Origin of the sequence: Enhygromyxa salina (genome assembly GCF_002994635.1) — a bacterium.
Taxonomy (GTDB): domain Bacteria; phylum Myxococcota_A; class Polyangia; order Nannocystales; family Nannocystaceae; genus Plesiocystis; species Plesiocystis salina_B.
In genome coordinates this window covers 1-57,671 of record NZ_PVNL01000030.1, presented here as the reverse complement: position 1 = coordinate 57,671, position 57,671 = coordinate 1, and the positions used below count along the sequence as shown (strand labels likewise).

31 protein-coding genes and 1 pseudogene (1 of these 32 running past the window's edge) are annotated in these 57,671 nt (G+C 69.0%); 19 read left to right on the top strand and 13 right to left on the bottom strand.

The window, feature by feature from the left end:
- Positions 1-5,747, top strand: partial view of a type I polyketide synthase gene (locus ENSA7_RS05320; protein WP_106088105.1) — the 3' portion only. The gene continues 5,665 nt to the left of window position 1, outside the view; 5,747 of the gene's 11,412 nt are visible here — the last part of the coding sequence; the start codon falls outside the window, past its left edge; it ends in the stop codon at positions 5,745-5,747.
- Here the strand turns inward: ENSA7_RS05320 and ENSA7_RS05315 are convergent.
- Positions 5,737-6,177: a hypothetical protein gene (locus tag ENSA7_RS05315; protein WP_146157359.1), complete on the bottom strand. Its 441-nt coding sequence runs from the start codon at positions 6,175-6,177 to the stop codon at positions 5,737-5,739. The genes ENSA7_RS05320 and ENSA7_RS05315 overlap by 11 nt on opposite strands.
- A gap of 738 nt (positions 6,178-6,915) precedes the next feature.
- Between ENSA7_RS05315 and ENSA7_RS05310 the strand changes: the two genes are divergently transcribed.
- The 3 genes from ENSA7_RS05310 to ENSA7_RS05300 are packed head-to-tail and all read left to right on the top strand — an operon-like array spanning position 6,916 to position 25,394.
- The gene (locus ENSA7_RS05310; RefSeq protein WP_146157358.1) at positions 6,916-7,404 is read left to right on the top strand and encodes an acyl carrier protein; all 489 of its coding nucleotides are present in this window, start codon (positions 6,916-6,918) and stop codon (positions 7,402-7,404) included.
- Positions 7,401-20,699 (top strand): type I polyketide synthase, encoded by a 13,299-nt coding sequence (locus ENSA7_RS05305; protein ID WP_106088102.1) that lies wholly within the window; start codon positions 7,401-7,403, stop codon positions 20,697-20,699. Before ENSA7_RS05310 ends, ENSA7_RS05305 begins: the two co-directional genes overlap by 4 nt.
- A complete protein-coding gene (locus tag ENSA7_RS05300; protein ID WP_106088101.1) occupies positions 20,700-25,394 on the top strand; it encodes a type I polyketide synthase in 4,695 nt (1,564 codons plus the stop codon). It abuts the gene before it with no gap.
- Here ENSA7_RS05300 and ENSA7_RS05295 read toward each other — a convergent pair.
- The 7 genes from ENSA7_RS05295 to ENSA7_RS05270 form a co-directional block, all read right to left on the bottom strand.
- Positions 25,369-26,232, bottom strand: a complete 864-nt coding sequence (locus ENSA7_RS05295; protein ID WP_181233201.1) for an SDR family oxidoreductase — start codon at positions 26,230-26,232, stop codon at positions 25,369-25,371. The two genes, ENSA7_RS05300 and ENSA7_RS05295, sit on opposite strands and share 26 nt — an antisense overlap.
- A gap of 26 nt (positions 26,233-26,258) precedes the next feature.
- Positions 26,259-26,750, bottom strand: coding sequence for a hypothetical protein (locus tag ENSA7_RS43225; RefSeq protein WP_181233199.1), 492 nt, complete (start codon positions 26,748-26,750; stop codon positions 26,259-26,261).
- Positions 26,751-27,028: 278 nt separating this feature from the next.
- The gene (locus ENSA7_RS05290) at positions 27,029-27,913 is read right to left on the bottom strand and encodes a DUF6544 family protein (protein WP_106088099.1); all 885 of its coding nucleotides are present in this window, start codon (positions 27,911-27,913) and stop codon (positions 27,029-27,031) included.
- Positions 27,914-27,956: 43 nt separating this feature from the next.
- Positions 27,957-30,212 carry a molybdopterin-containing oxidoreductase family protein gene (locus ENSA7_RS05285; RefSeq protein WP_181233197.1) on the bottom strand — a complete coding sequence of 752 codons (2,256 nt, stop codon included), beginning with the start codon at positions 30,210-30,212 and terminating at the stop codon, positions 27,957-27,959.
- Positions 30,209-30,586 carry a response regulator gene (locus tag ENSA7_RS05280; protein WP_181233195.1) on the bottom strand — a complete coding sequence of 126 codons (378 nt, stop codon included), beginning with the start codon at positions 30,584-30,586 and terminating at the stop codon, positions 30,209-30,211. Before ENSA7_RS05280 ends, ENSA7_RS05285 begins: the two co-directional genes overlap by 4 nt.
- A 105-nt stretch (positions 30,587-30,691) precedes the next feature.
- The gene (locus ENSA7_RS05275) at positions 30,692-31,072 is read right to left on the bottom strand and encodes a hypothetical protein (RefSeq protein WP_146157357.1); all 381 of its coding nucleotides are present in this window, start codon (positions 31,070-31,072) and stop codon (positions 30,692-30,694) included.
- An 11-nt stretch (positions 31,073-31,083) separates the two neighbouring features.
- Positions 31,084-31,644, bottom strand: coding sequence for an OmpA family protein (locus ENSA7_RS05270; protein ID WP_181233193.1), 561 nt, complete (start codon positions 31,642-31,644; stop codon positions 31,084-31,086).
- Positions 31,645-32,031: 387 nt separating this feature from the next.
- On the opposite strand from ENSA7_RS05270, the gene ENSA7_RS05265 reads away from it, so the two are divergent.
- Positions 32,032-33,084 carry an AAA family ATPase gene (locus ENSA7_RS05265; protein ID WP_372237553.1) on the top strand — a complete coding sequence of 351 codons (1,053 nt, stop codon included), beginning with the start codon at positions 32,032-32,034 and terminating at the stop codon, positions 33,082-33,084.
- A gap of 6 nt (positions 33,085-33,090) precedes the next feature.
- On the opposite strand, the gene ENSA7_RS05260 is transcribed toward ENSA7_RS05265, so the two are convergent.
- Both ENSA7_RS05260 and ENSA7_RS05255 read right to left on the bottom strand, forming a co-directional pair.
- Positions 33,091-34,254 (bottom strand): MFS transporter, encoded by a 1,164-nt coding sequence (locus ENSA7_RS05260; protein WP_106088094.1) that lies wholly within the window; start codon positions 34,252-34,254, stop codon positions 33,091-33,093.
- On the bottom strand, positions 34,251-35,120 hold the full coding sequence (locus ENSA7_RS05255; protein ID WP_106088093.1) for a class I SAM-dependent methyltransferase: 870 nt from the start codon (positions 35,118-35,120) through the stop codon (positions 34,251-34,253). Before ENSA7_RS05255 ends, ENSA7_RS05260 begins: the two co-directional genes overlap by 4 nt.
- A 133-nt stretch (positions 35,121-35,253) precedes the next feature.
- On the opposite strand from ENSA7_RS05255, the gene ENSA7_RS05250 reads away from it, so the two are divergent.
- Genes ENSA7_RS05250 through ENSA7_RS05230 form a run of 5 tightly spaced genes read left to right on the top strand, consistent with a single transcriptional unit; the run spans position 35,254 to position 43,724 of the window.
- Positions 35,254-36,099 carry a hypothetical protein gene (locus tag ENSA7_RS05250; protein ID WP_106088092.1) on the top strand — a complete coding sequence of 282 codons (846 nt, stop codon included), beginning with the start codon at positions 35,254-35,256 and terminating at the stop codon, positions 36,097-36,099.
- Between the two features lie 7 nt (positions 36,100-36,106).
- The gene (locus ENSA7_RS05245; RefSeq protein WP_106088091.1) at positions 36,107-38,884 is read left to right on the top strand and encodes a GNAT family N-acetyltransferase; all 2,778 of its coding nucleotides are present in this window, start codon (positions 36,107-36,109) and stop codon (positions 38,882-38,884) included.
- 3 nt (positions 38,885-38,887) lie between these two features.
- Entirely contained in the window at positions 38,888-40,684 is a 1,797-nt protein-coding gene (locus ENSA7_RS05240; RefSeq protein ID WP_106088090.1) for an IucA/IucC family protein, read from the top strand.
- Positions 40,681-41,985 (top strand): lysine N(6)-hydroxylase/L-ornithine N(5)-oxygenase family protein, encoded by a 1,305-nt coding sequence (locus tag ENSA7_RS05235; RefSeq protein ID WP_106088089.1) that lies wholly within the window; start codon positions 40,681-40,683, stop codon positions 41,983-41,985. The genes ENSA7_RS05240 and ENSA7_RS05235 overlap by 4 nt, the downstream gene beginning before the upstream one ends.
- Entirely contained in the window at positions 41,979-43,724 is a 1,746-nt protein-coding gene (locus tag ENSA7_RS05230; RefSeq protein ID WP_146157355.1) for a PepSY domain-containing protein, read from the top strand. Before ENSA7_RS05235 ends, ENSA7_RS05230 begins: the two co-directional genes overlap by 7 nt.
- A gap of 186 nt (positions 43,725-43,910) precedes the next feature.
- Here ENSA7_RS05230 and ENSA7_RS05225 read toward each other — a convergent pair whose 3' ends face one another.
- The gene (locus ENSA7_RS05225; RefSeq protein ID WP_181233191.1) at positions 43,911-44,714 is read right to left on the bottom strand and encodes a DUF3800 domain-containing protein; all 804 of its coding nucleotides are present in this window, start codon (positions 44,712-44,714) and stop codon (positions 43,911-43,913) included.
- Positions 44,715-44,830: 116 nt separating this feature from the next.
- Between ENSA7_RS05225 and ENSA7_RS05220 the strand changes: the two genes are divergently transcribed.
- From ENSA7_RS05220 to ENSA7_RS05205, 4 genes are all read left to right on the top strand, one after another.
- A complete protein-coding gene (locus tag ENSA7_RS05220) occupies positions 44,831-45,916 on the top strand; it encodes a DUF58 domain-containing protein (RefSeq protein ID WP_181233189.1) in 1,086 nt (361 codons plus the stop codon).
- The gene (locus ENSA7_RS05215) at positions 45,913-48,102 is read left to right on the top strand and encodes a vWA domain-containing protein (RefSeq protein ID WP_106088086.1); all 2,190 of its coding nucleotides are present in this window, start codon (positions 45,913-45,915) and stop codon (positions 48,100-48,102) included. The genes ENSA7_RS05220 and ENSA7_RS05215 overlap by 4 nt, the downstream gene beginning before the upstream one ends.
- 41 nt (positions 48,103-48,143) lie before the next feature.
- Complete coding sequence (locus ENSA7_RS05210) at positions 48,144-48,668, top strand: hypothetical protein (protein ID WP_106088085.1); 525 nt, start codon at positions 48,144-48,146, stop codon at positions 48,666-48,668.
- Positions 48,669-48,771: 103 nt separating this feature from the next.
- Entirely contained in the window at positions 48,772-49,182 is a 411-nt protein-coding gene (locus tag ENSA7_RS05205; RefSeq protein ID WP_146157354.1) for a carboxypeptidase-like regulatory domain-containing protein, read from the top strand.
- 7 nt (positions 49,183-49,189) lie between these two features.
- Here the strand turns inward: ENSA7_RS05205 and ENSA7_RS05200 are convergent, their stop codons facing one another.
- Complete coding sequence (locus ENSA7_RS05200) at positions 49,190-49,945, bottom strand: hypothetical protein (protein WP_106088083.1); 756 nt, start codon at positions 49,943-49,945, stop codon at positions 49,190-49,192.
- A gap of 137 nt (positions 49,946-50,082) precedes the next feature.
- Here ENSA7_RS05200 and ENSA7_RS05195 point away from each other — a divergent pair, with 137 nt between their 5' ends.
- Positions 50,083-50,955, top strand: a complete 873-nt coding sequence (locus tag ENSA7_RS05195; protein WP_106088082.1) for a 3-hydroxyacyl-CoA dehydrogenase family protein — start codon at positions 50,083-50,085, stop codon at positions 50,953-50,955.
- Positions 50,956-50,968: 13 nt separating this feature from the next.
- On the opposite strand, the gene ENSA7_RS05190 is transcribed toward ENSA7_RS05195, so the two are convergent.
- Positions 50,969-52,570: an alkaline phosphatase PhoX gene (locus tag ENSA7_RS05190; protein ID WP_244923717.1), complete on the bottom strand. Its 1,602-nt coding sequence runs from the start codon at positions 52,568-52,570 to the stop codon at positions 50,969-50,971.
- Positions 52,571-52,998: 428 nt separating this feature from the next.
- Between ENSA7_RS05190 and ENSA7_RS05185 the strand changes: the two genes are divergently transcribed.
- The 4 genes and pseudogenes from ENSA7_RS05185 to ENSA7_RS42065 form a co-directional block, all read left to right on the top strand.
- Positions 52,999-55,332 (top strand): DUF2586 family protein, encoded by a 2,334-nt coding sequence (locus ENSA7_RS05185; protein ID WP_244923716.1) that lies wholly within the window; start codon positions 52,999-53,001, stop codon positions 55,330-55,332.
- 32 nt (positions 55,333-55,364) lie between these two features.
- Entirely contained in the window at positions 55,365-55,862 is a 498-nt protein-coding gene (locus ENSA7_RS05180; protein WP_106088080.1) for a phage tail protein, read from the top strand.
- Between the two features lie 60 nt (positions 55,863-55,922).
- Positions 55,923-56,768: a hypothetical protein gene (locus ENSA7_RS05175; protein WP_146157353.1), complete on the top strand. Its 846-nt coding sequence runs from the start codon at positions 55,923-55,925 to the stop codon at positions 56,766-56,768.
- Positions 56,768-57,671, top strand: a pseudogene (locus ENSA7_RS42065) (hypothetical protein); the annotation flags it as partial. The gene ENSA7_RS05175 and the pseudogene ENSA7_RS42065, both read left to right, overlap by 1 nt.

Sequence of the window (57,671 nt, the reverse complement as noted above, 5' to 3'; positions counted from 1 at the left end):
CCGGCGTGTTCGTCGGGATCATGTACAACGACTACGGCGGCCGCTTCATCAATGATCCAGCCGCCCTGACCGGCCACGTCGCGCTGGGCAGCGCCGCCAGCGTCGCGTCGGGTCGGCTGGCGTATGTGTTCGGCCTCGAGGGGCCCGCGCTCGCCGTCGACACCGCCTGCAGCTCGTCGCTGGTGTCCACGCATCTGGCCGCCCGAGCCCTGCGCGAGCGCGAGTGCGACCTCGCGCTCGCAAGCGGCGTCGCGGTGATGGCCACCCCCGGCTCGTTCATCGAGTTCAGTCGCCAGGGCGCGCTGGCGCGAGACGGCCGCTGCAAGGCGTTCGGAGCCGCCGCCGACGGGGTCGGCTGGGCCGAGGGTGCGGGCGTGCTGATCCTCGAGCGGCTCGCCGACGCCCGCGCCAACGGCCACACCGTCCACGCGATCATCCGCGGCTCGGCGATCAATCAAGATGGCCGAAGCCAGGGCTTGACCGCGCCGAACGGCCCGGCCCAGCAACGCGTGATCGAAGCCGCGCTCGCGGCCGCCCAGCTCTCCCCGTTGGACGTCGACGCGATCGAGGCCCACGGCACGGGCACGGTCCTCGGCGACCCGATCGAGGCCCAGGCCCTGCAGGCGGTGTACGGGCGCGGCCGCCCGAGCGACGCGCCGCTGTGGCTCGGCTCGATCAAGTCCAACCTCGGCCACACCCAGGCCGCCGCAGGGATCGCCGGGATCATCAAGATCGTCCTGGCGATGCGCCACCAACAGCTGCCGCGGACCTTGTTCGCGGCGCCGGCCAGCCCCCACGTCGACTGGTCGAGCTCGCTGGCCCTGCTCCACGAGCCTCGGCCGTGGACCCGCGAGGGCCGACCTCGCCGGGCCGCGGTCTCGTCGTTTGGGATCTCGGGCACCAACGCGCACGTGATCCTCGAGGACGTCGACGCGCCGGTCGCTGACGAAGCACCGAGCTCGGCGCCGAGCGTCGTGGTGATCTCGGGCAAGACCGATCGCGCGCTTCGGGCTCAGGCCCGCAGCTTGCGGCGCTGGCTCGAGCGACACGAGGCGGCCTCGCTGACCGACATGGCGAGCGGGCTGGCGATCGCTCGAACTCAGTTTGCGCACCGCGCTGCGTTCGTGGCGACCACCCGCGAGCGCGCGCTGTCCGAGCTCGAGCGGCTCGGCGACGATCGCCCGGACCACACGACCGCGCTCGGCGTCGTCGCCCACCGACCCACGCTCGCGTTCATGTTCACCGGTCAGGGCGCGCAGTGGCTGGGCATGGGCCGCGAGCTGTTCGAGCGACAGCCGGTCTATCGGGCCGCGTTCTCGCAGGTCGCGGCCCACCTCGATCCGCAGCTCGAGCGTCCGCTTGGCTCGATCGTGTTCGCGGAGCCGGGCTCGGCGACCGCCGCGTACCTCGACCAGACTCGGTTCACGCAGCCGGCCCTGTTCGCGGTCGAGGTCGCGCTCTACCGCCTGCTCGAGTCGTGGGGGATCACCCCCCAGCTGGTGATCGGTCACTCGATCGGCGAGCTCGCGGCCGCCCACGTCGCGGGCATCCTCTCGCTCGCCCACGCCTGTCAGCTCGTCGCCGCGCGCGGTCGCTCGATGCAGGCGCTGCCGACCGGCGGCGCGATGGTGGCGATCGCCGCGAGCGAGTCCGAGGTTCAGGCCGAGATCGACCGACAGCTCGCGACCGTCGACATCGCCGGGATCAACGGACCCGCCTCCACCGTGGTGTCCGGCCCGGCCCAGGCGACGTCCGCGATCGCCGAGCACTTCGAGGCCCTCGGTCACCGGGTCCGACGGCTCGAGGTCAGCCACGCGTTTCACTCGCGACTGATGGACCCGATGCTCGACGAATTTCGGCGCGTGGCCGAGTCGATCGAGTACGCCGCGCCCCAGCTCGCCGTGATCTCGAGCCTGACCGGAGCGCTCGCCGATCCAGACCAGCTTCGCGACCCGGCGTACTGGGTCCGACAGGTCCGGGATCCCGTCCGCTTCCACGACGGGGTCCTCGCGCTCGCGCACGAGGGCGCCAATGTCCTGCTCGAGATCGGACCGCACGCCGTGCTCTCGGCGATGGCGCGGGACTGTCTCGCAGCTGACTCGCCCGTGTCCGTCACAGCCTCGCTGCGGCGCGATCGAAGCGACGCCAAGTGTCTGGCCGAGACCCTCGCGCAGCTGCACTGCCGCGGCGTCGAGGTCGACTGGCTGCCCTACGTTGGGCGCGGCCAGGCCCGGCTCGCGGCGCCCCTGCCGACCTATGCGTTCCAGCGCAGCCGCTACTGGATGAGCCCGCCGCCCCCGCCCAAGCCGGAGCCGGCCGCGGGCTCGCTCGAGCGCTCGCTGTGGTCCGAGATCGAGCGCGGTGACGTGGGGCGACTCGCCAAGCTCGCGGGCGTCGAGCCGGCGGTGATCGACGACTCGTGGCTGGCGGCGATGCATCGGCTTCGCGCCCACGCGGAGCGCCGCGCCACCCTCGACAGCTGGCGCTATGTCGAGCGCTGGATCCCCGCGCGCGATCACGTGGGTCCGAACGCCCCCGCCGCGTGCGTGTTCATCATCCCCACGGGGCTGGAGCTCGAGCTGCCTGTCGGCGCCCGCACGCTCACCCTCGAACGCACGAGCTCGCGCGAGCAGCTGGCCACACAGCTGCGCGAGCTCGCGGCGCAGCGACCGATCGACAATTGGGTCTCGATCCTGGCGCTGGACTCGACGCCCAGCGACCACCACTGCGCGCTCACGCTGACGCTGATGCACGCCCTGTGTGACCTGGGGGACGCGCCAGAGACCGCCAGCGCCAAGCTCTGCGTCATCACCCGCGGGGCGGTCTCGACTCGCCCAACCGACGAGCCGGTCGACCCCACGCAGTCGATGATCTGGGGCCTGTCCCGCAGCTTCGCGCTGGAGTACCCGGGCCGCTGGGGAGGTCTCGTCGATCTACCGCTCGAGCCCAGCCACGAAGACGCGCGCTGGATCGACGCCGGCCTCGCGCTCGCGGGTGAAGACCAAGTCGCGGTCCGCGACGGCGCGCTGATCGTGCGCCGCCTCGCGCGGGTCACCGCGAACTCGGGTGCGCCCGAGCTCGAGCTCCCCCGCGTCGCGCTGGTGACAGGCGGCACCGGGGCACTCGGCGCTCAGACTGCCCGCTGGCTGGCCCACGCCGGGACGCCACACCTGATCCTGACCAGCCGCAGCGGAGATCGAGCTGCAGGCGCGACCCAGCTGCGCAGCGAGCTCGAAGCCCTGGGCGCCCGTGTCACGATCGCCCGCTGCGACGTCGCCAACGCCGACGCGCTCGCCCAGCTGCTCGCCCAGCTCGCCAGCGACGGGGCCAGCCCCGACGCGATCTTCCACGTCGCGGGGATCTCTGGCGAGCCAGGCCCGCTCGCGGAGCTCGACCACGCCGCGTTCGCCGAGGTCGCGGCCGGCAAGGTCGTGGGCGCGCGCAACCTCCACGAGCAGACCCTCGCGCTGCCGATCCGAACCTTCGTCTTGTTCGGCTCGATCGCGGGGGTCTGGGGAGCCGCCCAGCAAGCCGCCTACTCGGCCGCCAACGCCTACCTCGAGGGGCTCGCCCGGCATCGGACCGCGAGCGGACTCGCGGCGACCTGCGTGGGCTGGGGTTCATGGGCTGGCGGCGGCATGGCGGAAGGCAGCGCCGGGGAGGCGCTCGATCGCCTGGGCGTCCGCGCCATGGATCCCGAGGTCGCCCTCGCCGGGCTGGCGCTGAGCCTCGCCGAAGGCCACAGCGCCGTCGTCATCGCCGACATCGACTGGAGCGTGCTCGCGCCGCTGTTCGCCATGCATGGGCCAAGGCCGCTGTTCGACGCGATCGACGAGGCCCGGCGAGCGACCATGAAGCTGCCGAGCGCCCAGGATCTGCGGCGCGCGCTCGAGCAGCTGTCCCCGGCACAGCTTCACGCCGCCGGGCTGCTGGATCAGCTCATGGAGATCGCGGGACCCGGGCTCGAACTGGCGTCAGCGTCGACCGCGAGCTCGCCACCGCCGCGACTCACCCACGCACAGATCATCCCCGCGATCATCGACGCCGCCCGCCAAGTCCTGCGCGTGCCCGCCGAGGTGCTCGATCCTGGCACGGGGCTCACCGCCCTCGGCCTCGACTCGTTGATGGCCCTCGAGCTGCGGACCCTGCTCGACAGCAAGGGCATCTCGATCCCGATCGCCGAGCTGCTGCGCGGGCGCAGCGTGGCCGAGCTCGCCGCGATCGTGACCGACGCCAGCCCCACCTCGCCGGACGTCACCCCGGCCCCGCCGGTCGGCGCCTGGATCAGCGTCGACACGCCGCGGCCCGACGCCCAGCTGCGCCTGGTCTGCTTCCCCTACGCGGCCGGCGGACCGGCGGTATTCGCCGAGTGGCCAGCGCTGCTCGGCGAGGACGTCGAGGTCTGCGTCGCGCACCTGCCCGGACGCGGCTCGCGGCTCGACGAGCCGCCGCTGCGCTCGATCGACGCGTTCGCCCAGCCGCTCGTCGAGGCGATGGTCCCCCTGTGCGACAAGCCGCTGGCCCTGTTTGGCCACTGCATGGGGTCCGTGCTCATGTTCGAGGTCGCCGCTCGGCTCGAGCGCGAGCACGGGGCCAGCTTCGTCCGCGTGTTTGCTTCGGGCTCGGCCCCCCCTGGGTCCTATCAGTCGCCGCTGCTGCACTTGCTCGACGAGGCCCAGCTGATGGAGGCGCTGGGCGTGATCGGCTTCACCAACGCCAGCGCGCTGCTCGAAGACCGCGAGCTGCGAACCTTGCTGCTGCCCATGCTGCGCGGCGACTTCGAGGCGGTCGCCGACTACAGCACCAAGTACGAGGCGCTCACGCCGATCTCCAGCCCGATCACCGTGATCGCAGCGCTGCGCGACGCGTTCGTGGCCCCGCGCTTCATCCCTCGCTGGGCCCGGTACACGACCGACACCACGACCTTGAACCTGATCGACGAGAACCACTATTTCGTCGAGAGCGATCGAGCGGCCGTGGTCGAGTTGGTTCAGGCCGAGCTGTTCGGCGGCCAGCGATCGAGTGCGCGCATTCGCATGATCCCCACGGACGAGTGGGCATCGAGCATTCGGGATCGCCCCACCCCCAGCCCGGCCGCGAGTCCCGTCGTCTGGCGTCGTCCGCCCAGCGAAAACACCACCGCCACCCTCGTGCTGCTGCCCGACATCTGGGGTACGTCGTTTCCGCTCGACAACCCCGACGCCGTCGACCCCCGGTGGAGCCTCTGCGAGGTGCGGTATCCCGACGGCGGCGACTCGGCCGAGGTCTTCCTCGACCAGCTCCTCACATGGTTCGGCGACGCCGTCGGGCACCCGGCCGTGCTGCTGGGTCATGGGTTCGGCGGTATCTGTGCAGCCGAGCTCGCGGCCCGCTTCGGGGATCGGGTCGACGCGCTCTACATCGCCAACGCGATCCCGCCAGGCGACTACGGGCTCCCGTTCGCCGACCTCCTGAGCGACGACGCGCTGCTGCGGTTGCTCGCGCTCGCCGGGCACCCGAGCTCGACCCCCGCCGCCCTGCCGCGGATCCGCGCCGGAGTCCAGCTAGGCTCGAGCTACCCGGTCGAGCGCCGCGTGCTCGTGGCTTGCCCGATCACCGTGCTACGCGGCCGGCGGAGCATCTTGTTCTCGTTCCACACCGCCGCGCACTGGTCACACGCGACGACTGGCGTCGTGCGCTTCGTCGATCACGACGGTGACCAGTTCACGGCGCTCGACGCCGAGCTGCTGCCCCGGCTCAGGATTTGAGTTCCCAGCTCGGCACAAACCCCGCGGGGTCGATGCTGGGGGGCTGGCAGCCCGAGTCCTGAAACAGTTGGTTGGCCGTGCGGATCGCGTCCGCGTACGACGCGACAAACGAGACGCGCTGGGTGTCGCCCTTGATCCACAGGATCGCTGTCACGGCGCCGCGCATGACGGGCTTTGTGACGACGATATATCGCCATGCGAATCCCACATCCTCGGTATCGCGACTCGCATAGTCACCGATCATCTTTCGAATGGTCGGCTTTGGAATGCCCCACTCGTCGATGTCTTTGACGACGATATGGATCATGCCGTTCTCGTGGGCGAACGCAGACGCTGCTTTTCGCCACTTGTAGTAGGCGTGTACGTAGGCCTCGCTCGGATCGCCCTTCTTCTTGATGAAGGTGAGCGGGAAGTACCGCAGGTCGAGCACCCCGTGACCGTCGCCGCTACCCCTGATGACCTCGACGTTTAGCTCTGGCGGCAGTTTTAAGATGGTCACAGCGATCCTCGTTTGGTCTTGCGGGTTGGAGCCTGCGTTCGCGAGGGAGCGAACGCGCCAGAACGTGGTTGCACGGGCCGGGTCACGTCGACGCAGTTTATGGCCTTTTGGCCAGCGAGCGCAAGCGCCCCCTCTCTGGTGTGCGGGGGTCGCGAGTGGGGAGCCGCTCACAATTGGGACCGCCCGCTGGTCAGCCGATCCACGAATCCGTCTGCGCTCGCGTATGGCGCGCAGAGCGAGACGAACGCATGACAAACTGCCGCCCGATCACCACCACATCTCGCGATGTGCTGGTGAGGCGTGCAGCCCCGACTCGCTCGCGACGCTGCGCAGTTTCCACGTCCTGACGAACCCACCGATCGACATGTGGTGACAATTTTTGGCGCGAGCTCGATGAAGCAGGCGGGCCCAAAAGGGGGCGTGATCGCCCGGGATCACCCAATTAGCGAATTCGCTCGCTCGTCTCGAAGCGCGCAACATTCCCTCCCCATAGGTGCAGAACACCCGTGACTTCAGTCACCAGATCACGCAGGGTAGTCCGCGATGACTCAGCTCCCGGGTCAACGCACTGTCATCACCACCCAACACGACGCGGTGCCGGCCGCAGCAGGAACGCTCGCGATCGACAGCTCGAACCACATGACCGACGTCGCACGAGAGCATGAACCCGTGACCAAGTCCGCCGAACAGAAAAATCTGCGGGCGCATCTCGAACGGGCCACGGCAGCCCTCGAGCAAGCCAAGCAACGACAACGGGCGCGACTGGACGCCTCACGGGAGGCGCACGAGCGGGGCCGCTTGCGGCCCGCGTCGCTCCACCGCGGCGAGTGGCAGCGCTCGGCCGCGAGTGGGATATCGGTCACACCGACGGGCCCGCTGGCGTTCACCGCCCGCAGTCCAAGCGCGCTCCGCCGTCAAGTCCCGCGTGATCGAGCGCCGCTCGACCTGGTCCACTCGGAGATCGCCTCGGTGCTCGGCGATCGTCCGCGCGAGGAGCTCGGGCTCGACTCGCTGGTCACCGTCGAGCTGCGCAATCGACTGCAGGTGTGGACCGGCCTGCAGCCGGCATCGCTGCGGATCGACCCCCCGTCACCCAGCCGCCCGGACGAAGCCTCGTTCGACATGTTCGACAGCAAAATTGAGGGAATGAACTCATGACAGAGTCAGGTGAAAAGAAGCTTCGCTCCTACCTCGAACGGGCGACGGCGGCACTTCGGCACACCAAACAGCGGCTGCAAGAGCTCGAGTCGCGGCAGCACGAGCCAATTGCAATCGTCGGCATGGCCTGTCGCTACCCGGGCGGCGTCGAGAGCCCCGAGCAGCTCTGGAAATTATTGGAGAGCGGCACGGACGCTATCTCGGGTTTCCCCAAGGATCGCGGCTGGGACACTGCCGCGCTGTATGATCCTGATCCGGATCGCGCTGGCAAGACGTTGTCGCGCCAGGGTGGGTTTCTGCACGACGCCGCGCTGTTCGACCCGAAGTTCTTCGATATCAGCCCGCGCGAGGCGGCGAGCATGAGCCCTCAACAGCGGCTGCTGCTCGACACCTCATGGGAGGCAATTGAGCGGGCGACGCTGCGCCCCGACGCCCTCCGCGGGAGCGACACCGGGGTGTTCGTCGGTGTCATGTACTACGACTATGGCGCTCGCTTGATGGCTGATCCCGAGGCGCTCGAGGGCTACACCTGGATCGGCAGTTCAGGCAGCGTCAGCTCTGGCCGCGTGTCGTACACCCTTGGCCTCCAGGGTCCGGCGATCACCGTCGATACAGCATGCAGCTCGTCCCTCGTGTCGATCCATCTGGCCTGCCAGTCGCTGCGCCGAGGTGAGTGCCAGCTGGCCCTGGCCGGTGGCGCCACGGTCATGGCGACACCGACGATCTTCATCGAGTTCTCCCGCCAGCGCGGGCTCGCGCCCGATGGCCGCTCAAAAGCGTTCTCGGACCACGCCGACGGCGTCGGCTGGGGCGAGGGGGCGGGCATGCTCGTGCTCGAGCGCCTGTCTGATGCCCAAAAACACAACCACCCCGTCCTCGCTGTGATTCGCGGGAGCGCCCTCAATCAAGACGGCCGCAGCCAGGGTCTCACCGCGCCGAATGGCCCCGCTCAACAACGGGTGATCATGAGCGCGCTGGCGGACGCGATGCTCGAGCCCGGCGACGTCGATCTGCTCGAGGCACACGGCACCGGAACTCGCCTGGGTGACCCGATCGAGGCCTACGCGCTCAAGGCAACCTATGGCCGCGCGCACTCGAGCGAGCAACCACTGTTTCTGGGTTCGCTCAAGTCCAACGTCGGTCACACCCAAGCGGCGGCCGGGGTCGGTGGTGTCATCAAGCTGGTGCTCGCCCTGCAGCGTGGCCTCATGCCGCGCTCGCTCTACGCGGACCAACCAACGGCTCAGGTCGACTGGAGCGACGGGCGTATCAAGCTGCTGGCGGAGGCGCAGCCATGGCCAGCAGGTGATCGTCCTCGGCGAGCGGCGGTCTCCTCGTTCGGCATCTCTGGCACCAACACCCATCTCATCGTCGAGGAGCCACCACCACTGGCCGCGCGCCCGCCCGCGAGCGTGCTCGCCGAAGGCCTCGCGGTCCCGCTCGTGTTCACCGCGAGGGATCCGTCGGCGCTCCGCCGCCAGGCCGCGCGACTGCAGTCGCACCTCGTCGACAACCCCGACTGCGAGCTCATCGATCTCGCCTGGTCGCTGTGGGCCACGCGTACCCAGTTCGAGCTGCGCGGCGTGATCGTTGCCGGCACCCGCGCGACGGCGATCCATGAGCTGGCCGAATTCGCCGCCGACCGACCGTCTGCGAGCTCGACCATCTGCGAAGCCGTCACCGGCCCGAGTCTCGCCGTGCTGTTCACTGGCCAAGGGAGCCAGCGCCTCGGTATGGGACGCGAGCTTCACCGCGTGCTTCCGGTGTTCCGCGCGGCCTTCGATGACATCTGTTCGAAGTTCGACGGGCTGCTCGACCAACCACTGCGCGACGTCGTGTTTGCCGCGCCCGGGTCGTCCAACGCCGGCCTGATCGACGAGACAGCGTACACCCAGCCGGCTCTGTTCGCCCTCGAGGTGGCCCTGTTTCGGGTGCTCGAGCGCTGGGGTGTGCGACCCACCGTGGTCATGGGTCACTCGATCGGCGAGCTCGCGGCCGCCCATGTCGCGGGGCTGTGGAGCCTCGCGGACGCCTGCAAGCTGGTCGCTGCGCGTGCGCGCCTGATGCAGGCGCTGCCGCGTGGCGGCGCCATGGTCTCGATCGCGGCGAGCGAGGCCGAGGTCACCGAGGCCCTCGCCAACCACTCCAGCCTCGTCGACATCGCCGGACTCAACGGAGTCATGGCGACGGTCATCTCTGGCGACCACGACGCCGTCATGGCGGTCGCGGCCCAGTTCGAGGCCGACGGTCGCAAAGTCCGGCGCCTCACGGTCAGTCATGCATTTCATTCATCGCACATGGAGCCGATGCTGGCCGAGTTCGGCCGGATCGCCGCCACGCTGAGCTACGAGAGCCCACGGATCCCGCTGATCTCGAACGTGACGGGAGAGTTCGTGAACGAGGCCGAGCTGCGGTCTCCCGAGTACTGGGTTCGCCACGTCCGCCACGCGGTGCGCTTCCTCGACAGCGTCCGTACCCTCGAGCAGGCCAATGTCAACCTCGCCCTCGAGCTCGGGCCCCACGGGGTGCTGTCCGCCATGGCTTCGGCCTGCCTGTCGGACGCGGGCCGCGAGGCGCTGACGCTCGTCGCCAGTCTCCGCCGGGATCGCAGCGAGCCCGACTGCTTGGCCCAGGTCGTGGGCGCACTGCATGGCGTCGGCGTGGAGATCGACTGGCCCCAGTGGTTCGCTGACCAGGGCCACGAGAGTCCGCGGCTCGTCGAGCTGCCGACCTACCCGTTCGCGCGAGAGCACTACTGGATCGAAGCGCCCAACCTCGCTGGCCGGCCGAGCCCCGGCGTCGACCTCTCGGGACATCCGCTGCTCAGCGCCTTCGTCGCGGTCGCCGCGGACGACACGGTCTTGTTCACGGGGCAGCTGTCCCTCGGCGAGCAGCCCTGGTTGGCCGACCATGCTGTCCACGGCCACGTCATCGTGCCCGGGACCGCGCTCCTCGAGCTGGTGATGGCCGCGGCGGCGCAGCTCGAGCTCCCGGTGGTCGAGCTGAGCTTCGAGGCTCCGCTCGCGCTCTCAGAAGATCGCGCGGTCGCAGTTCAGCTTCACGTCGATGTCCCCGACGCCGACGGTCAGCGGGCGCTGACCCTGCACTCCCGCCTCGCCATCGACAACGCCAGCTGGAGTCGCCACGCGAGCGGGTCGATCGGACCCAGCCTCGACACGACCACGCCAGCTGCGCTCCCCTGGCCGCCGCAGGGGGCGGAGCCGATCGACTTGACCGACGCCTACGCACGCCTCGACGCGAGCGGGCTCGGCTATGGGCCCAACTTTCAGGGCTTGCGGACGGCCTGGGCTCGCGGGGCCGAGCGGTTCGTGGAGGTGCAGCTGCCGGACCCGGAGGACGGCGACGACTACCGCCTACACCCCGCGCTGCTCGACGCGGCGCTGCATGTGCTCGCGCTGACCGAGCGCGACGACGGTCGCGTGTTGCTGCCCTTCGCCTGGTCGGGCTTTCGCCTCCACGCTGACGGCGCGTCGCTGCTCCGCGTGCACCTGCGCCCGACCGACTCGGTCGCCAGCGATCTGACGCAGAGCTTCAGCCTCACCGCGTTCGACGTCGCCGGGCAGCCCGTGGCCTCGGCCGAGAGCCTGAGCCTGCGCGCAATCGTGGCCGCCGACCTGCGTGCGGTGGACACCCGGGTGGGCCGCGACGCGATGTATCGCCTGGGGTGGACGCCGCTCGAGCTCGCGGTGACGCCCGAGCGTTCGAAGTGGGTCGCGCTCGGCCGCACCGCGCTCGGCCTGCGCTCGGTCCCGGATCTCGACGCCCTGCGCCGTGAACTCGACGATGGCGCGTCACCGCCCGACCGCATCGTGGTGCCGCTGCTGGATCCCGCGACCGATCCTGTGGCCGAGACCGCTGCCGCGCTCGCGCTGCTGCAAGCCTGGCTCGACGACGAGCGCCTCGCACATACACCGCTCGGGTTTGTCACGCGTCGCGCCGTACACGTCGACGCGGCGCCGGGCGTCGATGACCTGGCCCGCGCGGCGATCTGGGGGCTGGTCCGAACCGCGCAGTCCGAGCATCCCGATCGTGATCTGGTCCTCCTCGACTTCGATCTCGCGCCGCTGTCGACCGCGGCGATCCCCGCGGCGCTCGCGAGTGGTGCGGCTCAGTTGGCGCTGCGCGACGGCGTCGCGTACATCCCCCAGCTCAGGGCGCACGAGCTCCCCGAGCCAGACGACGAGACACCGCTCGGCCAAGGCGCGGTGCTCATCACCGGTGGCACTGGCGGGCTCGGCTCGTTGCTCGCGCGTCACCTCGTCGAGCGTCACGGCGTCCGTGAGCTGGTCCTGTGCTCGCGCCGCGGCCCCGCGACGCCCGGCGTCGACGTGCTTCGCAGCGAGCTCGAGGCCGCTGGTGCGTCGGTCTCGATCGTCGCTTGCGACCTCGCCGATCGCAACGCCGTGGCCGAACTGTTGGCCACAGCCTCGAAGCGGTGCGCGCTCTCGGCCGTGATCCACAGCGCGGGCATCCTGGACGACGGCGTGGTGAAGTCGCTCACGCCCGAGCGCGTCGCCCGGGTGTTTGGACCCAAGGTCCTGGCCGCGACCCACCTCCACGAGCTCACCGCGGGGCTCGAGCTCGCGGCGTTCGTGCTGTTCACATCGATCTCCGGGCTCACGGGCAACCCGGGCCAGGGCAGCTACGCGGCCGCCAACACCTACCTCGACGCGCTCGCAGCCCACCGTCGCGACCACGGCCTGCCCGGGCTCAGCCTCGCATGGGGACCGTGGGAGCAGGTGGGCATGGCCGCGCAGCTGAGCGAGGCCGACCGCGCCCGCCTGCTCCGCGCGGGGCTCGTCCCGCTGCAGCCCGCCGAAGGTCTCGCGTTGTTCGACGCTGCGATCGCCATCGCTGGCCACAGCGCCGACACGCCGAGCCTCACCCCCACCCGGTTCGACACCGCTTCACTGACCCGCCGTCGTGACAGCATCGCACCGATCCTGCGCTCACTCGTGCGCGCGCCGGTCCGTCGCGCGTCGAAGGGCCCAGCTTCCAGCGGCTTGGCGGCCGAGCTCGCCCAGCTGCCCAGCAGCGAGCACACCCGCGCGCTGATCGATCTGGTCCGCGCGGAAGCGGGCGCGATCCTCGGGCTCGGCACGGACCTCGCCATCGCGCGCCCGCTTCAGGAGATGGGCCTCGACTCGCTGATGGCCGTCGAGCTGCGCAACCGCCTGCAAGAGCGGTCCGGCCTGCGCCTGTCAGCCACGCTGTTGTTCGACTACCCGACCGTCGAGGCGCTCGCGGGGCTCCTGCTGCGCGAGCTCGTCACGAGCAGCGCAACCGTCGAGCCCGCCGCGATCTCCAAACCGACGCGTCGTGAGGACGGCGCCGATCCAATCGTGGTCGTGGCCATGGCGTGCCACTACCCCGGGGGCATCACCACGCCCGAACAGCTGTGGGACCTCATCCTCGCCGGCGAGGATGTGATCTCCGAATTCCCGACCAATCGCGGCTGGGACGTCGACGGACTGTTCGACCGGGATCCCGACCACCCCGGCACCTCGGTCTCCCGCGAAGGTGGGTTCGTCCACGACGCGGCCGAGTTCGACGCTGGCTTCTTCGGCATCTCGCCGCGCGAAGCGACCTCGATCGATCCACAGCAGCGGCTGCTGTTGGAGACGTCCTGGGAGGCGATCGAGCGGGCTGGAATTCCGGCCGAGACGCTGCGCGGGACCGCGACCGGGGTCTTCGTCGGCATCATGTACAGCGACTACGGAAGCCGCATGTACGCCGCTCCGGAGTCGCTCGAGGGGTACGTGGCGATCGGCAGCGCGCCCTCGGTCGCGTCGGGCCGCATCGCCTACACGCTCGGACTCGAGGGACCTGCGCTGACTGTCGACACGGCGTGCAGCTCCTCGCTGGTGGCCATGCACCTGGCCGCGCAGGCGCTGCAAAATCACGAGTGCGACCTCGCCCTCGCTGGCGGCGCGACGGTCATGGCGACCCCGACCGTGTTCATCGAGTTCAGCCGACAACATGGGCTGGCCACCGACGGTCGCTGCAAGTCCTACTCGGACGGGGCCGATGGCGTTGGCTGGGGTGAGGGAGCCGGCATGCTCGTGCTCGAGCGCATGTCCGACGCCAAGGCCAACGGCCACCCGATTCTCGCCATCTTGCGGGGCTCGGCGGTCAACCAAGACGGCCGGAGCCAGGGCCTCACCGCGCCGAACGGACCCTCGCAACAGCGAGTCATCAGGTCTGCGCTCGCCAACGCTGGCCTGTCGCCAGCGGACATCGACCTCGCCGAGGGACACGGTACCGGCACTCGGCTCGGCGATCCCATTGAAGTGGGCGCCCTGCAGGCGGTCTACGGCGTGGCGCGGGAGCAGCCGCTGTGGCTCGGTTCGGTCAAGTCGAACATTGGGCACACACAGGCCGCAGCGGGGGTGGCGGCCGTCATCAAGGTCATCCTCGCGATGCAACATCAGACCTTGCCGCGCAGCGTCCACGCCGAGCAACCGTCGTCCCACATCGAGTGGAGCGAGCGCGTGCAATTGCTGACCGACTCACGGCCGTGGCCAGCGGAGGTTCATCCGCGTCGCGCCGCCGTCTCGTCGTTCGGCATCTCGGGCACCAACGCGCACGTGATCCTCGAACAGGTCGAGACCCAGCCGGCCCCATCGTCGATCGCGTTGGATCTCGCCGTACCGCTCTTGCTGTCCGCGCACAGCGAGGCGGCGCTCGTCAGCCAAGCCCACCGCGTCCGCGAGCTCGTCGCCGCGGGTACCGAGTCGATCAGCAATATTGCCTACAGCCTGGCGTGTCTGCGCACGCACCTCGACCATCGTGTCGTGGTCGCGGCCGCGGACCCGCAAGCTCAGCTGGACGGCCTGGACGCGATTGGAGGCCGCGGACACCCGCAGGTGCTCGTGGCCGAGGCTCGCAAGGCCGCTCGACTCGCGCTGTTGTTCACCGGTCAGGGCGCGCAGCGGCGCCGGATGGGCAGCGAGCTCTACGAGTCCCAGCCCGTGTTCCGCGACGCGTTCGACCAGCTGTGCGCCAACTTCGACCGGCTGCTCGATGCACCGCTCGCGGAGGTCGTGTTCGCCGAGGAGAGCGACCCTCGGCTCGACCAGACCGCGTTCACGCAGCCAGCGCTGTTCGCCCTCGAGGTCGCGCTGTTTCGCTTGATCGAGTCGTGGGGGGTCGCGCCCGACGTTCTGGTCGGACACTCGATCGGTGAGCTGGCGGCCGCGCACGTCGCCGGCGTGTTCAGCCTCGAAGACGGTTGCAAGCTCGTCGCCGCTCGTGGACGCCTCATGCAGGCGCTGCCCGAAGGCGGGGCGATGTACTCGCTCCAGGCCAGCGAGGATGAGGTCCTCGCGGTCCTAGACCAACACCCTGGGGTCGACATCGCCGGCCTCAACGGGCCGATATCTACGGTCGTATCCGGCGATGAAGCCCCGGCGCTCGCGCTCGCCGACCACTTTCAAAACCTCGGCCGCAAGGTCCAGCGACTGTCCGTGTCGCATGCGTTTCACTCGCATCGCCTGGACCCGATGCTCGAAGCGTTTGCCGAGGTCGCGGCGTCAATTGCCTATCGGCCAGCGAAGCTCCCGATCATCTCCAATCTCACTGGCGCGCTCGTCGAGCCAGCGGAGCTGGGTTCGGCTGACTACTGGGTCCGCCATGCACGCTCGACGGTTCGGTTTCTCGACAGCGTGCGCACCCTCGAGCAGCAGGGCGTCAACGTCTGCCTGGAGCTCGGCCCTCACGGGGTGCTCTCCGCCATGGCTGCCGGCTGTCTGTCGGACGCGGCCGACGGGGCGATGGCGCTGGTCCCCGCGCTGCGCCGCGATCAGCCCGAGGGCGAGACGCTGGCGCTGGCGCTGGGTGGGTTGCACTGTCACGGCGTCGTGATCAACTGGGCGGCCTACTTCCAGCCGTTCAGCCCTCACCGTGTCGACCTTCCAACCTACGCGTTCCAGCGCCAGCCGTATTGGCTCGACTCGCCTCAGGCTTCACGCTCCTCCGAATCCGCCGACTCCGCAGCGGAGATTTGGTCCGCGGTCGACCGTAGCGAGATTGACGATCTGACGCGGGTGCTCGATCTCACCGAACCCGAGCAGCGAGACGCGCTCGCCAAGCTGCTGCCCTCGCTGACGTCCTGGCGGCGCAAGCAGCACTACGCCGCCGCACGCCCGCGCCCGCTGCTCGACGAACTCGAGCTGCCCGGCAGCGAAGCGAGCAGCGGCGGGCTCGCCCACCTGCGCGACCTGTCGGCGACTGAGCGGTTTCGGAGCCTGGTGAAGCTCGTGCGCGAGCAACTCGCGCTGGTCCTCCGGATCTCCGACTCCGTCAGCATCTCTGCAACGATGGGGTTCGCGGATCTCGGCCTCGATTCGCTCATGGCCGTCGAGTTTCGCGCGGGACTCCAGCGCGAGACCGGCCTCGAGCTACCGGCGACGCTGGCGTTCGATCATCCAAACCCCGAGCGCCTCGCTCGCATGCTCGAGGACGCGCTCGGCTTCGCCGATGATGCCGTCACCGATGCGACCATGGCCCTCGCACGCGATGGCAGCCACGAGAGTGATTGGGCCGAGCCCATCGCGATCGTTGGTATTGGCCTTCGCCTCCCTGGCAGCGTGGGTGACCTGAAGACCCTGTGGGGAAACCTCGTCGACGAAGTCGATGCCGTCGTGCCGATCCCATTCACGCGATGGGACGCCGACGCATACTATGACCCTGATCCTGATCTCGTGGGCAAGACCTACGTGCGCGAGTCAGCGCTCCTCGATCAGATCGACCAATTCGATCCGACCTTCTTCAACATCAGCCCACGCGAGGCCGTGGCCATGGATCCTCAGCATCGGCTGCTGCTCGAAGCCAGCTGGGAGGCGCTCGAGCGGGCTCATATTCTGCCGAGCTCGCTGGTCGACACGCCCACGGGGGTGTTCGTGGGGACGACGGCGAGCGACTACGCCACCCAGCGCGGTTGGAGCCAGAGTGACGCCTACGGTGTCGCTGGCACCCTCGGCTCATTCTCCGCCGGTCGCCTCGCCTACACGCTTGGGCTGCAGGGGCCAGCGATGTCGGTCGACACCGCGTGCTCATCTTCGCTGGTCGCGCTGCACCTCGCCTGCACCTCGCTGCGAAGTGGCGAGAGCGACCTCGCCCTCGCCGCGGGTGTGCAGCTCCAGGTCGACCCCGACGTGTTCGTGGCGTTTGCGCGAACGCGGGCCCTGGCACCGGACGGTCGCTCGAAGACCTTCTCCGAGCTCGCCAACGGCTACGGTCGCGGTGAGGGCATCGTGGTCGTGGTGCTGCAGCGCTGGTCCGACGCGAAGGCGGCGGGCAAGCCCGTGCTCGCGCTGGTCCGCGGCTCAGCGGTCAACCACGACGGTCCGAGCAGCGGGATCACGGCGCCCAGCGGGACCTCGCAGCAGAAGGTGCTGCGCTCAGCGCTCGCCCACGCACGGCTCGAGCCGGGCGACATCGACTTCGTCGAATGTCACGGGACGGGCACTCCCCTCGGCGATCCCATCGAGGTCCAGGCGCTCGCCGCGGTCTACGGCCGGGGTCGTCCAGCCGAGGCTCCGCTTCTCATCGGCGCGATCAAGCCGAACATTGGGCACCTCGAGGCGGCGGCCGGACTCGCGGGCGTCGCCAAGGTCCTGGCCGCGATGCAGCACGGTGAGCTGCCGGCGACCATCCACACACGGCCTCGCAACTCACACATCGCGTGGGACGAACTGCCCGTGGAGGTCGTCGACACCCGGCGCGTGTGGACGAACCGCGAGGGCCAACCTCGGCGCGCGGCGGTGTCGTCGTTCGGCATCTCGGGCACCAACGCGCACGTCATTCTCGAGCAGCCCCCGCAGCTCGAGCGACCGACACCAGCGCGGCCGAGCGCCCCAGCGCTGCCGTTCATGTTGTCGGCGCGTAGCGACGCCGCGCTGACGGAGCAGGCGGCGCAGCTGCGGGCCCACGTGCTCGCGCACTCGGAGCTCGCGCCCATCGACATCGCGCACTCGTTGGTGGCGACGCGCGAGCAATTCGAGCGGCGCGCGTATGTGGTCGCAAGCTCCCGCGAGCAGCTGGACGCGGAGCTGCAGAGCTTTGACCCGACCCTCGCGGTCACCGCCCATCGCAGCCCCAAGCTGGCGCTCATGTTCACGGGAGGCGGCGCGCAGCGAGCCGAGATGGGTCGGGAGCTCGCGCAGCTGTATCCAAGCTTCGCCGAGACCATCGAGCGGATCTTCGTGGAGTTCGACAAGCACCTCGACGTCTCGCTGCGAGAGCTGATGTTCGCGCCGGCGGACACCGAGGCCGCGGCGTATCTGGATCGCATCCAGTACATGCAGTGTGCCCTGTTCGCGCTGGGTGTGGCGCTGTATCGGCTGCTGGAGTCGTGGGGGCTCGAGCCGGACTTGCTGCTCGGCCACTCCAACGGCGAGCTGGTGGCGGCTCACGTGGCGGGCGTGTTCTCGCTGGCGGACGCGTGCACGCTGGTGGCGGCGCGCGGACGGTTGATGCAGGCGCTGCCGCCCGGCGGCGCGATGCTGTCGGTCCAGGGCTCCGAGCGAGAGGTCGCCGAGCTGCTCGAGCAGTTCCCAGGGGTGGATATCGCGGGCATCAACGGTCCGATGTCCACGGTGGTGTCGGGTGACGAGGAGCCGGTGCTCGAGCTCGGAAACCACTTCGCCGCGCTCGGTCGCAAGACGACGCGCCTGGCCGTGAGTCAGGCGTCGCACTCGCAGCGCACGGAGCCGATCCTGGACGAGCTGCGCGAGGTCGTGCGGTCACTGGATCTGCGACCGCCAACGATCAAGCTGGCTTCGACGGTGACCGGCGAGATGGCGACAGCACAGGATCTGACCGATCCAGAGTACTGGGTGAGGCACGTACGCCAGGCGGTGCGGTTCTCCGACGCCGTGCGAGTGCTGGAGCTCGGGGGCGCGAACGTGCTGCTCGAGATCGGCCCGGCGGGCGTGCTGGCGCCGATGGCAGGCGGCTGTCTGCGCGACGGTGAGCGGGTTGGCTTGGTCACTGCGCTGAGGCGCGACGAGCCCGAGCAGGACGGCCTGGCGAAGTGCCTCGGCCTGCTGCATGGCTACGGGGTCGAGCTCGACTGGGGAGCCGTGCTGGGCCGGTATCAACCCCGGACGGTAGAGTTGCCCACGTACGCGTTTCAGCGCGAGCGCTACTGGCATGAGGTTCAGACCAAGCCAAAGCTGGTCGACTCGGTCGGGTTCGCCGACAACGGGTTCTGGGCCGCCGTCGAAGACGAGGATCCAGACAAGCTCGTCACGCTGCTTGGCGCCGATCAGACGGTCGACACCGCGATCCGCTCGGCGCTGCCCATGTTGGCGGCGTGGCGTCGCCGTCAGAGCCAGCGCCACGCCGTCGCCGACTGGCGCTACTCGATCCGCTGGCGACCGTTGGCCGCCTCCAAGCCCCTGGCTGGGGCGTCGCTCGTGGTCGTCACCGCCGCCCTCGCCGAGCGCTCGGAGGTCCAGCAGATTGCGACTGCGGTGGCCGGCGACGCCATCATGGTCGTGGATCCGGCGTGGTCCCGGCAGAAGGTCGGCGAGGTGCTGCGCGCGCGACTCGACCCGTCGGTCGCGACGCGGGTCGTGTCCCTGCTCGCGCTCGATGAACAACCGCATCCCGATCAGCCTGTCGTCCCTCGCGGCCTTGGCCTCAACATGTTGCTGACCCAGGCAATCGCAGATATCGACGCCGACGCTCGCCTGTGGCTCGTGACCCGCGGCGCCGTGTCGACTGGCGAGGCGGACGCTCTCGAGCACCCCTTGCAAGCGATGACCTGGGGGTTTGGGCGGGTCGTCGCGCTGGAGCGCCCGCAGCAGTGGGGTGGCCTGATCGATCTCCCCGCGCAGCTCGACGGTGCCCAGCTCGACCGCCTGGTCGGAGGGTTGGCGCGCACCGACCTCGCCGACGAGCTCGCGCTTCGACAAGCAGGGCTGTTCGGGCGCCGGTTGGTCCCGCTGCCGTTCGACGACAGCTTCTCCGAGCCGTTCCGCGCGAGGGGGACCGTGCTGATCACCGGTGGAACCGGGGCGCTGGGAATGCACTTGGCGCGGTGGCTGGCCAAGCACGGCGCCGAGCATCTGGTCCTGGTGAGCCGCCGCGGCGCGCGAGCGCCTGGTGCCGACGCCATGCAAGCCGAACTGCAACAGCTCGGGGTCGAGGTGACGCTCGCGGCGTGCGACATCAGTGACCGCGACGCGCTCACCGAGCTGTTCACCCGCGTCCAAGCATCAGGGCCCCCGCTACGCGCGGTGTTCCACCTGGCGGGTCTCATCGCTGACATGCTGCTGACGGAGCTGAACGTCGACGCCTTGGCCAAGCCAATCGCGCCCAAGGTGGGCCCCGCGATCCTTCTGGACGAGCTGACCGCCGAACTCGAGCTCGACGCGTTCGTGCTGTACTCGTCCTTGTCGAACACCCTCGGCAACATGGGACAGGCCAACTATGCGGCAGCCAACGCGTTCCTCGACGCGCTCGCGCAGCGCCGCCGCGCACGGGGCCTCCCGGCTTCGGCGATCGCGTGGGGGCTGTGGGCTGGCGGTGGCATGGCGGCCGGGCTCGAGGACCAGGTCATGGACAACGGGTTCCGTGCGATGCAACCCAGCGTCGCGCTCGATGCCCTCGGTCTGAGCCTCAACAGCCAAGACGCGTCCGTCTCGATCTTCGACATCAACTGGGCCGACTTTGCGACGGCGTTCCCCGAGGCGCGGCCGCTGCTCGACGAGATCGAGCTACCCGTGGATGACCCGATCGCCGACGGCGCCGAGCCTCCGCTGCTCGCCGAGCTGCGCGAGCTGTCGTCGGAAGAGCGGCTTCGTCGGCTCACCAGCGCGGTCCTGGCCCAAGTTGCGGCGGTGCTCGGCAAGAGCGACTCGAGCATGGAACCCTCGACACCATTCTCGGACCTCGGCCTCGACTCGCTCATGGGCGTCGAGCTCCGTCAGCGCCTGCAGCACGAGCTGGGGCTCAAGCTCCCCGCGACCTTGGTCTACGACCACCCGACGCCGGACCGACTCGCCGAGCACCTCGAGCAGCAGCTGCCGCGCGCCCAAGTCACGCTGGTGGGGGACGACCTGCTCGCGTTGTTGGCGAAGATCCCCCGGTCCAAGCTCGACAGCTCGGGCATCCTCGAGCAACTTCAGCGGCTCGCCTCCGACGAGCAAGTCCAGCGGCCCGCCTCCGACGCCTCACCAACGACCGACGTGGAGGATTCGTACCTCGACGAGCTCGGTGATGACGAGCTCCTCGACGAGGCAAACTCGATCCTGGGAGACCTCTAGATGAACGAAACCCCGCAGGACAAACTCAAGGCTACCCTCGTCAAGGCGTTGCGTGAGGTCGCGCGACTTCGAAAGCGGACCGCCGAGCTGGAAGGGGCCTCGGCTGAGCCGATCGCGGTTGTCGGCGTCGGCCTGCGCCTTCCAGGTGGGGTGACGGACCTCTCCAGCCTCTGGGCCATGCTCAGCGCCGAGGTCGACAGCGTCGCTCCGATCCCGCTCGAGCGCTGGGACGTCGAACCCTACTTCGACCCCAACCCCGACACGATCACCAAGACCTATGTCCGCGAGGCCGCGCTGCTCGAGCGCGTCGATCAATTCGATCCTGCGTTCTTCAACATCACGCCCCACGAGGCCGAGGCGCTCGATCCCCAGCACCGGCTGTTGCTCGAGGCCGCCTGGGAGTCACTCGAGCGAGCAGGCATCGCGCCGCGGACACTCGTGGATTCGTCCACGGGCGTGTTCGTGGGGATCGGTCCGAGCGACTACGAGCGCTGGCAGGATCTCGTCGAGTCTGACGTCTACGACCTGCTCGGCTCACTCACGTCGTTCGCGGCTGGCCGGCTGTCGTTCACGCTGGGCTTGCAGGGCCCATCGATGCCGATCACGACGGCGTGTTCCTCGTCGCTGGTCGCGCTGCACCTCGCCCGCGCGTCATTGCTGGCCGGAGAGTGCGACCTCGCCCTCGCGGCTGGCGTGCAGGTTCTCGTTCATCCAGATGCGTTCGTGGCGTTGGCCCGGACGCGAGCGCTGGCCCCAGACGGACGCTCCAAGACCTTCTCCGCGCTTGCCGACGGCTATGGCCGCGGCGAGGGCGTCATCGTGCTGGCGCTGCAGCGCTGGTCCGACGCCCAGGCGGCCGGGCGCCCCGTGCTCGCGCTGCTCCGCGGCTCAGCCGTCAACCACGATGGCCCGAGCAACGGGATCACCGCCCCGAATGGGACCTCCCAGCGCAAGCTGCTGCAGGCAACGCTCAACAGCGCCGGGCTCGAGCCGGCGGACGTCGACTTCGTCGAGTGTCACGGGACCGGGACCTCGCTCGGTGACCCGATCGAGGTTCAGGCGCTCGCTGCCGTGTACGGTCGAGATCGCCCTGCTGATCGCCCGCTGTTGATCGGCGCGATCAAGCCCAATGTCGGGCACCTCGAGTCGGCGTCCGGGCTCGCGGGAGTCGCCAAGGTGCTGGCGGCCATGCAGCACGGCCAGCTACCTGCGACCCTCCACACCCAGCCTCGCAACCCGCACATCGACTGGGACGACTTGCCCGTGGAGGTCGTCGACAAGCAGCGGACCTGGACGCCTCCCGCCGGACAGCCGCGGCGAGCCGCCGTGTCGGCGTTTGGATTGTCGGGCACGAACGCTCACGTCATCCTCGAGGAAGCTCCGCGCGTCGAACGAGCGGGCGAGCGGCCGAGCCCACCTGCGCTCCCGTTCGTGTTGTCCGCGCGCAGCGACGCCGCGCTGTTGGACCAGGCCGCGCGCCTGCGAGCCTACCTGCAGGGCAAGCCAGAGCTGGCGCTCGTCGATGTCGCGCACTCGTTGGTGGCGACCCGCGAGCAATTCGAGCGCCGCGCGTACGTGGTCGCCAGCTCGCGTCAGCAGCTCGACGCCGGCCTCGAGCGTGTCGATGCCGGCCTCGCGTTCACAGCGAAGCGGGGTCCGCAGCTGGCCGTGTTGTTCACGGGTCAGGGCTCACAACGCCTCGGGATGGGCCGTGAGCTCGCGCAGGCGTACCCGGAGTTCGGCACCACGCTCGAGCAAATCTTCACCGAGTTCGACCCCTACCTCGACGTATCGCTGCGCGAGCTGATGCTCACCGCGACCGGGGAGCAGTCGGCCGAGTTGCTGGATCAGACGGCGTACACGCAGCCGGCCCTGTTTGCGCTGGAGCTGGCGCTGTTTCGGCTGCTCGCGTCGTGGGGACTCGCGCCGGACATCCTGCTCGGGCACTCGATCGGCGAGGTCGTCGCGGCGCACGTGGCCGGAGTGTTCTCGCTCGCCGATGCCTGCAAGCTGGTCGCGGCGAGGGGCCGGCTCATGCAGGCGCTGCCGTCCGGCGGCGCGATGCTGTCGATCCAGGCCTCGGAGCAGGACGTCGTGGCGGTGCTCGAGCGGTACCCCGGAGTCGACATCGCGGGACTCAACGGTCCGCTGTCGACCGTGGTGTCTGGCGACGAACGACCGATCCTCGCGCTGAGCGAGCACTTCGCGGGCCAGGGCTGCAAGACCCGTCGGTTGACCGTGAGCCATGCATTTCACTCGTCGCGGATGGAGCCGATGCTCGCAGAGTTTCGCGCGGTCGTGCAGTCACTGAGCCTCCAGGCGCCGACGCTCGCGGTCGTGTCGAACGTGACGGGTGGGATCGCCACCAAGGAGCAGCTGACGGACCCGGACTACTGGGTCCGGCACGTACGCCAGGCGGTGCGGTTCCTGGACGGCGTGCGGACCCTGGAGAGCCAGCGTGTGGGCGTGATGGTGGAGCTCGGCCCCCAGGCGGTGCTGGCCGCGATGGCGAGCAGCTGCCTGCACGACAACGAGCAGATCAACGTGGTGACATCCCTGCGGCGAGACGAGTCGGAAGCCGAGGGACTGGCCAGGTGCCTGGGTTCGTTGCACGCATGCGGCGTCAAGCTGGACTGGGCGGCGGTGCTGCGGCGGTATCAGCCGCGGCAGGTCGACCTGCCGACCTACGCGTTCCAGCGCCAACGCTACTGGCTCGAGGTCTCGAAGCGCCGGACCAGGACCACGCGCTCGTTGGGCCTGCTCGGTGAACGCATCGCGTCGCCACTCGCCGTCGCACAGTTCCGCGCGATCCTCGACCCCAGCCAACTGCCACTTCACGTCAAGGGGGCGTCGACGCACCTGCATCCCGCGGTCATGTTGTCGATGGCCCTGCTCGCCGCCGACCAAGTCTCAGGCGGCTCGGGTCCAACGGAAGTTGCTGCGCAGCTCGAGTCGAGCCTGACGCTGGTGAGCGAGCGAGAGACCACGGTCCAATTGTTGGTCCATCCGCTGAAAGCTGGCATCGCGGAGTATGAGCTCCACGCCCAAGATGCCGAGCGATCGGACACGTGGCAGCTCCTTGCCCGCGGTTCATTGAGCTCCCAGGAGCCGTCGAGCCCGCGGCCAACGAGCGTACACACGACCGAGGCCATCGCTACGATTGGGCCGATGCCGTTCGCGTGTACGCCGACATCCCCGGCAGCCTTTGTCGCGCAGTTGCTGACCGAGAGCGGGGCCTTCGACCTCGAGCTCAAGCCTCGACCGTCAGACCTCGGCGACTATCCACTGCACCCGGCACACCTCGACGCGGCGGTCCAGCTTGGACTGTGGCTCAGCTCTGGCCGCGGAGCGACGCCGATCGCCTACGAGATCATCAGCTGGGCCCGCGCGCAGGTCTTCGCCGAGCTGCCGGCCAAGCTCCGCCTGCACCTCTGGCAGGAGGACGCGGCGTCCCAAGCTGATGAGGTGGTGTTCGACGTGTTGTTCGAGTCCCTCGAGGGTCACGCGCTCGCCAGGATCGACGGGCTGCGGGCACGCAACCTTGGTCCCATCGACCTCACGCTCCTCGGCGACAGCTCGCAGACCATCGAGTCGCGGCTGTGCGAGCTGGCCAAGAGTACGCTCGCCGTGGCCCCCGAGCTCGACACCGACCTCGCCCGAGATACCCACGCGGACTCACTGTCGATCATTGCGTTCATGGCCGCCGTCCAGCGAGAATTCTCCGTTGGTCTGCAGCTGCTGTTCAGCTCCCAGTCGTTCTCTGTTCGGTCGTTGGCTGCCGCGATTCGAGGAGACGAAGTGGCCCCAAAATCCCGCGAGTTCGACTATGCTCAGCCTCCATCGCCCGGCCGCGTCGACGTGCGGCAGGTCGCGGCCGAGCAGCTGCCGGGGGGCTACGCGCTCGAGCCCGCGTCCACGACGTGGATGTGTTCGCTGGCCGATAGCTTCGAGATCGAGGTCGCCGAGTTCGGCGAGGGCGCGCCGCTGGTGCTGCTGGCACCGTTCAACAGCGAGTGGCCGATCTGGACGCCCGTCATCAAGCGCATGATGGCGGACCACCGAGTCCTCGCGGTCAATTACCCTGGTTCCGGGCGTAGTAGGCGGAGCGGCGACCTCGACGACATGTCCCAGCTCGTTGCCTGGCTGTGCTGGGTGTTCGACGCGCTCGAGCTGACCGGCGTCACCCTCGTTGGCTGGTCGTTTGGGGGCTTCGTCGCCCAGAAGTTGTCCGTCGTTCGACCGGATCTGGTCTCACGCATGGTCCTCGTCAACACGACGGCCAAGCTCGGGAGCGCCGAGACAGCCGTCGATTCCGCGAATATGGTGACGACCCTGAACACGCACTTCGAACAACTCCTCGCTGCCGCTCCCCCTGACCAACGAGAGGTCATCAGGAGCATGGTCTATCACGGGCAAGATCAGCGGAGCTTCGATATCGCCTATCACAAGATGCTCACGACCTGGGACTTCCGGGATGAACTGGCTCAGATTCGCCAACCCACGATCGTGGTGTCGGCAATCAACGATCCACTCGTTCCACCGGAGGCCAGCGGTCAGATCGCAGATCTAGCCATGTCGGCGGAGCATCGCATTCTCGATCACTCCGGACACTACGTGCCGACCTTCGCTCCCGAGACGCTCTGCAGCTACTTGCGCGAGGCTCGGGCGGCTACTCTTCCACGAGCGCCAGGTTGACCGTCTTTGCGATCAACGCAAACCACGCCTCGTCATCATCGTCGGCGACCTGACCCAGGCTCAACCATTCTTCGTCTGAAGTCCGACGTCGGCCGTGCATGAGCGGCTTTGCGGAGCCCGCATAATACCGCAGCTTGGGCTCCGGATCGGTGAGCGCACCCGCGACGACCTCGGCCACAGTGACCGCAGGCATGGCACGTTTCGCCGGATCGGAGTAAATGAGCCGACCGCGACGAATGTGCTTGGCGTAGGGGCCACTCGGCGGCTCCCCGCCTTGCGCCTTCGGGAAAATTGGCGTCGCGATGAAGCCCGGCTCGAGGATGATGACTCGAATACCCAAGCTGATGACCTCGAGCGCCAGGGACTCGGACATCGCCTCGATGGCGTGCTTGCTGGCGGCGTAGGCCCCACTGCCTGCGTTCGCGACGACGCCGGTCACAGAGCTCACGTTGATGATCGTACCGGAACGCCGCTCGCGCATTGACGGCAAGACAGCCGTAATCGTCTTCAGCATGCCGAAGTAGTTGACCTCGAACGTCTCCCTCGCGGCCGCGAGGGAGCCTTCAACGGTCTGAATCGTGCTGATCCCGGCGTTGTTGATCAGAACGTCGATATGCCCGGTCTGGTCGAGCGCGTCTGAGACCGCGCGTGTGACCGACTCATCGTCGGTGAGATCGAGCGCGAGTAGCCGAAGGTCGAGGTTTTCCTCCGCCGCAATTTTCTCGAGCGTGGACCCTGCGTCCAGATTTCGCATGGTCGCAAAAACGGTGTCCCCCAGGCGGGCTCGGTGCAGCGCCAGCGCTTCACCAATCCCGCTGCTGGTGCCCGTAATGAACACGACGAGAGGACTTGGGCGAGACATCGCTATGCAGTGGGGGCCTGGTAAGTGCTGGGGTCGAGCGACGAGGTCGGGAAGCCGGCAGCTTCGAGGCTCTTGTTGGACGCCCGAACGGCGTCTTCGATCGTGGGGAAGTAGGCGGCGTTGGTGTTTTCGCTGCCCGCGATCCAGACGATCGCCGTGATCACGCCTCGCATGAGCGGGTTCGTGACGACGAAGTTCACGCACAGAAGGCCGGGCGTGTGGGCGTCCATCTTCACGTATTCGCCCGCGGCTTTCCGCACGGTGGCGGGCGGCGGCCGAAGGCTCGACAGCACCAAGATCGTGACGATGGCCTCGTTCTGGGAGTGGGCGTATTTCGCCAGTTGGGCACGCCATGTCCCAAAGAAGAACTCCACTGATTTGAGCGTGAACGCCCCATTCATATGACAAAACACCACTGGATAGTAGCGATTGTCCATGGTGAGCACGCACCCATCATCCTCGTGAGTTATGACATCGTCGAAGGGGATCGCCATGTGTTCTGCCGTTCTTCGGTGGGGCGCCTACGAGCAACGGAGCTGGTTGGCTGCGAGGAGCATAGAGTCGTTCGGCCATCGAGCGCAAGGCCCGTCCGTAGAGCGGCCTAGGCGCGAAATGAGGCCACGCAGGGGTACAGCGAGGGTTCCGAAGCGACTCACCAATGCGTGCCTCACGCAGACCTCACGCATGCGATCCCTCGAAACAGAGCGGGACTGGTTGTTCACGCGAGCTCGCGCTCGAGTTGGGGCGAAACGCTACGCTAATGCGTCTCGCCTCACTCCTCCCGACCGGTATCCCACCGTCGCGGGATATCGAGTTCAAACCCTTCAACCCGCTTCTCGACATAGTGAAACACCTGCCCCGCCACGTGCCACTCCATGTCGATCTTCGTCGGCAGCTGCAGATCCCCACCCGAGCCAAACCCACGGTGCTCCGCATACCGCACCACCCAGCGAGCTGCCCCCGGCGGCTTCGCCCCCTCGTACGGCCGCTCATCCGTCTCGAACCGAACGACGTTCCCAAGCTCGTCGAAGAAGAACACCCCCGTGACCTCAATCACCCCATCGCGCAGGGTGAAGCTCGCCGAGTCCTCGCCGTGTTCGCCCCACTCGCGATCGTCGGCGGGCAACAGCGCCCCGGGAAACAGCGCGAGCCCGGCGACATGCCGCAGCAAGCTGGCACGTCGTGTCAGCTCATCGCTGTCGTCAATCGAGCTGACCGAGCTCATGAGCTTGGCCTGCATGCGGGCGCGGCCCCGCAGGTAGGTGCTCAGCACGTCGATCCAGACCAGCGGAAACGGTCGCAGCCGCGCGAACCACAGCATCCCGGGCGGGCTCGCGACCATGTACTCCTCGGCGACGAACTCGGTCCACGGCTGCCCGGGTCGGTGGCGGGTCGTGCCTGCCTCGCGCACGCGCACACACGACTGATGCGGCATGCCCTCGTGCAGGTTGCGCTGGAAGAAGCGGCGGGCCGGCTCGGGCAGCGCGGCGACGTCGGCCTCCTTGTAGTAGGTCGGGAGCGTCTCGATCTCCGCGAACAGCTCGACGACCTGGGCGTCGACGCGGCGCTCGAGGGCGGTCCGGTTGAGCAGCACGCCGACGGTCAGGCCGGCCAGCAGCGCGGCGAAGGTGAAGGTGAGCAGGGCCAGCAGCGGCATCGCGGGGCAGACTTAGCACCGCAAGCGCGGGCGAGGCCAGCGGTCATCCCGCGACGGCGCCAGCGGGGTCGTCGACGCCGATCCCGGACCACCTGGTGGGGTCGAAGGGCCCCGCAGCGGGCGTGACATCAACCACGAAGCCAGTGAGGTGGGCCATGCCCGAGACCTGCTCGAGCTGCTCGGCGCCGTCGGCCGCGAGCAAGTTGACGTTGACGCCCCGCGTCGCGGAGGCGACCGACAGGCCCCGCGCGTGCTGGTGGCCCCACCCGTGCGGCAAGGCCACGGCGCCGGGCATCAGATCGGCGAGCAGGCGCACGGGCACCCGCACGACGGCGGTCTGGGTGCGGACGTCGGCGTAGTCACCCTCGCTCAGGCCGAGCCGCGCCGCGTCTTGCGGGTGCACGTAGAGGTGATTGCTGTCAGTCGGCACGAAGTCCTGCAGGTTGTGGGTCCACGAGTTGTGGGTGCTGATCTGGCGCTTGGTGATGAGCTTGAGCCGGTGCGCGTCCCGACGCTCACGCTCGAAGTGGTCCTCGAGCTGCTGGGCCGCGGCCAACATCGGACCCGGGCACAGGTCGAGCTTGCCGTCGGGGGTCAGGACGCGCTGGCCCAGGAAGTCGTCGGCGACGTGGGGCTCGCGCGCGCGCCCGTGGGGGTGGGCGAGCAGCTTGGCGAACCCGCCCTGGCCCGAGACCCGCAGCAGCACGTCGAGCAGCAGCTCCTGGGGCAGCGCGGGCTGGCGGTCGGGGTGCTTGCTCGACCACCGCCACTTCCCGAGCTCGAGCATGCGCTGCGCGACCCGAGAGCCGAACAAGTTCACGCCCGCGGCCCGGCACAGATCCAGGTAGATCGTGGCCTCGTCGCGCTGCTCGCCCTGGGGCGGGATCACCTCGCGGGTGGCCTGCAAGTACGGCTTGGACTGCATGCCCAGCAGCAGCGGAAAGATGAACGGCAGATCCGGCCGCTGCATGGGCGAGGTGCAGGGCAGCACCCAGTGCGCGAGCGAAGCGGTCTCGCCCTGGAAGATGTCCAGGCACACCAACAGCTCGAGCTGCTCGAACGCTTCGCGCAGGCGGCCCGCGTTGGCCATGGTCAGCAGCGGGTTGCCGCCGGTCACGACCAGCGCCCGCACCTGCTTGGGGCCGGGGGTCAGGATCTCGTCGGCCAGGACCCCGCCCGGGAACGCGTCGTTGACCGCCCCGATGTTGCCGATCCGCGATCGATCGTCGCGCATCAGCACGCCATGCTTCACGCCGAATTTGGGGAAGTCGACGATCCCGCGCCCGACCAGGGTGCCACCGCGCCGATCGAGGTTGCCCGTGATCGCGTTGATCACCTCTTGCAGCCAGAACCCGATCGAGCCGTGGCTGCCCATGTTGACCCCGGTCGAGCTGTAGAGCGCGGCGCCGTCGGCTTGCAGGTACGCGGCAACGAGCTCGCGCAGCTTGGCGGCCGGGATCTTGGTGACCGCCGCCGTGCGCTCGGGGGCCCACGGGGCGGCGAGGGCGTCGAGCGCCTCGAACCCGCGCATGTGCGCGGCGACCCGCTCGCGCGCGACGCCGCCGCGGGCGAGCACCTCGTGCAGGAACGACAGATAGAAGAACGGATCGGTGTTGGGCCGAATGAACACGTGCTCGCCGGCCGCCTTGGCGGACTCGGTCTTGCGCGGATCCACGAACACCAGCTTGGTCCCGCGGGCCTCGAGCTCGCGCAGCCGCTTGACCGGGTTGGAGACCTGCAAGAACGACCACTTGGACACGGCCGGGTTGGCGCCAACGACGATCAGGCAGCGCGTGTGCTCGAGGTCCGGGAACGGCTGGGTGAACGGAAACCCATAGATGTGGCGGGCGACCGCGAACTTGTTGGCGCAGTCCTGGGTGGCCGAGGCGTACAGGCTGCCGGAGCCGATCGCGGTCATGAAGCCCGACGCGAACGCGGGGTGCAGGACCCCAAACCCGGCGGCGGTGCCGACGTACATGGCGATCGAGTCGGGGCCGTGGTCCCGGCGCAGCTGGGCGAGCTTGGCCCCGATCCCCGTCGTCGCCTGATCCCAGCTCGCGCGCGCGTAGTCGCCGTTTGGGCCGCGAGCGAGCGGGTACAGCAGCCGATCCGGGGAGTCGTAGAGCTTGTACTGCTTGAGCCCCTTGACGCACGAGAACCCGTCGGTCGCCACGTGCTGTGGATCTGGCCGGATCTTGGTGATCCGACGATCCGCGCCGTGACCTTCGGTGCTGACCTCGAGGCCACACAGGGCCTCACAGATGCGGCAGAAGGTGTGGTGGGTCTGGTCGGTGGTCACGCCGGCTCGAGCAGCTCCTGAACGCGCTGGGCCAGCGTGACTACCGAGTAGGGCTTGGCCAGGAACCCGCGCACGTTGGGAAATTCCTCGGAGCTGGGCAGGCACTCCTCGCCGAAGCCGCTGCTGAGCAGGACCAGGGTCGAGAAGCCGCGGCGCTGCATCAGGTAGAGCAGGCGCTCGGCGTTCATGTCCGGCAAGGTCGCGTCGAGCAAGATCAGCCCAATGTCGGGATGCGCGGCGAGCTGCGCCAGCGCTTGCTCGCCGTCGCTGGCGCTGACGACCTCGATGTTCACCCGCTGCAGCACGCGCTCAGCGATCTTGCGGACTGCGGGCTCGTCATCGACGACCAGCACCCGTTGATTTGAGCCTGACACCGATCCATGGTGTCGCGACAGACGCAGGCTGTCCATCCATCTTTGCAACGCAGTGGGGGACGAGCGCGCGATAACGTCGTCCCCCACCCTTGGTTCGAGCGTTTGCTACTGCGTGACTTGCCACGTGAAGCTGGCGGCCCCGTCGCGCATGTCCGGCTCGGACAGCGTGAGGCCCTCGATCTTCGACGCGACGCAGGTGCCGACGTCGGCGGACGCGGTGCTGTTCTTCTCGTCGACCACGGCGTTGGTGACCTTGCCGGACTTCTTCTCGACGGTGAAGTTGACGACGACCTTGCCCTTTTGGCCGGCGAAGCAGCCCTCGATGTCGCCCGTCTTGGTGTCGACGAGGCTGCGGGTGACGGTGCGGTAGTCGTCGGGGCCGCGCGCGATGCAGGCGACCGTCGTGAGCGCGACGCCGACACACAGCAGGCGCAGCGCAGCCCGCCGACGGCTGCGGGAAGTTTGGATAACACGTTGGGTGTTCATCATGGTGCTCCTCAGTGTCCGGCTCCGGGCCTGCCTCGCGCGCCGCCCTTGCCGGCCGCGGCGCCAGCTTCGGGCTCGTCCCCGGTGGCCATCTTGGTGACCTTGAACTCGACGCGGCGGTTGGCGATCCGGCCCTCTTCGGTGTCGTTGTCGGCGACTGGATCGGATGACCCTTTGCCGTGCGACATCAGGCGGTCGACGTCGATACCGTGGGATTTCAGGTAGGCCATGACCGAGGCGGCGCGATCGGTCGACAGCTTGTCGTTGTGCTTCTTCGAGCCCTCGGAGCTGGTGTGTCCGATGACGTCGAGCTGCTCGATGCGGGGGGTGTCCTGCATCACCTTCACGACGGCGTCGAGGAGCTCGTGCGAGACAGCCTTGATCTCGGCCGAGTCGTACTCGAACTGGATCATGCCGTCGATCACGATGTGGTCGCCGGAGAGCTTCGCGCGCGCTTCTGGCTCGGGTTCAGGTTCGGGTTCGGGCGCGGCGAGCTTGTAGTTGACCGTGTCGTTGAACGCGATGGGTCCACAACCGGTCGCCAACAAGCCGAGCCCCAGGGCCGCCGCCACAATGGACGCGGTACAGTGCTTCACTGGCATGGTCGGTAATTGCGCTTCCTGCGTCTGGTTGGCAACCGCGCAGTTGCTAGAGCATGGGTCGTTCAAATCCTCGCTGGGGCCACGCGAGCTGGCCGTCGGCGCCTGATCCCGCCGATCGAGCGGCGCTCGCGGGAGTCGCTGTTCAGCGATGTCGGACAGCTCACGGGGGCCGCTCCCCCCAAGTTCGAACCTCACGACCGCGGCGATTGGAATGCATTCGAGCGCCAGTACGCACAGTCGCCCGCGCGCCGGGGCTGCGCTCTGGTGGCGCGAAAGCGTGCCGGGTATATCCTGCCCGCCCCATGCGCGCCTGTGGGTGCCATGTCCGGCATGCCCGGCATGTCCAGCATGGCCAGCATGTCCCGCACGTCCATCATGCCCGACGCACCGATGACCACCCCCCAGACCGGGCCTCAGGCCGGGTCCCCGGGCCGCTCCGACACCGAAGCGCTCGAGGCCCTGTCCCGCACCCACAACCGGCTGCTCGAGCAGATCGAGCGGCGGGTGGTCGGCCAGCGCGAGGTCGTGGAGCTGTTGTTGGTCTCGCTGTTCGCGGGCGGCCACGCGCTGTTCGTGGGGGTCCCGGGCCTGGCCAAGACGCTGCTGGTGTCGAGCCTCGCCGAGGCCATGGACCTCGAGTTCTCGCGCATCCAGTTCACGCCGGACCTGATGCCGAGCGACATCACGGGCTCCGAGGTCCTCGAGCAAGACCCGAGCGGCCGCCGCAGCTTTCGGTTCGTGCCAGGGCCCGTGTTCTGCAACCTGTTGCTGGCCGACGAGATCAACCGGACCCCGCCCAAGACCCAGGCGGCGCTGCTGCAGGCCATGCAAGAGGCCAAGGTCAGCGCGGGCGGCAAGACCCACCCGCTGCCGCCGCCCTTTCATGTGTTCGCAACGCAAAACCCGATCGAGCAAGAGGGCACCTATCCGCTGCCCGAGGCCCAGCTCGATCGCTTCATGGTCGAGATCCTGGTCGAGTATCCGGGCGAGGAGGCCGAGCGGCAGATCGTTGCCATGAGCCTCGACGACCGACCCAAGCTCGATCCGGTGCTGACCCCCGCGCAGCTGCTGGAGCTGCAGGCGCTGGTCCGTCGCGTGCCCGTGCCCGCGTCGGTCGTCGAGCACGTGGTCGAGCTGCTGCGAACCACCCGACCGCAGGAGCCTCGCTGCCCGCCAGCGCTGCGCGAGCTGCTGCGCTGGGGCGCGGGTCCGCGGGCCGGCCAGCAGCTGGTGCTCGCCGCCAAGGCTCGCGCGGCGCTGCAGGGGCGCGAGGCCGTCACGATCGCGGATGTCCGCGCGCTGACTCCCGCCGTGCTCCGGCATCGCCTGGTCCCCTCGTTCGCGGCCCACAGCCGCGGGGTCGGACCCGACGAGCTGCTCGCGCGGGTCCTCGACGCCGTGAAGATCTGAGCGAGCTCAGCCGGGGTCCGGCTCGCGGATCGCCACGCTCGCCGACACGATCGCAAGCGCCACGCCCGCGCCGAGCAGGCTGGGTGAGCCCGGACCGAGCGCCTCGAACGCGACCCCGGCCGCGAGCGGGCCCAAGATCCGGGCGAGGCTCCCCGCCGAGCTGACCAGGCCAAAGTCCGCGCCGCGGTGGGCGGGGTCGGAGCGGCGGCTGATCATCGCGTTGAGCGTGGGCGCGCTCAGGCCGTTGGCCAGCGCGACCAGGCCGGCCCCGAGCGTGACGCCGACCCAGCCGGGCGCGAGGCCGATCGCGGCGAGCCCGAGCGTGAGCAGGACCAGCCCCACGCGCATCGTCGCGAGCTCGCCGAGCCAGGTCGCGAGCTTCCCGACGATCACGGCCTGGCTCACCACGATCACCACCCCCACCAGCGCGAACACCAGGCCGGTCTCGGCCGCTCCCCAGCCGTGGCGGCGCTCGACGAGCAGCGCAAACGTCGACTCCATCGCAGCGAACGCCGCGAAGATGCCGAAGTTGACCAGCGCGAGGCCGAGCAGCTTGGTCCGGCGTCGGGGCGGCCGCGCGGCGGGTCCGGGCGCTGAGCTACCCGCTGACGTACCCGCGGTCCGCTCGACCTCGGGCAACCACGCGAACGCGAGCATCCAGCTGACCGCGGCCACGACCGCCGCGACCACGAACGGCAGGCCCGGATAGCTCGGGGTCGAGAGCAGCCCGCCGAGCGCCGGCCCCAGCACGAACCCCACGCCGGTCGCCGCGCCCAGCCGCCCCAGCGCCGCCGCGCGCTTGCTCGGCTCGACGCACGCCGCGACGTAGGCCTGCGCGGTCGGGGCGTTGGTGCACGAGCCCGAGAGCAGGCGCGCGGCGAACATCAGGGCCAGGCCGTCGGCGAGGCTCAGCATCACCATCGACGCACACGAGCCCGCGAGTGAAGCCAGCAGGATCGGGCGTCGACCGATCCTGTCCCCGAGTCGGCCGACCAGCGGGCCAGCGAACAGCTGCGCGACCGAGAAGCTGGCCGCGAGCATCGTGATCTCGAGCGGGCTCGCGCCGAACCGCTCGGCGTGAAACGGCAAGACCGGGAGGATCAGCCCGAACCCCACCATGTCCAGGCACACGCTCACCCACAGCACCGCAAACCCGCGGCGCTCGTTCATGCGTGCTCGCGAGCGGGTCGAAGCCGAAACCGATTGAGCGCGTGGGAGCGGAGCCGCTGCGATCGAAACAGGCGCAGATACGGCCACGCGATCCGATGCTCGAGCGGCACCCGACGGCGGACCGCGAACGGCAGCTCGGCCATGGTCGTGCGTGCCACCAGCTGATGCCCCCACGCTTCAATCGGACTGGGGTCGTCGCAGCCCCACACGAACGGCGCCTGGTAGGTCTGCATCATCGGGCGATCGCTGGCCGCGAGCGCGGCGCGACTGACCGTGTCGAACACGAACTCGCTCGCGGGAAACACCTCGGCGAGCTGATCGAAGCCACGCCGGACCGTGGGCTCGGTCAGGTACACCAGCACCGCCTCGCTCACGAACATGATCGGTCGGTCCGCGCCGTGATCGCCGTCGGCGGTGAGCTGCTGGTGGAGCTCGTCGATCCAGGCGTGGTCACCAAACGCGCCCTCGATCATGGTCCGCCGCGCGCTGTCCGTGAAGAACCGTCGACGCAGCGCGAGCGAGTCCGGCAGGTCGAGGTCGAACCAGCGCACGCTGCCGTTGTCGAGCCGCTCGAACCGAGTGTTGAGGCCCGTGCCGATCTCGACCACGACGCCAGCCGGGTGCGCGCGCAAGAACGCCTGCACCCAGCGATCGATCATCACCGTCCGCAGGCACGCTCGAAACGCGAGCGCGCGCAGGCCAGCGAAGCGACGATCGAAGTCGTAGTCGAGCTGGGCCACGATCTCTCGCGCCTTGGGATCACGCAGCAGCGCTCGACCCCGCTCGGTCTCCACCGCGCGACACCACAGCGGGATCATGAGGGTCTCGGCCACGCCGCCGAGCTCGACATGTTGTTTGTCTGTCATGAGGTCGGCGCATGTCTACATGATTTGAATTTTCAATATCAAGTTAAATTTTCGTTTCTTTAGGATTTTAGTCTCTGAACGACGATCGAATTTTAAGTTGAATATCGTTTTCAACTGCAATACCTTCCCGGCCATGCGTCCCCAGGCATTGATCTCGCTCACCTTGGTGCTCCCCTGCTGGCTGTCGGCCTGCGCTTCACCCGATGCCGACGACCACGGCGACAGCCACGTCAGCCACGGCGACACCGACACCGACGGTGACAGCGAGACCAACGCGGACACGGGGACCGACACGACGCCCAGCACCGACGCCGAGACTACGGACACCTCCGAGCCCGACCCCGAAGGTGCGCAGTGCCAGGCCGATCTCCAGGACTGCCCCGAGGACTACAAGTGCCTGCTGCGGCTCGGGGCCGAGGACTGGGAGTTCGTGTGCCTGCCGATCAACGGCGACGCCGAGGTCGGCGAGAGCTGTGAGCACGACGGCGTGATCGCCGGGACCGACAGCTGTGACGGCGAGTCGTGGTGCATCGGGCCCTTCGATCCATCCGGCGCGCCGTGGTCGGGCCTGTGCTACGGGCTGTGCGTCGGCGGCGAGTGTGACAGCGCCGATCGCTGCGTGGGGATCGGCTCGCTGCCCGTGTGCGCCCCGGTCTGCGATCCGCTGGCGGCTGGCTCGTGCGGTCCAACCGAGGCGTGCATCTTTCGGGCGCCCGAGGGCTTCGTGTGCTTCCCGCAGGGCGCCGAGGGCAACGGCGTCGGCGATCCCTGCGAGACCGGGGCCAGCTGCGCGGCCGGCTTGCACTGCGCCCAGAACGTCGCGGGCTGCGGGCCCGACAACTACTGCTGCACCGACTACTGCGACACCAACGAAGCCGGGAACACCTGCGCGGCGCAGGACATGGGCGCGGTGTGTGAGGCGATCGGCGCGAGCGATCCAACCCAGGCCCACGTCGGCGCCTGCGTGATCCCGAACTGAGCCGGCCATGAACGAGACACCGATCCCCAAGCGACTCGGCGAGCACGCGCCGGCCGGGTTCGACCCCGCGACGCAGGCGTTGTTGAGCGCGCTGATTCGAGAGCTCCCGGAGCTCGAGCGCTGGAGCGTGAGCTCCGAGGCCGGCTCCCACACCCTCGAGCTGCCCCTGCCCAGTCAGTCCGCCAGCGTGCGGGTGCCCCTGCGCGGGCCGATCGGGGTCGGGCGGATCGCGGCTGGACCGGCCCGCTTGCGTGACGCGAACGGGGTCGAGCAGGCGATCGACGTCAGCGAGCTGATCGCCCGCCTGGTCGACGAGCCGCGGATCGCCGCGACGATCGGGCTCGACCGAGCGAGCGCGGCCACGCGCGAGCGGTTCGTCGCGCGGGTTCGGGCCAGCGCGGCCAACCTCGCCCAGACCCTGGCGCTGCGGGCAGACGACCTCGATCACCTCGCCCACAGCCCGCTGGGCTTCATCGAGGCCGAGCAAGGGCTGGTGCTCGGACACTCGGTCCACCCCGCGCCGCGGCTGCGCGAGGGCCTGCGAGACGACACCGACGCCCGCTACATCCCCGAGCTTGGCGGGGCCACGCCGCTGCACCTGTGGGCGGTCGCGCGCGAGCGACTGTTGGTCGGCGGCGGCGAGGCTGCGAGCGCGCGGCTCGACCAGCTGATCGCCAGCGACCCCGAGTGGGCCACGCTCGCGGACTCGCTCGACGAGGCCTTCACCCTGCTCCCGCTCCACCCGTGCCAGGCGCGCGCGCTGGCGAGCGAGCTGGTCGACGCGCGCGGGCAGCTGCGACCGCTCGGCCCGATCGGTCGCCACTGGTCGCCAACTTCGTCGCTGCGCACGCTGTTCACCGACGGCTCGCCGTGGATGCTCAAGGTCTCGCTGCCGATCCGCCTGACCAACTCACTGCGGACCCTGTCGCCCGCCGAGCTCGAGCGCGGCGTGCTGCTTGGCCGCGTGCTCCACGAGACCGAGGCGAGCGCGCTCGAGCGCCGTCACCCCAATTTCAGGATCTTGCGCGAGCCGGCCTACTTCGGGCTGCGCGACCTCGCTGGCGGACCGGCCCCGCGCGAGTCGTTCATCGCGCTGCGCGACAACCCGTTTCGCGCAGACCAGCCGGCCGAGGTGCTCGCGACGCTGCTGCAAGATCACGGCGTCACGGGGCGCAGTCGACTCGCGCTGCGCATCGAGCAGGCCGCGGCGCGATCGGGGCTGCCCGCGGTCGCCCTCGCGGACCGGTGGTTCACGCGGTTTTGCGCGGTGGTCCTCGATCCGATCCTCGAGGCCCAGGCCGACTTTGGCCTGCTGCTGAGCGCCCACCAGCAAAACTTGGTGCTCGGGTTCGCGGACACCGGACCGCTCGCGGGGATCGAGCCGCAGGTCGCCTGGTTTCGTGACGCGCAAGGCACGGCCTACACCGAGCTCGCCGCGCGTCGGCTGTCCGAGCGCCTGCCGGCCGTCGCTCGGTCCACGTTTCGCTCACCGCTGGCCGAGCGGGTCTGGGCCTACTCCGTGGTCATCAACGGCGTGTTCAATGCGATCGCGTCGCTGGCGATGATCCCCGGGGTCGGCGTCGCGGCGCTGCTCGAGCGGCTGCGCGCGGTGCTGGAGGCCCAGCGCGAGCGCGGGCCGGTCGATCCGCGCGGGCTCGACTACCTGCTCGACGCGCCGCAGCTGTGGACCAAGGCCAACGTGTTTTGCTTCGCCAGCGACCTCGACGAGGTCTCGCTCGCCGATCCCCAGGCTGTGTACCGGGCGATCGCCAACCCGCTCGCGCGGCCCGACGTTGTCGAGCACGAGCGCCCGGCCGGTCGCCGCCGCGCCGCTCGCTTCGCCAACGCGGAAGGCCCGGACCAGACGGCGACGATCGAGCTGGGTGCCCCACCTTCCTCGCCCGGCTGGCGACCCGGGCAGATCGAGCTGGGCGCCGAGCAGCGCCGATTCGAGCTGCGTGAGGCCGGCCCCCGGGCCGAGCTTCGCTGGCTCGACCACGGCTCCGAGCGGACCCACTCCACGACCCTGGATCACCTGTTCTCGACCCACGCAGGCCTGCGCCACGTGTTGGTGAACGGTGACGTGGTGGTCCGTGACCACTTCTTTCAGCAGCGCTCCCCGTGGCACTGCGCTGGTGAGCTCACTGCCGAGCTGCTGGGGGACACAGCCCGGACGACGACCGGCGCGATCGAGCACCCCCGCCGCCCGAGCGCGCCCGCGGGCCAGCTCTACGCCCGCTACTGCCCGAGCATCGATCGCAACTTCACGCTCCACAGCTTCGATCCCGACCGCGACTTCGACCGCTTCTGCGGATGGATGCAGGATCCCGTCGTCGCGCAATTCTGGGAGCAAGACTGGCCGCGGGCGCAGCTGCGTGATCGCATTGACGCGCTGATCGCCGACCCCCACGTGATCCCAGCGATCGGCCGCTTCGACGATCTGCCGTTCGCCTACTTCGAGATCTACTGGGCCAAGGAGGACCGGCTCGGGCCCCACTACGCCGCCCACGACTACGATCGCGGGTTTCACATGGCGATCGGCGAGCCCGAGGTTCGCCACCGCGGCTGGGGTCGGCAGTGGTTCCTGAGCATGGCGCATTTTTGTTTCCTCGACGACCCCCGCACCCAGCGGTTGGTCGGCGAGCCGCGGATCGACCAAAGCCGGGTCCGCGGCTGGGCAGACACGACCGCGTGGCGCGAGTGGGGCGAAGTGCAGTTCCCCCACAAGCGCGCGGCCCTGATGGTCCTCACCCGCGACCGCTTCTTCGCGGAGTTTGGGAGCTGAGCGATGACCCGGGACGACGATGACAGCCATGACAGCCATGACTGGCAGCGCAGCTGGGCGGTCGCCAGCGCGCGGCGGCTGGCCCAGGCGATCGGGGAGCTGAGTTTCGAGGCGCTGCTGGATCCGCGGCCGATCCCGGAGGCGGGCGCGGGCCACTACTCGCTGAGCTTCGCCAACGCCGTGGCCTACCAGTTTCGCGCCACCCCCAGCGCGTGGGGTGGCGTCCACGTCGAGCTTGGCAGTGTTGCGCGCCGCGTGGGTGCGCGGCCGTTCGAGCCGGCCGACTCGCTGATCCAGCTGCTGCTCGACGCCCGCGAGCAGCTCGGCGCCTCGGTCGAGGTCCTCGCTGGGTGGTTCGAGGAGATCCAGGCTGGGCTGCTGGCGGAGTCGATCCAGTGTGAGCGGCTTCGAGGCCGCCCCGCGAGTGAGCTGGCCTCGCTCGAGACCGTGGCCCTCGAGCAACACCTCGACGGACACCCCAAGTTGATCGCCCACCGCGGCCGGGTCGGCTGGGGGCTCGAAGATCTCCGCGCCCACGCGCCCGAGTCCCACGCGCGCGTGCGCTTGGACTGGCTGATCGTCGACCCTGCGCTCACCCGACGAACCGGCGCGGCCCCTGACCTCGTGGACCTCGTGGACCTCGTGGATCATTGCTGCGACCCCGACGAGCGCGCGCGACTCGACGCCCAGGTGGCCGCGCGCGCCCCCGCGTTGGCCGAACGCGGCGTGCTGGTCCCCGTTCACCCGTGGCAGTGGCAGCGCTGGATCGCCCCGCAGTTCGCTCGCCAGCTGGGCGTTGGCGAGATCGTCCACCTCGGTCCGTTCGGCGACCACTACGCCCCGCGGCTGTCGCTCCGAACCCTGGCCAACGTGGATCGGCGACACGCCGCCGACCTCAAGCTCTCGCTGACGATCCTCAACACCTCATGCTGGCGCGGGCTGCCGGGACGCCACGTCACGCACGGCGCGGCGATCGGCGCGGCGCTGGGCCAGCTGGTCTCGCGCGACCCGGCGCTGAGCTGCGTGCGGGTGCTCGGCGATCTCGGCGGCGTGTCCGTGCCACACCCCGAGTACGAGGCGCTCGGGCACGCGCCCTATCGCGTCCGTGAGCTGATCGGCGCGATCTGGCGGACCAGCGCCGCGACCCGGCTCGAGCCCGGCGAGGTCGAGGTCCCGGCGGCTGCCCTGCAACAGTGTGACCTGGCCGGGACCCCGCTGCTCGCTACCTGGGTCGAGCGCAGCGGCGCGACGGTGTCCGACTGGTTGACCAGCTTGTTCGAGCACACCGCGGTGCCGCTCTATCACCTGCTGTGCGCCCACGGGCTCGGGGAGATCGCCCACGGACAAAACCTGGGCCTGGTCCTGCGCGAGGGCCTCCCGGTCGCGATGTTCCTGCGTGACTTCCACGGCGATCTGCGCCGCAGCGAGCGGGCTCCGTTCGCGCCTGGCTCCGCGCTGGCGGGCCTCACCGCGCTCCCCGACGAGCACCTCTTGCACGATCTGTACACGGGCTACTTCGTCAGCGTGCTCCGGTTTGTCGCGCCGCTGGTCGAGCGCAGCTTGGGCCTGCGCGAGCCGGAATTTCTCGCGCTCCTGAGTCGCGCGCTTCGCCGCCACCAGGCCGCGCACCCCGAGCTCGGCGAGGCGTTCGCTCGATTTGATCCGTTTCAACCCGCGATGGCGCGGATCTGCCTGAACCGCTCGCGCCTGCGAGCGGCCCACGGCGGCGGCGCCCAACGGCCCACTCCCGAGCTCGGGCCGCCGCTGCGCAATCCACTAGCAACCGAGGACTACACATGAACATGGACGAGGTCGATCTCGCCGGCGTAGGCGTCGGTCCTTTCAATCTGAGCATCGCGGCGCTGGCCGACGAGGTACCTGAATTGCGCGCGCGCCTGTTCGAGCGACGTGAGCGGTTCGCCTGGCACCCAGGCCTGATGTTCGAGGGCTCGCGCATGCAGACCTCGTTCCTCAAGGATCTGGTCACCGCGGTCAGCCCCACCAACCCCCACTCGTTCTTGAACTACCTGGTCTCGCACGGGCGCTTCTACTCGTTCTTGGCCACCGAGCACGCCGCGATCGGGCGCCGCGAATTTGCCGACTACCTGGGCTGGGTCGCCTCGCGCCTCGAGTCGCTCAGCTTCGCCGACGAGGTCCGCGAGGTTCGCTCGACTCGCGACGGGTTCGAGCTGATCCACGACCGCGGCCGAACCCGAGCGCGGTGCGTGGTCCTGGGGACCGGCCGGGTGCCCAGCGTGCCCGCGTGCGCTCGCCAACATCTGGGCCCCCGCTGCTTCCACGCGATCGACACGCTGACGCGCCCGCTCGATCTGCGCGGCTCGAAGGTCGCGGTCGTCGGTGGTGGGCAGACCGGCGCCGAGCTGGTGCTCGAGCTGCTGCGCGGGACCTGGGGCGAGCCGGCTCGGGTCACGTGGGCCTCGCGTCGACTCAATTTCGAGCCGCTCGACGAGAGCCCATTCGCCAATCATTTGTTCACCCCGGAGTTCATGGCGATGTTTCACGGGCTCGAGGGTGCGCGGCGCGAGAGCTTGCTCGAGCGGCACAAGCTGGCCGGCGACGGGATCTCGCTGTCGACCCTGCGCGCGCTGCATGATCGCGCCTACGAGCTCGGCGTCTCGGGGTCCGAGCTGCGCCTCGATCTGCTCCCCGCGCGCGAGCTGATCGACGTCGAAGCCCGGGGCTCGGGCGGCTTCGAGCTTCACCTGCACAACCTCCTCGACGAGACCAACGAGCCAGTTCAGGCCGACTGGGTGATCCTGTGTACCGGCCTGCGCGAGCAGCTGCCCGGCTGCGTCGAGCCGCTGCTCGCCGAGCTCGAATTCGACGCGCAACGTCGGCCGCTCGTCGATCGGAATTTCGAGCTCCGACGCCCTCGCCGCGGCAACGAGCGGCTGTACATCGTCAACGGCGGACGCAGCACCCACGGGATCGCAGAGTCGCAGCTGAGCCTGATGGCCTGGCGCTCGGCGGTGATCCTCAATGACGTGCTGGGCCGCCGTCGCTTTGACATCGAGCGCGAGCGGGGGTTGATCCGGTGGCAGGCCGCGCCGAGCTGGGCGGCCCGGGGCGAGGCGTGTTGACGCCGCAGGCCGAGGCGCCCGCTACCCCCGACAAGCCCCGCGCCAACCGACGCGAGCGGGCGCGCACCGTGGGGATCGTGATCGGGTCCGGGATCTTGGCCTGCATCGCCACGTGGCTGTTCGCGCGGCTGTGGCCGGGACCGCCGGTCGAGCGGGCGATGCTGGCGACGCTGCTGTTGGTGCCGCTGTGGACCGGGTTGGCGCTGGCCGGCGTGGCGGGACCTCGGTGGGCCCGCCGGGGCCACTCACGTCGAAGCTTGTTCGGGCTCCACCGCCGACTTGGGGCTGCGCTCGCGCTCGTCGCGATGGTGGTGTTCGGTTCGGGCGTCGGCGCGGTGCTCGATCGGGCGCTGGCGGGGTGGCAGGTCCCCGCTGCGTCCGCCGAGTTGCGAGCCACGCCTGCGCCCGTGTCCGAGCAGGCGCTCGACGACGCGCTCGCCACCTTGTTGCGCGACCACCCGGAGCTGTCCGCGGGTCAGCTCTCGCTGCATCCCGCGACCGCCTCGGAGCCGTGGATTCGCGCGGACTTCCACGACGCCGAGCGTCGGCACATTCGCGTGGATCTGGATCCTGCGACCGGCGAGGTGATCGGGGTCGGCGAGCCGCCGCTGTGGGTGCTGCGCGAGCTGCATCGCAGCTTGTTGGTCTCGCCGCAGCTCGGCGAGCCCTTGTTGGGGATCATCGGACTGTGCCTGGGGCTGATCCTGCTGTCGGGCTTGGCGACGCGACGGTGGGTGCGAACCGGCGCGCGCCCACGCACGCGGACCCAGCGTCCGCGGGCAATGGTCGCGCACCAGTGGTTGGGGCTCGCGCTGATCCCAGCCGCGACGCTGTGGGCGTGGTCGGGCGCGATGCTGGGTCTGACGCTGGTGATCGTGCCGCTCGTGGGTAGCGGGGCCTATCAAGGTGATCGCGCGGCGCTGATGCACGACGTGCTGGCCGTCGAGCGGGTGCCGCTGGCCGCCGAGTCTGGGCCGCTTCCGGATCTGCAGGCGCTGGCCGAGCGTCGCTGCCCTGAACTCGACGCCTCGCTGCCGGACGCTGGGGTGCATCGGTTGATCGTCCGGCATCCTGGCCGGGCGAGCGGTGCCGTGCGCGTGGACCTCGAGGGGGCTGGCCTGCTCGGCCGAGGCTCACTCACGGTGGGGGCGGATGGCGAGCTGCGTGACTGTCGGGCGCTGCCGAGCGCTGGCGTGGGGATGCTGGGGTTCATGGGCTCGATCGCGCTGCACTATGGTGAATGGGGTGAATGGGGCGAGTCGGGTGACCTCGTGCGGGCGCTCGTCGATCTCACCTACGTGATCCTGGGCGCGGCCCTGGTCGCGCTCGCGTGGCTGGGTGGATCCCTGCTCGCGCGCCGACGGATCCGGGATGGCGACCCACGCGGGGCGGCGCGGCTGCAGCGATGGCTGACCGGTGTCGGACTGGGCCTCGTGCTGGTCACGGTCGAGCTCGCGTTGCTGTCGAGGATCTCCGATGTCGCTCGCAACGCGGACTCGACGCTGGCGCTGGTGGGGGTGACTTGCGTGGTGATCGCCATCCACGTCTCGACCGGCGACGTGCTCATGCGTCGGCGGCAGCTGCTCATCGTCATCGCGGCGACGCTGGTGGCACTGCCCGTGCTCGGCTGGGTGCTCACGCAGGCGCGTCCCGGCGCGATCGAGGGTCTGGCGTTGCTGGCGGCGGCGAGCATCAGCGCGAGCATGCGGCGCTCATCTACGCCACCCCGCGCTCGCTAGACCCAACCCCCAGGGTCTGCGCCCGCCTCGAACCACGAGAAGCCCGTCCTCCTCCCGTGATCTGCCTCAGAGCAGGCGCGTTCACGGCTCTTGCTACCACCGAGCAGCCGTGCCACGCTTCATCTGGGTCTGACCCACGAGGTCTTCCTTCGAAGGCTGCTGAGGCAACGGCGAAAGCCGTGGGCCTCATTCTTTTTTAGCGACGTTCTCGAAGCAGTAGTACTTGATCCCGCTCGTGTTGACGTCATCGACATGAAGGTCGATGAGCTTCGATGCGCTCCTGAGCTGCCCGAACGGATAGTAGCTCGCGTCGTAGCCACCACGACAGATTGGGTACAGATAGAGATCCGCAATCTGCATCATGGGCGAGCTCTTGCGCTTCATCTTGAAGTCATGAAGCGTCTCGCCGAGCTCCGTCAGATTAAGCGGCGAGTACTTGGAGGCGCGAGCGTGATCAAAGGGGTGCCCCGCACGCTTCAGCTCCTCGAAATAGGTCTTCACTTGGCGATCCGTCTTGCGGTCGGACCGCTCGACATAGACGTTGAGCTTGCATCCTCGTGAGCGCGCAAATTTACTGGCTCGCTCAACGCCAATCGTGAAAGAGCTCCGGCACAACGACCACTTCTGCGACCCGTATTTGCCATGATAGCGAGCGTGGTACCCAGGGCGATCGATGACGCACGCGATCCCCACCACAGGCATCGCCAACAACATCGCCTGCAGTTCCGCAAGAAACTGATTTCGCGTCTCGAGTGGTGCGAGCCAGCGAAAATTCTTCTTGCGGTTGCGAATTTCCTCCGAGTGAAGGGGTGCACCGATCCCCCACTTGGCGCACAGCTCGCTATGCATCCGTCGGCACAGCTGCTCGTCTTGTTGGCGCACGAGGATCCCACCCAAGGCGAACCAGTCGGGTCTCGATCCGTCGCTCAGCTGGCGATCCGGGTGCCGCGCGCCGGAGTCGTCCATGTAGAAGGGATAGGCGGCAGCCACGCGCGCACGACCGTACCCGAGCGGTTCAACTCAGTCCAGTCAGCCCCTCCCCGCGCGCCCCGTTCGCGTTGCTCACCAGCCGTCGATATACTCCCGCATCCATCCGGGACCCACTCGTGCCTATCGACACTCGTGACACCAACGAGCCGAGCCAAGCGCGTGGCGCATCGAGCTTCCCGGACGATCCCAGCGATCCGATCGGCCGCCTGATCCCGGCGTCGCTGCGGGCGGCCCTCGCCAACCGCGAGCTGCTGGTCCGTCGGCCGGTGGCCGGGGCCCGGCATGGCGCCCATCGTTCGCTGCGTCCGGGCGTCGGTCGGGACTTCCGCGACTACCGGGCCTACGCGCCGGGCGACGATCCTCGCCGGCTCGACTGGCGCGCGGCTGCGCGAGCGGAGCGACTCGTGATCCGCCAGACCGAGAGCGAGGAGGAGCTCGACCTGGTCCTGCTCATCGATGGCTCCGGGGGCATGCACTACACCAGCGACGGCGACCGTGACCGCCAGCTACAAAAGTGGCGGCGGGCCGGGACCGTGGCCGCCGGGTTGACCAGCCTGGCGCTGCGCCAGGGCGATCGTGTCGGGTTCGGCGTCGGCCGCGACGACGCGCTCGAGCTCGCCGGGCTCGAGCCGGTCGCCCGCCGGGATCGACTGCGGACGGTCGCCGACGTGTTCACCCGCGAAGCCACCGGCGACTGTCCGTGGGAGCCGCTGCTCGAGGCCGTGGCCCCACGCCTGCGTCGGCGCGCGCTCGTGGTCGTGATCTCCGACTTCCTCGATCCCGGCGGCGCCGGAGCTGGCGTCAGCCCCGACGCCGATCCCGAGTCACCCCAGCGCGACGCCGACGAGTCACTCCAGCGCGGGCTCACCCTGTTGCGGACCGGCGGCCACGACGTCGCGCTGGTCCAGGTCCTGCACCGCGACGAGCTCGAGTTTCCCTGGGATCAGCCCCGCGTGCTCGAGCTCGAGGATCTCCGCGCTCGCCGACCGACGCTCGAGGGCCCGGGGACCAGCCTGCGCGCCGGCTACCTCGAGCGCCTGCACGCGCACCTGCGCTGGCTCGAGCAGTCGTGTGAGCGCGGCGGCTTGCTGCTCTCGCGCATGGTCACCGACGAGAGCCCGGCCGTGCAGATGCTGGATCTGCTCGCGCGCCTGGCCGGGGTCCCGAGCGACGCGGTCGCCCATGACGGGGGCGCCGCGTGAGCCTGCTGGCCCCGCTGGCGCTGCTCGGCTTGCTCGGGCTCGCGCTGCCGTTGATCGCCCACCTGCTCGGGCGCGAGCGGCCGCAGAAGATCCGGTTCGCCGCGGTCCGCTTCATCGCCCCGCGCGAGCCGGTGATCACCCAGCGCCGCGAGCTGCGAGACTGGCCGCTGCTGTTGATCCGCTTGCTGTTGCTGGCGCTGTTCGTGCTGGTGCTCGCGCGGCCTGTGATCGGCAGTGAGGCCGCGGTCGCGGTGCTCGCCGAGCCCCACGACGCGGTGATCCTGCTCGACGCCTCGGCCAGCATGGATCTGCGGGTCGACGGCCGCAGCGATCGGGACCGCGCGCTCGAGCGGCTCGACACGCTGCTCGACGCGCTGCCGCCCGGGAGCAGGGTCGGCCTGACGATCTCGGATCCCCGCGCCCCGACCGTCGCGCTCAGCGAGCTCGCGCAGGGCCGCCCGCGGGTCCGTGCGGCCACCGACGGCTGGATGCGCAGCGAAGACCGGGGCCCGCGCCCCGGCGCCTGGACCCTGGCCGAGGCGCTCCCACGCGCGAGCGCGCTGCTGTCGGACTCGCAGGCCCGGCCGCGGGTGATCTATGCGATCGGCGATCCAACCGATCGCGGGCTCGGTTCGCTGCCCGAGCTGACCGCCGGAGCCGTGACCGTGGTCGGCGTCCCCACGCGCGGCGCCCCCACGAGTGACGGCGCAGGCGTGCCGCCGCCACCCGAGCACGTCGGCCTGCGCGAGCTCGAGTGGTCGCCGGCCCCCGAGCTCGATCCCAACGCCGTCCGCGTCCACGCGCTGATCCACCGCTACGGCCCCTACGCAGACACCGAGTCCGCCGCGACCCTCGAGGTCACGGCCGCGCTCGAGATCGACAACGTCGAGGTCGCCCGGACCCGCGTCGCGCTCGAGCCCAACGCCGACGCCTCGGTCGAGTTTACCCACACCCTCGAGATCGGCGGCGACGAAGCCGGCGACCGGGGCACCCGCGCCCGCGTGCACCTGCTCGACCGCGAGGACGACCCGTTCCCGATCGACGATCGTCGTCACGTGTGGCTGGCGACCACCGAGGTCGTCGAGGTCCTGGTCGTCAACGGCGATCCCAGCGAGACCCGGGCCAACGATGAGATCTTCTTCCTCTCGACGGCGCTCGGCGCCAGCGATCTCGCCGAGCGCATGCGGCTGCGCGGCCTGGCCCTCGATCAGCTCGAAGATCGGCTGCGCGGCGATCCCAGCCAAGATCCGCTCGCGGACGTCGACGTGCTGGTGCTGGCAAACGTCCGCGCGCTGCCGGCCGAGCTCGCGCCGCGGATCCGCGCGCGGGTGGCCGCGGGCATGGGGCTGTGGATCACCGTTGGCGATCGGGTGAGCGCGACCGACTACAACGCTCGATTCGGCGAGCTCATGCCGCTGCTGCTGCGCGAGGCGATCTACACGGGCACCGCCCCCGGGCGCACCGAGGCCCGCGGGGAGAGCATCGCCCCCGTCCAGCTCTCGCACCCGATCTTCGCGGGTGCCACGACCGACGCCGCCGCCGACATCGATCTGGGCGGGACCCGAGCGCGGCGCATGTTCCTGCTCGAGCCGGACCCCCGCCGCGGAGCCGACATCGCCGTCGCGTTCACCAGCGGCGCGCCAGCGTTGATCACCCGCGAGCACGTGCTCGGTCGGGTCGCGCTGCTGACCACGACGATCGATCGTGACTGGGGCGACCTCCCGCTGCGGCCCGGCTTCGTGCCGCTGGCGACCCGCACCCTCGCGTGGCTGGCCGGCGCGCGAGGGCCCGGCGTCGGCGGGGTCGTGGCCGTGGGTGGGCGCAAGACTTTCGAGCGCGCGACCGCCTACACCGTGACCACGCCGAGCGGTCAGAGCCTCCCGGTCACCCCCAAGCACGAGGGTGAGCTCGCCAGCTTCGACGCCACCAACTCGCCCGGACACTACCGCGCCCGGGCGCGTGAAGCGGACGGCGCTCAGCCCCAGCCGGGTGACCACGCCGAGCGCTTCGTCGTCGAGTTCGACGCCCGCGAGGCCGACACCACCCCCGCCGCGATCACCCGCGGGCAGCCCGAAGGCGAGGCCGGAACCGTGACGATCTACGAGCCGCGCTGGCGCGAGCTGGCGCTGCTCGTGCTGCTGTTGCTCGGCGTCGAGAGCGGCGCCCGCTGGTGGCTAGCTCGCTGACGCGTTGTTCTGGGCCACGAAGCGGGCCACACTCGTGTTGGGTGAGCGTGATCCAGATCGCCGACGCGACCAGCGAGATCTTGATCGATGTCGCCCACGCGCCGCTGTATCTGAGCTGCTGGCGCGGACAGCTGAGCGTGGACGTGGTGACCCAGCTGTTCGAGTTCAGCCACGAGGTCGCCCAGGCTGCGCTCGACTCGATGACCCGCGTCGCCTACGTCAACCATGTCGACGACGTGCAGCGCCCCTCGTCCGACGTGCGGCGGACCGTCACCGAGCTCAGCCTCGAGCTCGCGCGGTCAGGTCGGCGGGAGCCCACGGTTGGCTCGTGGCAGATCATCTGCAACCCGCTGATCCGCGGCGTGCTGACGGCGCTGACTTGGGTCTCGAGCAAGATGGTCGATGGCCGGATCGTGTCGAGCTGGGAGCACGGCATCACCGAAGCCGTGGCAGCGCTCGAGGACGCGGGGCAGCAGCTCCCGCTGGGTGCGGAGATCGACGCGAGCCGATATCTGTTCCCCCACCCATCCGAGCAGGTTCCGCGGCGCGCAAACGGGGCTTGCTGAGGGCTCGCGCTCCGTTGTCGCATGAGTCGCGTTGCGGCCAAGCAAGTGAACGCTGGCGTGAAAGACGATCTCGGGGGATCATGCTGGCGGCATGCGGATCTGGATGCGAACCCAGACGCGAACCTGGGCGGCAGCGGTCGCCGCTGGGGTCGCGCTCGGGTGCGTCGCCGGTAAGCCCGAGCCCGAGCCCCTTCACGACACCATCTCGATCTTGTCGCCGCGCTGCGCGGGGGTCAGCTCGTGCGTGCTCGGCCACGTCACTGAAGCCGGCACGTCGGCCCCAGTCGCCGAGGCCGCCGTGTTCCTCGAGCGCGAGCTCGCGCCGGGCGAGGAGGAGCCCGTCCGCATCATCGCCCTGACCGACGAGCAGGGCGTGTTCATCGTCAGCGAGCCACCGCCGGGCAGCTATCGAATCGCCGTCTACAAGAGCCAGAGCAGCGTCGAGGTCAGCGGTATGGAGCTCGGCCGCGAGGGCGCCACGCTGCTCCCCGTCCGGCTCGCCCTGGATCCCTGAACCGTCTCTAAAAGATCCCGGCAAAGGTCAGCGCGGCGAGCACCGCGAGCACGCCAGCGCCGACGATCATCCCGATCATCAGCCGATCGAGCCGATCCTCGTCTCGCTGCATCTGCGCGCTGGTTGGCTCGACCCCGACCAGGTTGACGTCGTCATTCGCGTCAGCGTTGAGCGAGCGATGGGATCGGGTGATCCGCTCGCGCTCACGCTCACGCTCGCGGGCGGCCCGGCGGCGGCGGGAGAGCTCGGCGGACTTGGGGTTGTCGGGCAGCTGGATCCTGCGGGTGTCGCCGTCGAGCTCCTCGCCCGGGGGCAGCCGCACGACCGGCAGCGCCATGCTCGAGATCCCGCCGAGCGGGATGACCTCGCGCAGCTTTCGGCCCTCACCCGTGTTGCGCCGGACGATGCGACCTTGGCTGCCGATGAACGCCTCGGTCGCGCGCGAGATCGCGGCGATGTTCTCATTGGCCGGGGTCGAGAGATCGACCCGGACCATCGCGTGGTTCGGGCCCCGGCGCGCGCTGAACAGCCCCTCGACCTTGCGCAGCTGCGGACCGTCGAGCCGCGCGCTGGTGCACACCACGATCAAGCCCCAGGCGCCGCTGCGCTCGATCGCCTCGCCGACACGCCGGGGCTGCTCGTCGACCCCCGAGACCACCGCGACCTGTCGCCCAACTGCACGCAGGCCGTCGGCGATGGCCTCGAGCGCGTCTTCGTCGTCGGCCGCGCAGACCAACGTGACAACGACCTTTCGTGCTTCCATGAGAACAGCCAGGTGGATTGGTGTCGTCATTATACGTCGCGAAGCGCTGGAAAACACACAGCTCGACGTCGGGCAAAACGCCACACTTTCGCCAGACCAGCGCAGTCATCGCGCTGCGCATGCGGTAGATCGCTGGCATGTCCGACGCAATCGCCGACAACATCTCGATCGTCGCCGTGATCGGTGCTGGCACCATGGGTCACGGAATCGCGCAGGTCTGCGCAATGGCTGGCTGCACGACCCGGCTCACCGATGTGGGTCAGCCGCAGGTCGACGCTGGGCTCAGCATGGTCGCCAGCAACCTGGAAAAGGGAGTCGCGCGCGGGAAGCTCACCGAGGCGGACCAGCAAGCCACGCTCGCGCGCCTCACCGGCACGACCTCGCTCGAGGACGCCGTGCGCGGTGCCGACCTCGTGATCGAGGCTGCACCCGAGCGGCTCGAGATCAAGCGCGACATCTTCACCCGCGTCGCCGCGGTCGTCAGCGAGCACGCGGTGCTCGGGACCAACACCAGCTCGCTGTCGATCGCCGACATCGCCGCGCCGATCCAAAACCCCAGCCGCGTGATCGGCCTGCACTTCTTCAACCCCGTCCACATCATGAAGCTGCTCGAGATCGTCGTCGCCGAGCAGACCAGCGACGACGTCACCGCGCGCATGCGAGCGTTCGCCGAGCGCATCGGCAAGCAGCCGATCGTGGTCAAGGACGCCCCGGGGTTCGCAACCAGCCGCCTGGGTCTGGTGATCGGGCTCGAGGCCATTCGCATGGTCGAGCAAGGCGTCGCGTCGGCCCAGGACATCGACAAGGCCATGACGCTCGGCTACGGGTTTCCGATGGGACCGCTGAAGCTGACCGACCTCGTGGGCCTGGACGTGCGGTTGAGCATCGCCGAATACCTCGCCGGCAAGCTCGAGCAAGGGGCCCACTTCGAGCCGCCGCAGCTGCTCCGAGACATGGTCGCGGCGGGCAAGCTCGGCAAGAAGTCGGGCAGCGGCTTTTACGAGTGGTGACGTCGAGCGCGACTCAGTCCTCGTGGTCCGGCCGAGCGAGCAGGCTGCGCAGGCCGACCGCAGCGGCGGCGGTCACCGTGGCGGCGACGCCTGGGGCCTCGTCGCCTTCGGTCGAGCAGCCGCAACCTTCGGGGTCGCCCTCGAGGCCCGCGCGACCCGACTCAGTGCCCGTGCCCGTGTCCCCTTCGCCACCGAGATCGTCGCCGCCGTCGCCTTCCTCGTTGGCGCCCGGCTCTCCCGGATCGCCGTCGCCGTCGCCGTCGCCCAGATCACCACCCCCGTCACCGCTGTCCCCGTCACCATCCCCGTCCCCATCCCCGTCACCGTCACCCGGCATGGGGCCGACCAGCGGGAACGGACCCGTGACCACGAGCGTGAGCCCGTCGCCCTGAATGTTGACGAACAGGGCCTGGCCGTCGGGCGAGAAGCACACGCCCGCCAGCTCGCTGTCGCTCAGGGCGTTGCGGGCGAAGTCGCAGACGCCACCGCGCGGATCGATCCAGCGTATGTACTGATCACCGTCGCCATCTTCAGCCATGAACACGTCGCCCCACGGTGAGACGGTGATGTTGTCGGGGTTGTCGAGCACGCTCGAGTCGGTCGAGCGCACCACCAATTCGAGGGTGGGGCTGTCGCCGTCGACGAGCCGGAAAATCTGCCCCTTACCCGCCGGACCGCCGCTGGTCGAGCACACGTAGACCTGGCCCTCGTGAAACCAGATCCCCTCGCCACGGATGAACCGGGCCGCGCCCTTGCTCTGGGCCTCGTCGCGCAGTGAGTCCTCGTCGGGATCGGGCTCGTCGAGGTTGACCCACTCGACATTGAGCAGATCGTCCTCGGTCATGTCGTGGGTGTCGTACTCCGCCACGCCGACCACCGCCAGCGCCTGCAAGGTCCCGACAAACGGCTCGCTGCGATCGTCGGGAACGAATCGATACAGACACGAGTCATTGCGATCTTCGGTCAGGTACGCGTAGTTGTTGGAAGGATCGACACACACCGCCTCGTGGTTGAAGCGACCGTAGCCGTCGATGCGCTGGGGCGCCTGCACGCTGGTGGCGTCGGTCGGGCACAGGAACACATAGCCATGGCGGATGCCGCCGTTGATGCTGGTGTTCTCCTCGCACGACAGCCAGCCCCACGGGCTCGGGCCGCCTGCGCAGTTGCGGATCGTGCCGATCAGCACGAGGTTGCTCGAGATCCGCTCGAAGCTGGTCGCGTCGAGCACGAGCCGCGTGACCCCGCCCATACCCGCAGGCTCGTAGGCCTCGGGCACGGGCGACTGCCCGATCTTGTAGGGGCCATTGAAGATATCCCCAGCGCTGACCTCATGATTGCGCATCAGCACCAGCGTGTCGTCGGGGCCCGCGAAGCAGGCCATTCCATCGGCGCGGCCGGGGACCTGGTAGCCGTCGTCCATGGGGTCGCCCTGGGCCTCGAGGATTGTGTAGGTGAAGCCTGCTGGTAGATCGAGGATTCCCTCGGGATCGGGGATCAGATCGCCCCAGTCGCCTCGCGCCGCGGCGTGGCGGTTGTGGCCCAGAGAGAGCAGTGACAGCGCGGCCGCGGTCGCGCTGCTGGTGAGCATGAAATTTCGTCGTCCGATCGAGCGCATGGGCGCACTCTCGGGGGCTGTGGCTCTAGCTGCAATGAAACTTGTAGTGACAATGATATTGCGTGAGCGAGACGATTCGGTCTGTGTGTCAGGATGGGAAACGGGCCGACTCAGTGGTGTGCCAGGGTGGGTTGTGGCGTGATTGTGGGGATCTCCCGATCGCGAGGAGGGTCAGCCAGCCCGGAGGCGGGCATCACGTAGCGGCGCAACCACCCTTACATCTTTTGGACATTTCTGGCGGAGCCTCCGTCCGCCAGGCTGGGGGATCAGCCGAATTTCGCAGACCACCCGGCCGGGACACCCTGGTGCGATCGCCGCAACCTTCACTTTAGTACAGCTTCACTAAAGGACAGTTACATGCGCGATTCGCCCATGCCACGGTGCCCTCGTTCCAGCACGACACGCACTCGCAGAGGAAGAACAGCACAATGCCCGTACAAGTAAGCTACCCCGGTGTATACATTCAGGAGGTGTCCTCCGGTTCCCGGACAATCACCGGCGTATCGACTTCAGTCGCGTTGTTTGTCGGTATGGCCCAACAAGGGCCATTGGACACGCCAATGAGAACGCTAAGCTACACCGAGTTCGAGCGCACCTTCGGTGCGACCAACTCGCTCGGTGAGCTCCACGACCAGGTCAAGCAGTTCTTCCTCAACGGTGGGTCGACGGCGTGGGTCATTCGGATCGCCCAGAACGCCACCAAGGCCGCCATCGAGCTGTTCAACACCGACGCCACCAAGCTCGCGGTGCTGACGCTGACAGCCGTCAGCGCTGGCGTGATCGGCAACAGCCTCCGGGTCCATGTCGACTACGACACCCCGACCCCCGAGATGACCTTCAACATTCGCATCGACCTCGCAGGGGTCGACTCCGGCGGCGCGCCGATCACCGTCGCCAGCGAGCTGTTCAAGAACCTCTCGATGAACCCGACTGACGGCAACTACGCCGTCACAAGCCTCAATCAGAACTCGAACCTCGTGAGCGCGGCGCTGCACGACGACGCGCCCGACGCCCACAGCGGATATGCGATCTGGGGGACGTTGGAGGTCGACAACATCAACAACACCAACCTCGACGACGTGCTGACGTCCGTGGGCGGCACCGGCCGTTTCCTGGTCAGCGCCGACAATGGGCCCTACGTCACCGTGACCTTGGGCGCGAAGACCGTCGGCGCGGTCAAGGACGCCATCGAGCTGGCCCTGGCTCCGCAGGGCAAGACGGTCACCGTCACGATGTTCCAGATGGACGACGCCGCCACCTACTACGGCTACCGGATCAGCGCCGGGTCCGGCGGTCGCATTCGCTTCGCCAAGATCAACGCCGCTGACGACATCGGTGAGGCCATGGGCATGCCGGCCGAGTACGGCGCGCTCGAGGTCGACGGCTACGCCCGCAATCGGCCCGCGCCGTCTGGGTTGTTCTCGAAGCTCAGGCTCGACTCCGACGCCAACTTCCAAGGTAGCTTCGGTGACTTCTTGGTGGTCGACCCGGATACGATCACCGTCGAGTTCACTGACAGCGTGGTGACCGACGAGGCAATCAGCCCAATCGGCTGGACAACCGACACCACCTTGGCGCTGGACGGCGCCACCCCTCCGACGCTGCAGAACCTTCAGAACAACCTCGACGCGCTGATCGCCGCAGCGTCCGCAGTCTCGGCGATCGACTGGTCGTTCGAGCGTCAGGGTCACCGGCTGGTGGCATACGCCAACTATGGTGGTGACAATGGCGACACCAGCGGCGTCCTGGCCTCTGGCGCTGCCGTCGCGGTGTTCGACGGGTACTTCGACGCGGCGACCAACTTCACCCGCTATCAGTTCTCGAACCAGGCCGCCGTCGCCTACCAAGACGGCGCAGGCGCGGGCTCCAACGGCTCGCGGCCGATCGCCAGTGACTACAGCCTCGCCTTCGCCAAGGCCGAGCGCGACATCGACCTGTTCAACATTCTGGTGTTGCCCAGGGCTGAGGATCAATCCGACGCCCATCGCCAGGAGCTGTGGGGTCCCGCCAGCGTGTTCGCCAAGAACCGCCGGTCAATCTTGCTGGTCGATCCCGACGCCAGCTGGACCGACGTCGCCGCGGTCACCAGCAACATCGCCAATCTCCGCATTGGCGTGGCCACCGATCACGCCGCAGTGTACTGGCCCCGCATCAAGGTCAGCGCTGGCGGCGTGACCAAGAGCATCGATCCCAGCGGCGCCATGGCCGGGGTCATGGCTCGCACCGACGTGAGCCGCGGCGTGTGGAAGGCCCCCGCCGGCCTCGAGGCCAACCTCCTCGGTGTCCGCGGCGTCGAGCACTCGATGAGTGACGGCGACAACGGCACGATCAACCCGCTGGCGGTCAACGCCATCCGCGTGTTCCCCAACGGGGTGGTCAGCTGGGGCGCCCGGACCATGGTCGGCTTCGACAACTCGGGCAACGACGACTACAAATACTTGCCGATCCGGCGCCTCGCCCTGTACATCGAAGAGAGCCTGTTCCGCGGGCTCAAGTGGGCGGTGTTCGAGCCCAACGATGAGCCGCTGTGGCGTCAGATTGGCCAGACCGCGGGTGCGTTCATGAACAACCTGTTCCGCCTCGGCGCCTTCGCGGGCGGCAAGAAGAGCGACGCATACTTCGTCAAGGTCGACCGGGAGACCACGACACAAAACGACGTCAACCTCGGCATCGTCAATGTCGTGATCGGCTTCGCCCCCCTCAAACCGGCAGAGTTCGTGGTCATCACCCTCCAGCAGCAAGCTGGCGAGGTTCAGACCTAGCCCGGCAATCGATCCCCGAAAGGAGCAATCCCATGACACAATTTCCGGTAAATACTACCCGCATCGATCCCTACAAAAACTTCAAGTTCCGCGTGCGTTGGGACGGGAAGCTCGTCTGCGGCGTCAGCAAGGTCAGCGCGCTCAAGCGCTCGACTGAGGTCGTCAGCCACCGCGAAGGGAACGATCTGAGCACTCCCCGCCACTCCCCCGCGTCGTCCAAGTTCGAGGCCATCACGCTCGAGCGCGGCATCACCTTCGATCCCGAGTTCGAGGAATGGGCGTCAAAGGTCTACAGCGCCGAGGGTGACACCGCGGTCTCGCTCGCTGGCCTGCGCAAGAACATCACGATCGAGCTGCTCAACCTGCAAGGGACGGTCGTGCGCGCCTACGACGTCGTGCGCTGCTGGGTGTCCGAGTACACCGCGCAGCCCGAGCTCGACGCCAACGCCAACGCGATCGCCTTCGAGACCATCGTGCTGCAAAACGAAGGCTTCGAGCGCATCGACGTGTCCGAAGTCGAGGAATCCTAGCTCCCCACACGGAGCTCAACGCCGCCGTCAACGACGAACGAGATAGCCACGAGCTAGATCATGCTTCAGGTACGACTCGAACCCGGTCTCCCCGGCGGCCGCTGGGCCTGCATCAGGGGTCTGCGTGGCCACGACGAGCAGGCGCTCGCTCGCGGCGGCGGGGGCATGGCCGCGGTCGAGCTGCTCGACCGATTGTTGGTCGAGACGCCCGGGACCAGCGTCGGTCCCGGGCGCGCCTGGGAGCTCGCGGTCAGTGACCGCGATCGTCTGCTCGCGGCTGTCTACGCCTCGACCTTCACCGATCAGATCGAGAGCGAGGTCCCCTGCGAGCAGTGCGGCGAGGGATCAGACGTCAGCTTCTCGCTCGCTGCTTTCGTCGCCAGCATCGACGCCAGCGAAGACAGCCTGCGCGAGGCCGGCGTGGTCGGTCCCGATCCAGATGGGGCCTACTCGCTCGCCGACGGCACCCGTTTTCGGCTGCCAACCAGCGTCGATCAGCGCGCACTGCTCGGCGAAGCCCTGGACCGGCGTCGCCTCACGCTGCTCCGCGCCTGCATCTTGGCCGATCAGGATCACGCCGAGGGACGCACCGCCAGCGACATGAGCGGCGAGCTGCTCGATCGCGTCGAAGCGGCGATGGAGCTGGTCGGTCCAACCCTCGATCAGCATCTCTCGGTCGACTGTCATGAGTGCGGTGCTCGACGTGACATCCGCTTCGACATCCAACATTTCTTGCTGCGCGCCCTCGAGCATGAGCACCGCTACCTGGTCCGCGAAGTCCACTACCTGGCTTGCAGCTACGGCTGGAGCCGAGCCGAGATCCTCGACCTGTCTCGAGACGAGCGCCGCGCCTACGTGGAGCTGGTCGCCGCCGAGCGGGCCGCACGACAAAGCAGGAGCCTTTGATGAGCGCCTACGTCAACCGACTGATTCAGCGCTTCGGCACCGACCACGTCCGCGCCGACGGCGTTGACATGCACCCCGCGGTCCGCAGTCGCTCACCGATCGCGGCCGTCGATCAGCGGCTTGGCGTCGATGAGGCGCTCGGTCACGGGCTCGGTGGGGTCGAGCTCGAGGGTCATCACAATGAAGTGGCGCTCGACGACGCGGGCGTCGCGGAACCCCAGCTGGGATCCCGAATTCAGCGCAAGGCGATCAACTCACCGACCCTGGACCCGCTCCCGGCCGTCGCTCCGGCGGCGACTCCAGCCACGGCCAGCCACGACGCGCCCACCCCAACACCAACCTCCCAGACCTCGCCGGCCTCGACTCCGCCCATGCCAAGGCCCGGCCGTGAGCCCCTCGATCCTGGCTCGCTGTTTGATCCCATCCCTCGCTATTTTGACGAGCAACCACCGGCAACAGGCCTTCCACCCACGGCAACGCCCGAGGTTGCGGCCACCGTACCGTCGGCAGCAGCCGCGACCGAGCCCTCTGCAACACCCGACATTGGGCCCAGGCGCCGCTCGAGCTCGGACGAATTCCAAGTGTCGAGCTTACAGCCCACGGCGGCGAAATCGCTGGATCTGCGGTTTGTTGGCCCGGAGCTACCCGCAAGGTCGAGTGTGAAATCTCTTTTGGCTCCGGCCCCGCTGGCCCCGACCGCGACCGCGCCCGCTCGCGCTCCCTGGCGCTCGTTCCAGCCAGGGTCGCCGAACGCCGCGCTCGCGTTTCGAACCCAGCCAGCGGCCCTCGACCCCACCGCGCCCCTGACCAGTCCCGTGTTGGCCCCCAGCCCAGCTCCACAGCTCTACATCGTCCCGCGTCCACCCGCGCCCGCGCCCTTCATCCCCGAGCCCACGCGCGCCC

Excerpts from the sequence above, each read along its gene's own strand:
- ENSA7_RS05305 (WP_106088102.1), top strand. The coding sequence starts at position 7,401 with ATGACAGAGTCAGGTGAAAAGAAGCTTCGCTCCTACCTCGAACGGGCG.
- ENSA7_RS05300 (WP_106088101.1), top strand. The coding sequence starts at position 20,700 with ATGAACGAAACCCCGCAGGACAAACTCAAGGCTACCCTCGTCAAGGCG.
- ENSA7_RS43225 (WP_181233199.1), bottom strand. The coding sequence starts at position 26,750 with ATGGCGATCCCCTTCGACGATGTCATAACTCACGAGGATGATGGGTGC.
- ENSA7_RS05290 (WP_106088099.1), bottom strand. The coding sequence starts at position 27,913 with ATGCCGCTGCTGGCCCTGCTCACCTTCACCTTCGCCGCGCTGCTGGCC.
- ENSA7_RS05275 (WP_146157357.1), bottom strand. The coding sequence starts at position 31,072 with ATGAACACCCAACGTGTTATCCAAACTTCCCGCAGCCGTCGGCGGGCT.
- ENSA7_RS05265 (WP_372237553.1), top strand. The coding sequence starts at position 32,032 with ATGTCCCGCACGTCCATCATGCCCGACGCACCGATGACCACCCCCCAG.
- ENSA7_RS05260 (WP_106088094.1), bottom strand. The coding sequence starts at position 34,254 with ATGAACGAGCGCCGCGGGTTTGCGGTGCTGTGGGTGAGCGTGTGCCTG.
- ENSA7_RS05255 (WP_106088093.1), bottom strand. The coding sequence starts at position 35,120 with ATGACAGACAAACAACATGTCGAGCTCGGCGGCGTGGCCGAGACCCTC.
- ENSA7_RS05250 (WP_106088092.1), top strand. The coding sequence starts at position 35,254 with ATGCGTCCCCAGGCATTGATCTCGCTCACCTTGGTGCTCCCCTGCTGG.
- ENSA7_RS05245 (WP_106088091.1), top strand. The coding sequence starts at position 36,107 with ATGAACGAGACACCGATCCCCAAGCGACTCGGCGAGCACGCGCCGGCC.
- ENSA7_RS05240 (WP_106088090.1), top strand. The coding sequence starts at position 38,888 with ATGACCCGGGACGACGATGACAGCCATGACAGCCATGACTGGCAGCGC.
- ENSA7_RS05235 (WP_106088089.1), top strand. The coding sequence starts at position 40,681 with ATGAACATGGACGAGGTCGATCTCGCCGGCGTAGGCGTCGGTCCTTTC.
- ENSA7_RS05205 (WP_146157354.1), top strand. The coding sequence starts at position 48,772 with ATGCGAACCCAGACGCGAACCTGGGCGGCAGCGGTCGCCGCTGGGGTC.
- ENSA7_RS05200 (WP_106088083.1), bottom strand. The coding sequence starts at position 49,945 with ATGGAAGCACGAAAGGTCGTTGTCACGTTGGTCTGCGCGGCCGACGAC.
- ENSA7_RS05195 (WP_106088082.1), top strand. The coding sequence starts at position 50,083 with ATGTCCGACGCAATCGCCGACAACATCTCGATCGTCGCCGTGATCGGT.
- ENSA7_RS05190 (WP_244923717.1), bottom strand. The coding sequence starts at position 52,570 with ATGCGCTCGATCGGACGACGAAATTTCATGCTCACCAGCAGCGCGACC.
- ENSA7_RS05185 (WP_244923716.1), top strand. The coding sequence starts at position 52,999 with ATGCCCGTACAAGTAAGCTACCCCGGTGTATACATTCAGGAGGTGTCC.
- ENSA7_RS05180 (WP_106088080.1), top strand. The coding sequence starts at position 55,365 with ATGACACAATTTCCGGTAAATACTACCCGCATCGATCCCTACAAAAAC.
- ENSA7_RS05175 (WP_146157353.1), top strand. The coding sequence starts at position 55,923 with ATGCTTCAGGTACGACTCGAACCCGGTCTCCCCGGCGGCCGCTGGGCC.